At 59.2% G+C, this 56,443-nt stretch carries 45 protein-coding genes, 3 tRNA genes and 1 pseudogene; 19 read left to right on the forward strand and 30 right to left on the reverse strand.

What is annotated here, in order from left to right:
* The first annotated feature begins 270 nt into the window (after positions 1-270).
* The gene (locus VZP09_RS15690; protein WP_004210593.1) at positions 271-1,380 is read left to right on the forward strand and encodes an SDR family oxidoreductase; all 1,110 of its coding nucleotides are present in this window, start codon (positions 271-273) and stop codon (positions 1,378-1,380) included.
* Positions 1,381-1,443: 63 nt separating this feature from the next.
* Here the strand turns inward: VZP09_RS15690 and eno are convergent, their stop codons facing one another.
* The 5 genes from eno to rlmD all read right to left on the reverse strand — a co-directional run bounded on the left by eno (position 1,444) and on the right by rlmD (position 9,308).
* Positions 1,444-2,742 (reverse strand): phosphopyruvate hydratase, encoded by a 1,299-nt coding sequence (gene eno, locus VZP09_RS15695; protein ID WP_002915213.1) that lies wholly within the window; start codon positions 2,740-2,742, stop codon positions 1,444-1,446.
* 81 nt (positions 2,743-2,823) lie between these two features.
* The gene (gene pyrG / locus VZP09_RS15700; protein ID WP_004142808.1) at positions 2,824-4,461 is read right to left on the reverse strand and encodes a glutamine hydrolyzing CTP synthase; all 1,638 of its coding nucleotides are present in this window, start codon (positions 4,459-4,461) and stop codon (positions 2,824-2,826) included.
* A 280-nt stretch (positions 4,462-4,741) separates the two neighbouring features.
* Entirely contained in the window at positions 4,742-5,533 is a 792-nt protein-coding gene (gene mazG / locus VZP09_RS15705) for a nucleoside triphosphate pyrophosphohydrolase (protein ID WP_002915215.1), read from the reverse strand.
* Positions 5,534-5,644: 111 nt separating this feature from the next.
* Entirely contained in the window at positions 5,645-7,882 is a 2,238-nt protein-coding gene (gene relA, locus VZP09_RS15710) for a GTP diphosphokinase (RefSeq protein ID WP_328795265.1), read from the reverse strand.
* Positions 7,883-8,003: 121 nt separating this feature from the next.
* On the reverse strand, positions 8,004-9,308 hold the full coding sequence (rlmD, locus tag VZP09_RS15715) for a 23S rRNA (uracil(1939)-C(5))-methyltransferase RlmD (protein WP_004174638.1): 1,305 nt from the start codon (positions 9,306-9,308) through the stop codon (positions 8,004-8,006).
* Between the two features lie 113 nt (positions 9,309-9,421).
* Between rlmD and barA the strand changes: the two genes are divergently transcribed.
* Positions 9,422-12,172: a two-component sensor histidine kinase BarA gene (gene barA, locus VZP09_RS15720; RefSeq protein ID WP_004151066.1), complete on the forward strand. Its 2,751-nt coding sequence runs from the start codon at positions 9,422-9,424 to the stop codon at positions 12,170-12,172.
* A gap of 157 nt (positions 12,173-12,329) precedes the next feature.
* On the opposite strand, the gene VZP09_RS15725 is transcribed toward barA, so the two are convergent.
* From VZP09_RS15725 to syd, 8 genes are all read right to left on the reverse strand, one after another.
* Positions 12,330-13,469, reverse strand: coding sequence for a glycerate kinase (locus tag VZP09_RS15725; protein ID WP_004210599.1), 1,140 nt, complete (start codon positions 13,467-13,469; stop codon positions 12,330-12,332).
* Positions 13,470-13,541: 72 nt separating this feature from the next.
* Positions 13,542-14,882: a glucarate dehydratase gene (gene gudD, locus VZP09_RS15730; protein ID WP_002915223.1), complete on the reverse strand. Its 1,341-nt coding sequence runs from the start codon at positions 14,880-14,882 to the stop codon at positions 13,542-13,544.
* Between the two features lie 17 nt (positions 14,883-14,899).
* On the reverse strand, positions 14,900-16,240 hold the full coding sequence (locus VZP09_RS15735) for an enolase C-terminal domain-like protein (protein ID WP_004185436.1): 1,341 nt from the start codon (positions 16,238-16,240) through the stop codon (positions 14,900-14,902).
* Between the two features lie 2 nt (positions 16,241-16,242).
* The gene (locus VZP09_RS15740; RefSeq protein WP_002915225.1) at positions 16,243-17,595 is read right to left on the reverse strand and encodes an MFS transporter; all 1,353 of its coding nucleotides are present in this window, start codon (positions 17,593-17,595) and stop codon (positions 16,243-16,245) included.
* A gap of 471 nt (positions 17,596-18,066) precedes the next feature.
* A complete protein-coding gene (locus VZP09_RS15745) occupies positions 18,067-18,510 on the reverse strand; it encodes a flavodoxin (protein WP_002915235.1) in 444 nt (147 codons plus the stop codon).
* A 4-nt stretch (positions 18,511-18,514) separates the two neighbouring features.
* Positions 18,515-19,309 carry a tRNA pseudouridine(65) synthase TruC gene (truC, locus tag VZP09_RS15750; protein WP_002915236.1) on the reverse strand — a complete coding sequence of 265 codons (795 nt, stop codon included), beginning with the start codon at positions 19,307-19,309 and terminating at the stop codon, positions 18,515-18,517.
* Positions 19,309-19,638, reverse strand: a complete 330-nt coding sequence (locus VZP09_RS15755) for a YqcC family protein (protein WP_002915249.1) — start codon at positions 19,636-19,638, stop codon at positions 19,309-19,311. The genes truC and VZP09_RS15755 overlap by 1 nt, the downstream gene beginning before the upstream one ends.
* Positions 19,639-20,269: 631 nt before the next feature.
* Positions 20,270-20,815 (reverse strand): SecY-interacting protein, encoded by a 546-nt coding sequence (syd, locus tag VZP09_RS15760; protein ID WP_328795266.1) that lies wholly within the window; start codon positions 20,813-20,815, stop codon positions 20,270-20,272.
* Positions 20,816-20,883: 68 nt separating this feature from the next.
* Here syd and queF point away from each other — a divergent pair, with 68 nt between their 5' ends.
* From queF to VZP09_RS15785, 5 genes are all read left to right on the forward strand, one after another.
* On the forward strand, positions 20,884-21,729 hold the full coding sequence (gene queF / locus VZP09_RS15765) for an NADPH-dependent 7-cyano-7-deazaguanine reductase QueF (protein WP_032421770.1): 846 nt from the start codon (positions 20,884-20,886) through the stop codon (positions 21,727-21,729).
* A 111-nt stretch (positions 21,730-21,840) separates the two neighbouring features.
* Positions 21,841-23,208, forward strand: a complete 1,368-nt coding sequence (ppnN, locus tag VZP09_RS15770) for a nucleotide 5'-monophosphate nucleosidase PpnN (RefSeq protein WP_002915258.1) — start codon at positions 21,841-21,843, stop codon at positions 23,206-23,208.
* 509 nt (positions 23,209-23,717) lie between these two features.
* Positions 23,718-25,007 (forward strand): HAAAP family serine/threonine permease, encoded by a 1,290-nt coding sequence (locus tag VZP09_RS15775; RefSeq protein WP_004151070.1) that lies wholly within the window; start codon positions 23,718-23,720, stop codon positions 25,005-25,007.
* Between the two features lie 65 nt (positions 25,008-25,072).
* Entirely contained in the window at positions 25,073-26,440 is a 1,368-nt protein-coding gene (locus VZP09_RS15780) for an L-serine ammonia-lyase (RefSeq protein ID WP_328795267.1), read from the forward strand.
* A 138-nt stretch (positions 26,441-26,578) separates the two neighbouring features.
* Complete coding sequence (locus VZP09_RS15785; RefSeq protein WP_115657575.1) at positions 26,579-27,520, forward strand: aliphatic sulfonate ABC transporter substrate-binding protein; 942 nt, start codon at positions 26,579-26,581, stop codon at positions 27,518-27,520.
* Between the two features lie 45 nt (positions 27,521-27,565).
* Here the strand turns inward: VZP09_RS15785 and VZP09_RS15790 are convergent, their stop codons facing one another.
* The 9 genes and pseudogenes from VZP09_RS15790 to VZP09_RS15830 form a co-directional block, all read right to left on the reverse strand.
* Positions 27,566-28,789 carry an acyl-CoA dehydrogenase family protein gene (locus VZP09_RS15790; RefSeq protein WP_115657576.1) on the reverse strand — a complete coding sequence of 408 codons (1,224 nt, stop codon included), beginning with the start codon at positions 28,787-28,789 and terminating at the stop codon, positions 27,566-27,568.
* 10 nt (positions 28,790-28,799) lie between these two features.
* Positions 28,800-30,221 (reverse strand): MFS transporter, encoded by a 1,422-nt coding sequence (locus VZP09_RS15795; RefSeq protein WP_115657577.1) that lies wholly within the window; start codon positions 30,219-30,221, stop codon positions 28,800-28,802.
* 193 nt (positions 30,222-30,414) lie between these two features.
* Positions 30,415-31,293, reverse strand: coding sequence for a MetQ/NlpA family ABC transporter substrate-binding protein (locus VZP09_RS15800; protein ID WP_002915265.1), 879 nt, complete (start codon positions 31,291-31,293; stop codon positions 30,415-30,417).
* Entirely contained in the window at positions 31,290-31,988 is a 699-nt protein-coding gene (locus VZP09_RS15805) for a methionine ABC transporter permease (RefSeq protein WP_328795269.1), read from the reverse strand. The genes VZP09_RS15800 and VZP09_RS15805 overlap by 4 nt, the downstream gene beginning before the upstream one ends.
* Positions 31,985-33,006: pseudogene (locus tag VZP09_RS15810) on the reverse strand (methionine ABC transporter ATP-binding protein). Before VZP09_RS15810 ends, VZP09_RS15805 begins: the two are co-directional and overlap by 4 nt.
* On the reverse strand, positions 33,003-34,409 hold the full coding sequence (locus VZP09_RS15815; protein ID WP_328795270.1) for an LLM class flavin-dependent oxidoreductase: 1,407 nt from the start codon (positions 34,407-34,409) through the stop codon (positions 33,003-33,005). Before VZP09_RS15815 ends, VZP09_RS15810 begins: the two are co-directional and overlap by 4 nt.
* 73 nt (positions 34,410-34,482) lie before the next feature.
* Complete coding sequence (locus VZP09_RS15820; protein WP_019704784.1) at positions 34,483-35,880, reverse strand: FAD/NAD(P)-binding protein; 1,398 nt, start codon at positions 35,878-35,880, stop codon at positions 34,483-34,485.
* A 46-nt stretch (positions 35,881-35,926) separates the two neighbouring features.
* Positions 35,927-37,099, reverse strand: coding sequence for an FMNH2-dependent alkanesulfonate monooxygenase (gene ssuD, locus VZP09_RS15825; protein WP_002915347.1), 1,173 nt, complete (start codon positions 37,097-37,099; stop codon positions 35,927-35,929).
* Positions 37,100-37,176: 77 nt separating this feature from the next.
* Complete coding sequence (locus tag VZP09_RS15830) at positions 37,177-37,293, reverse strand: hypothetical protein (RefSeq protein ID WP_004219275.1); 117 nt, start codon at positions 37,291-37,293, stop codon at positions 37,177-37,179.
* Positions 37,294-37,370: 77 nt separating this feature from the next.
* Between VZP09_RS15830 and VZP09_RS15835 the strand changes: the two genes are divergently transcribed.
* Both VZP09_RS15835 and xni read left to right on the forward strand, forming a co-directional pair.
* Positions 37,371-39,314: a sigma-54-dependent Fis family transcriptional regulator gene (locus tag VZP09_RS15835; protein WP_223362894.1), complete on the forward strand. Its 1,944-nt coding sequence runs from the start codon at positions 37,371-37,373 to the stop codon at positions 39,312-39,314.
* Positions 39,315-39,410: 96 nt separating this feature from the next.
* Positions 39,411-40,166: a flap endonuclease Xni gene (gene xni / locus VZP09_RS15840; protein ID WP_223362895.1), complete on the forward strand. Its 756-nt coding sequence runs from the start codon at positions 39,411-39,413 to the stop codon at positions 40,164-40,166.
* 58 nt (positions 40,167-40,224) lie between these two features.
* On the opposite strand, the gene fucO is transcribed toward xni, so the two are convergent.
* Both fucO and fucA read right to left on the reverse strand, forming a co-directional pair.
* Positions 40,225-41,373: a lactaldehyde reductase gene (fucO, locus tag VZP09_RS15845; RefSeq protein WP_328795271.1), complete on the reverse strand. Its 1,149-nt coding sequence runs from the start codon at positions 41,371-41,373 to the stop codon at positions 40,225-40,227.
* A gap of 27 nt (positions 41,374-41,400) precedes the next feature.
* Complete coding sequence (fucA, locus tag VZP09_RS15850; RefSeq protein WP_004181130.1) at positions 41,401-42,048, reverse strand: L-fuculose-phosphate aldolase; 648 nt, start codon at positions 42,046-42,048, stop codon at positions 41,401-41,403.
* Positions 42,049-42,614: 566 nt separating this feature from the next.
* Here fucA and fucP point away from each other — a divergent pair.
* The 5 genes from fucP (at position 42,615) to fucR (ending at position 48,452) form a co-directional block, all read left to right on the forward strand.
* Positions 42,615-43,925, forward strand: a complete 1,311-nt coding sequence (gene fucP / locus VZP09_RS15855) for an L-fucose:H+ symporter permease (RefSeq protein ID WP_004151076.1) — start codon at positions 42,615-42,617, stop codon at positions 43,923-43,925.
* A 32-nt stretch (positions 43,926-43,957) separates the two neighbouring features.
* On the forward strand, positions 43,958-45,733 hold the full coding sequence (fucI, locus tag VZP09_RS15860; RefSeq protein ID WP_023287943.1) for an L-fucose isomerase: 1,776 nt from the start codon (positions 43,958-43,960) through the stop codon (positions 45,731-45,733).
* 107 nt (positions 45,734-45,840) lie between these two features.
* Entirely contained in the window at positions 45,841-47,259 is a 1,419-nt protein-coding gene (fucK, locus tag VZP09_RS15865) for an L-fuculokinase (RefSeq protein WP_023282952.1), read from the forward strand.
* Position 47,260: 1 nt separating this feature from the next.
* Positions 47,261-47,683, forward strand: a complete 423-nt coding sequence (fucU, locus tag VZP09_RS15870; RefSeq protein ID WP_002915538.1) for an L-fucose mutarotase — start codon at positions 47,261-47,263, stop codon at positions 47,681-47,683.
* A 58-nt stretch (positions 47,684-47,741) separates the two neighbouring features.
* A complete protein-coding gene (fucR, locus tag VZP09_RS15875) occupies positions 47,742-48,452 on the forward strand; it encodes an L-fucose operon activator (RefSeq protein ID WP_004142883.1) in 711 nt (236 codons plus the stop codon).
* A gap of 48 nt (positions 48,453-48,500) precedes the next feature.
* On the opposite strand, the gene rlmM is transcribed toward fucR, so the two are convergent.
* The 4 genes from rlmM to VZP09_RS15895 form a co-directional block, all read right to left on the reverse strand.
* The gene (gene rlmM / locus VZP09_RS15880) at positions 48,501-49,601 is read right to left on the reverse strand and encodes a 23S rRNA (cytidine(2498)-2'-O)-methyltransferase RlmM (RefSeq protein WP_002915541.1); all 1,101 of its coding nucleotides are present in this window, start codon (positions 49,599-49,601) and stop codon (positions 48,501-48,503) included.
* On the reverse strand, positions 49,594-49,989 hold the full coding sequence (locus VZP09_RS15885; RefSeq protein WP_002915543.1) for a DUF423 domain-containing protein: 396 nt from the start codon (positions 49,987-49,989) through the stop codon (positions 49,594-49,596). The genes rlmM and VZP09_RS15885 overlap by 8 nt, the downstream gene beginning before the upstream one ends.
* Positions 49,990-50,008: 19 nt before the next feature.
* Complete coding sequence (gene gcvA / locus VZP09_RS15890) at positions 50,009-50,926, reverse strand: glycine cleavage system transcriptional regulator GcvA (protein WP_002915545.1); 918 nt, start codon at positions 50,924-50,926, stop codon at positions 50,009-50,011.
* A 351-nt stretch (positions 50,927-51,277) separates the two neighbouring features.
* Positions 51,278-51,502, reverse strand: coding sequence for a YgdI/YgdR family lipoprotein (locus tag VZP09_RS15895; RefSeq protein ID WP_002915549.1), 225 nt, complete (start codon positions 51,500-51,502; stop codon positions 51,278-51,280).
* A gap of 197 nt (positions 51,503-51,699) precedes the next feature.
* On the opposite strand from VZP09_RS15895, the gene csdA reads away from it, so the two are divergent.
* On the forward strand, positions 51,700-52,905 hold the full coding sequence (gene csdA / locus VZP09_RS15900) for a cysteine desulfurase CsdA (RefSeq protein WP_020804185.1): 1,206 nt from the start codon (positions 51,700-51,702) through the stop codon (positions 52,903-52,905).
* Positions 52,905-53,336, forward strand: a complete 432-nt coding sequence (csdE, locus tag VZP09_RS15905; RefSeq protein WP_004142894.1) for a cysteine desulfurase sulfur acceptor subunit CsdE — start codon at positions 52,905-52,907, stop codon at positions 53,334-53,336. The genes csdA and csdE overlap by 1 nt, the downstream gene beginning before the upstream one ends.
* Before the next feature lie 42 nt (positions 53,337-53,378).
* On the opposite strand, the gene tcdA is transcribed toward csdE, so the two are convergent.
* Both tcdA and mltA read right to left on the reverse strand, forming a co-directional pair.
* Positions 53,379-54,200 (reverse strand): tRNA cyclic N6-threonylcarbamoyladenosine(37) synthase TcdA, encoded by an 822-nt coding sequence (gene tcdA, locus VZP09_RS15910; protein WP_002915577.1) that lies wholly within the window; start codon positions 54,198-54,200, stop codon positions 53,379-53,381.
* 87 nt (positions 54,201-54,287) lie between these two features.
* Positions 54,288-55,385, reverse strand: a complete 1,098-nt coding sequence (gene mltA, locus VZP09_RS15915) for a murein transglycosylase A (RefSeq protein ID WP_002915579.1) — start codon at positions 55,383-55,385, stop codon at positions 54,288-54,290.
* Between the two features lie 210 nt (positions 55,386-55,595).
* On the opposite strand from mltA, the gene VZP09_RS15920 reads away from it, so the two are divergent.
* The 3 genes from VZP09_RS15920 (at position 55,596) to VZP09_RS15930 (ending at position 55,891) form a co-directional block, all read left to right on the forward strand.
* Positions 55,596-55,672: transfer RNA gene (locus tag VZP09_RS15920), tRNA-Met, on the forward strand.
* 33 nt (positions 55,673-55,705) lie between these two features.
* Positions 55,706-55,782 (forward strand) — tRNA-Met (locus tag VZP09_RS15925).
* Between the two features lie 32 nt (positions 55,783-55,814).
* A tRNA-Met gene (locus VZP09_RS15930) sits at positions 55,815-55,891 on the forward strand.
* Positions 55,892-56,443: the final 552 nt, after the last annotated feature.

A 56,443-nucleotide genomic window follows, 5' to 3' on the forward strand; every position in this document is an offset into this window, starting at 1 on the left:
AAATATGTAACAGAAAATGTTATTCCTGTCANTCAGGATAAAATAAAAGGTCCAAGAACCAAAATAAAAAACCTTAAAATACAGTAATGTACAAACTGATACATGAAAGAGTGAATTATCTGGCCGATCTGCGAGTCCAATTCTATCCCCCGGTAATAATAACCTTAAACTGGTCTTAATAAAGCCCTGAACGGGCCCCTTTTTTATTTAATTGTCGTTTACTTTTGCCCGCCTAGAATCCCGCAGACCAACCATAATGAGATAGCGTTTATGACCACATTATTAATTACCGGCGTTACGGGGTTTCTGGGCGGTGCCGCGTTAGAGAAAATACTCCATCAGGAAACCCGGTTAGATCTGCTGCTGCTGGTACGTGCTGATAGCCCCGAGGCTGGCCTCGAACGGGTTAAAGAGAACATGCGTAAGTTCAACATCGCCGAGGAGAAGCTGGCGATGTTGCGCCAGCAGCATATCCTGCTGGGCGATCTCGCCTCTCCGGAGCATTTTCTTAACGATCCGCGCCTCGATCAGGTCACGCACATCCTCAACTGCGCCGCTGTCGCCTCATTTGGCAGCAACCCGCTTATCTGGAAGGTTAACGTTGAGGGCACGCTGCGCCTGGCGCAACGTATGGCGCAGGTGACGGGTCTGCAGCGCTTTCTGCACGTCGGTACGGCGATGTCATGTTCGCCTGAACCGGATTCACTGGTCGCCGAAAGCGCGGAGTTTCGGGAACGCGCTGAGCACCTGGTGGAATATACCCACTCGAAGTCGACCATCGAGCAGCTGATGCAGCAGCAGTGCCCTACGCTACCGCTGGTAATTGCCCGCCCCTCTATCGTGGTGGGTCATACCCATCACGGCTGCCGGCCTTCCAGCAGTATTTTCTGGGTGTTCAGCATGGGGCTGATGCTGCAGAAATTCATGTGCTCCATGGAGGACCGAATTGACGTTATCCCGGTGGACTACTGCGCCGACGCCCTGCTAATGCTGCTTAACCAGCCTCTGGCTCACGGCGAGGTGGTGCATATCTCTGCTGGCGAAGAGAACAGCGTGAAGTTTGCCGAAATCGACCGGGCGATGGCTCAGGCCCTGGAGCAGGCGCCGGTGGGGGATAAATACGCCCAGGTGAGCTATGAAACGCTGGTCAAAATGAGACGCGAACTGAAAGGGATATTTGGGCCATGCAATGAGCGGCTGATGCTGAAAGCCATGCGCTTATACGGCGCGTTCGCCACCCTGAACGTGCGCTTTAGTAACGACAAGCTGCTGAGCATGGGGATGCCAAAACCGCCGCGCTTTACCGATTACATCGACCGCTGCGTGGAAACCACCCGCGGGTTGTCGATCCCTCAGCAAATGGCCGTCGACTTTAAATAATGGCCGCAGGCGTAAAAAAAATGCCAGCCCGAAGGCTGGCATGATTATTTCACAAGGACAGGATTAAGCCTGACCTTTGATCTCTTTACGACCGTTGAACGGCGCTTGCTCACCCAGCGCTTCTTCGATACGAATCAGCTGGTTGTATTTAGCAACGCGGTCAGAACGGCTCATAGAACCGGTTTTGATCTGGCCTGCAGCGGTACCAACAGCCAGGTCGGCAATGGTAGCGTCTTCAGTTTCGCCAGAACGGTGAGAGATAACAGCGGTGTAGCCAGCGTCTTTCGCCATCTTGATAGCAGCCAGAGTTTCGGTCAGAGAACCGATCTGGTTGAACTTGATCAGGATGGAGTTAGCGATGCCTTTTTCGATGCCTTCTTTCAGGATCTTGGTGTTGGTTACGAACAGGTCGTCACCAACCAGCTGGATTTTGTCGCCCAGTACTTTGGTCTGGTAAGCGAAACCTTCCCAGTCAGATTCGTCCAGACCATCTTCGATGGAGACGATCGGGTACTGTTTGGTCAGCTCTTCCAGGAAGTGAGTGAACTCTTCAGAGGTGAACGCTTTGTTGCCTTCGCCAGCCAGAACGTATTTACCGTCTTTGTAGAATTCAGACGCCGCGCAGTCCATCGCCAGGGTGATGTCTTTGCCCAGCTCGTAGCCTGCAGCTTTAACCGCTTCAGCGATAACAGCCAGCGCTTCGGCGTTGGAACCCAGGTTCGGCGCGTAGCCCCCTTCGTCACCAACGGCAGTGTTCATGCCTTTGGACTTCAGCACTTTCGCCAGGTGATGGAACACTTCAGAACCCATGCGTACTGCTTCTTTCAGGGTCGGCGCGCCAACCGGCTGAATCATGAATTCCTGGATGTCGACGTTGTTGTCAGCGTGCTCACCGCCGTTGATGATGTTCATCATCGGAACCGGCATGGAGTATTTGCCCGGAGTGCCGTTCAGTTCAGCGATGTGCGCGTACAGCGGCAGGCCTTTGGACGCAGCAGCTGCTTTGGCGTTCGCCAGAGAAACGGCCAGGATAGCGTTCGCACCGAAGTTAGATTTGTTTTCAGTACCGTCCAGGTCGATCATGATCTTGTCGATGCCAGCCTGATCTTTAGCATCTTTGCCCAGGATTGCCTGAGCGATCGGGCCGTTTACCGCAGCAACAGCTTTGGTTACGCCTTTACCCAGGAAACGGGATTTGTCGCCATCGCGCAGTTCCAGCGCTTCGCGGGAACCAGTAGAAGCACCTGACGGAGCAGCTGCCATACCGACGAAACCACCTTCCAGGTGTACTTCGGCTTCAACAGTCGGGTTACCACGGGAGTCGATGATTTCACGACCGATGACTTTAACGATTTTGGACATTAGGTTTTCCTCAGTACAAGTTAAACTAAAACTCCAGACAAACAATGCACCCGGATGGGTGCATTGCCGTTCAAACTCTTTTTACTTCGCCTGGCGTTTCTGGTACTCGCTCGCGGCTTTCACAAAGCCGGCAAACAGCGGGTGTCCATCACGCGGCGTCGAAGTAAACTCCGGGTGGAACTGGCAGGCCACAAACCACGGATGGTTCGGCACTTCGATGATCTCGACCAACTGATCATCCCCGGAACGGCCCGCAACGCGCAGACCGGCAGCTTCAATCGGTTTCAACAACATGTTGTTGACTTCGTAGCGGTGACGATGACGCTCGGTGATGGTCGGCTCGCCGTAAAGCTGGCGTACCAGAGAATCATCACTCAGCTGGCACTGCTGCGCGCCCAGGCGCATGGTGCCGCCCAGATCGCTCTTCTCAGAGCGGACTTCAACGTTGCCATCTTCGTCACGCCATTCGGTAATCAGGGCCACGACCGGGTATTTACAGTCTGGCACAAATTCCGTCGAGTTGGCGTTTTCCATACCCGCTACGTTACGCGCGAACTCAATCAGCGCAACCTGCATACCCAGGCAGATGCCCAGATAAGGAATATTGTTTTCACGCGCATAGCGCGCGGTGGCGATCTTGCCTTCAACGCCGCGGTAGCCGAAGCCGCCCGGGATCAGGATAGCGTCTAAATCCTTGAGGATTTCGACGCCGCGCGTTTCCACATCCTGCGAATCGATCAGCTTGATGTTGACGGTAACACGATTTTTCAGACCGCCGTGTTTCAGCGCTTCAATCACCGACTTGTAGGCATCCGGCAGTTCAATGTACTTACCGACCATACCGATGGTGACTTCGCCTGCCGGATTAGCTTCTTCATAGATTACCTGTTCCCATTCGGCCAGGTTTGCTTCCGGACAAGTTAAGCTGAATCGTTTACAAATATAATCGTCCAGCCCCTGAGATTTCAACAGGCCCGGAATTTTATAAATGGAATCGACATCTTTCAGAGAAATCACAGCCTTTTCCGGAACGTTACAGAACAAAGCAATTTTGGCTCGTTCGTTGGCCGGAACCGCGCGATCGGAGCGGCAGATCAGAATATCAGGCTGAATACCGATGGAGAGCAGCTCTTTCACGGAGTGCTGGGTCGGCTTGGTTTTAACTTCGCCCGCGGCGGCCATGTACGGCACCAGAGTCAGGTGCATGAACAGGGTATGCTCGCGGCCGATCTCTACCGCCATCTGACGAATCGCTTCGAGGAACGGCAGGGATTCGATATCGCCTACGGTACCGCCGATTTCCACCAGCACGACGTCATGGCCTTCACCGCCCGCCAGTACGCGCTCTTTGATAGCGTTGGTGATGTGCGGGATAACCTGAACGGTCGCGCCCAGGTAGTCGCCACGGCGCTCTTTGCGCAGCACGTCGGAGTAGATACGGCCGGTGGTGAAGTTATTGCGGCGCGTCATCTTGGTGCGGATAAAACGCTCATAGTGGCCCAGGTCCAGATCGGTTTCTGCGCCGTCTTCAGTAACGAACACTTCCCCATGCTGGATTGGGCTCATGGTGCCCGGATCGACGTTGATATACGGATCCAGTTTCATGATGGTCACGTTGAGACCACGGGCTTCAAGAATGGCTGCCAGGGAGGCTGCGGCAATGCCTTTACCCAGAGAGGATACGACCCCGCCGGTCACAAAAATATAGTTCGTTGTCATGCTGAACCTGAGAAGTTAGGGTAAAACGATGGAATAACCAGGACGGGAAAGTAGTATACCCGAACATGCGTGACGCCACAAACTTTCATTCTTCCCCTCCCCTTCGTTCTTCAAGTTGCACCTGTGTTGCGACTCGAACAACTCGAAGAGGCAGGCTACATGGTGTTTCAACGACATAACGGAAAGAGAAAATAGACGCTTTTGGCGAAATGTTTTTGACGTAAATCAAGCGCTTGTTATTTATAAAATCACACAAATCGCGCTTGATCACGAAAATCCGTTAGAGATCAGTTTCCTGGCGTTTTACTTCCTGCCACACTTCTTCCATGGTATCGAGGTCGACGCCGGTCATTTCCAGGCCTCGGGCGGCGACAATACGCTCGACCTCGCGGAAACGACGCTCAAATTTGAGGTTTGCTTTCTGCAGCGCCACCTCGGCTTTGACGCCCAAATGACGGGATAAATTCACCGTGGCAAACAGCAGATCGCCCACTTCCTCTTCCAGTTTTGCTTCATCCACCACCGCCTGCTGCGCTTCATGCATCACTTCATCAATTTCTTCATGCACTTTGTCGAGCACCGGGCCCAGCGAGGTCCAGTCGAAACCCACTGCCGAGCAGCGGCGCTGGATTTTATGCGCGCGCATCAGCGCCGGCAGGCTATGGGGAATATCGTCCAGTGCCGAATGCTGGGCTTTTTCCGCTCGCTCCGCGCTTTTGATTTGCTCCCAGCGGGCCAGGACTTCCGTGCTATTGCCCGCCGATGCCTCGCCGAAGATATGCGGGTGGCGACGCTCCAGCTTGTCGCTGATGGCGGCGCAGATATCGTCAAAGTTAAAGCGTCCCTCTTCCTGCGCCATTTGCGCATAGAACACCACCTGGAACAGCAGATCGCCCAGCTCACCGCGCAGATCGTCAAAATCTTCCCGCTGGATAGCATCGAGGACCTCGTAGGTCTCCTCAAGGGTGTAAGGGGCGATGGTGGCAAAGGTCTGCTCTTTATCCCATGGGCAGCCGTTTTCCGGGTCGCGCAGGCGGCGCATGATGCCGAGCAAGCGGTCAATTTGAGTCATGTGACAATCCTGGAAATTTTAAAAATAGTCGGCCGGATAAGGCGTTTAGACCTTATCCGACGTTGCGAAATTGCCGGATGGCGGCTTCGCCTTATCCGGCCTACAGACGAATTAACCGCCGTGCAGACGGCGCGCGTCGATCACATCCGGCACTTGGTTGAGCTTACCGAGCACCCGGCCCAGCACCTGCAGGTTGTAAATCTCGATGGTCATATCGATGGTTGCCAGCTGCTGACGGGTATCGCTGCGGCTGGCGACGCCCAGCACGTTCACCTTCTCATTGGCGAGGATGGTAGTGATATCGCGCAGTAAACCGCTGCGATCGTTCGCCTCCACCCTGACCACCAGCGAGTAGCCCGCCGAGTAGCTTTCGCCCCATACCGCATCGACGATGCGCTCCGGGGCATGCGACTGCAGTTCTGCCAGCTGATCGCAGTCCGNGCGATGCACGGAGATCCCGCGCCCCTGGGTGATAAAGCCGACGATCTCGTCGCCCGGGATTGGCTGGCAGCAGCGGGCAATATGGTGCATCAGGTTGCCTACCCCTTCCACCACTACCCGGCCATTGTCCTTGGTGCGATTTTGCGGCGTGTAGGTTTTCTGCTGCAGTTGCTTCAGCGCGGCCGCATCCTGCTCGGCGGCGCTAGGTTTATTGAACTGCGCCTGCAGGAAGTTGACCATCTGGTTGAGACGGATATCGCCACCGCCGATGGCGGCCAGCAGTTCATCGAGCTCGTTGAAGTTATAGCGCGGCAGCAGGTGCTTTTCCGCATCCTTCAGGCTGATGCCCAAATGCTCCAGCTCGTCGTCGAGGATCTGCCGACCGGCGAGAATGTTCTTGTCGCGATCCTGCTTACGGAACCAGGCGTGGATCTTCGAACGTCCGCGGCTGGTGGTCACATAGCCGAGGTTAGGGTTCAGCCAGTCACGGCTCGGGTTCGGCTGCTTCTGGGTAATAATTTCGATCTGATCGCCCATCTGCAGCTGGTAGGTGAACGGCACGATGCGGCCGCCAATTTTGGCGCCGATGCAGCGATGGCCGACATCGCTGTGAATATGATAGGCAAAGTCCAGCGGCGTCGACCCCGCAGGCAGGTCCACCACGTCGCCTTTCGGCGTAAAGACATACACCCGGTCGTCGAAGACCTGGCTGCGCACTTCGTCGAGCATCTCGCCGGAGTCGGCCATCTCTTCCTGCCAGGCAATCAGCTTACGCAGCCAGGCGATACGGTCTTCATAGCCGCGGCCGCCGCTGGTGCCGGCTCCCGCGCCCTCTTTGTACTTCCAGTGTGCGGCCACGCCCAGCTCGGCATCTTCATGCATCTGCCGGGTGCGGATCTGAATCTCCACCGTCTTGCCGCTCGGCCCCAGCACCACGGTATGGATAGACTGGTAACCGTTGGGTTTCGGGTTGGCCACGTAGTCGTCGAATTCATCCGGCAGATGGCGGTAGTGAGTATGGACGATCCCCAGCGCGGCATAGCAATCCTGCAAACGCTCAGCCACAATACGCACCGCGCGAACGTCAAACAGCTCGTCGAAAGCGAGGTGTTTTTTCTGCATTTTGCGCCAGATACTGTAGATATGCTTCGGCCGGCCATAGACTTCCGCCTTGACGCCTTCGGCTTTCATCTCTGAGCGCAGGTGGCCGACAAACTCTTCGATGTAATGCTCGCGGTCGATACGGCGCTCGTGGAGCAGTTTGGCAATGCGCTTGTATTCCGCCGGGTGCAGATAGCGGAAGCAGTAATCTTCCAGCTCCCACTTCAGCTGGCCGATACCTAAGCGGTTCGCCAGGGGAGCATAGATATTGGTGCACTCTTTCGCCGCAAGAACGCGCTCATCTTCCGGCGCGTCTTTGACCTCGCGCAGATGCGCGATACGCTCAGCAAGTTTGATGACCACGCAGCGGAAATCGTCAACCATCGCCAGCAGCATACGGCGAATGTTATCCACCTGCTCGGAAGAGACCGAGTCGGTATGGGTAGCTTTCAGCTGGCGGATAGCGGCCATGTCCCGCACCCCGTGAATCAGGGTCACGACCGATTTACCTACGCTCTCCTGCATCACCTCTTCGCTGACAACTTCGCCGTCGGCCAGCGGGAACAGCAGCGCCGCGCGCAGCGTATCGATGTCCATACTTAGGGTGGAGAGAATCTCCACCATTTCGACGCCCCGCCACAGCAGCAGGTCCGCCTGCGGGTGTCCTTGCGTTTTTTCGCGACAATAATCCCAGGTTTCGGCTAAGCGCTCACACGACTGCTGGCTGGAAATTCCCAGACTCGCGATCCATTTCTTCGGGTCAAATTCACCAGCTTTATTAAGATGTGCACTTCTTACCGCAACCATTGTCCTCTCCTTAAGGGACCGGCCTGCCGAAGTCGGCAAGCCTCAACTTTCTACATGTCATCCTGCAGGTCGCGTCAGCATTCATGGCCAGGGTGGCTCTTCTGCGACGTTGTGAATGACCTTATGTAAGCCTGCGCTCAAACAACACCATTGATTCCAGATGGCCGGTATGCGGGAACATATCCAGCATCGCCAGGCGTTGAATCTGATATCCAGCCTGCAACAGGGTTTCGCTGTCTCGCGCCAGCGTCGCCGGGTTGCAGGAAACATACACCACCCGCCGCGGTGCCAGTTTTATTATATGCGGCATCACGCCCGGCGCGCCGGCGCGGGCCGGGTCCAGCAGCACTTTATCAAAGCCGTGCTTCGCCCAGGCCTGACGGGTGACGTCTTCTTCCAGATTTTCATGGAAGAAAGTGACATTTGATAAACCATTGCGGGCGGCGTTTTCCCGCCCCTTCTCCACCAGCGCCGGCACCCCTTCCACGCCCACCACATGGGCGGCGCGTGTCGCCAGCGGCAGGGTAAAGTTGCCCATCCCGCAGAACAGATCCAGCACCCGGTCCTCTGGCCGCAGATCCAGCCACTCCAGTGCGGTACGCACCATCTGCTGATTTACGCCGTCGTTGACCTGGATAAAATCCCGCGGGCTGAACACTAAGCGTAGTCCGTCTGAGGTATACCATGGCGCTTCGCCATGAATATGCTCCAGTATCTCGCTTTGTGGCGCGAGGTACAGGGAAAGACCGTGAGTTTGCGAAAAGCGTTCCAGTTTTTCCCTGTCTGTCGCCGGCAGGGCTGCGGTATGGCGCAGCACCATCAGCGGACCGTTGTCCGCCTGCACCAGCTCGACGTGGCCGAGATGGCGTAATGCGCTCAGCGCGCTTAAGCACTCGCGCACGGCGGGCAGCAATGCTTCAAGTTGGGGCACTAAAACAGGGCACTGCACCACATCGACGATCGCTTTGGCGTTGGCCTGGCGAAAACCCATCTGCAATTGTTGGGTCTTCGGCTGATAATTCAAGCTCAAGCGTGCGCGACGGCGGTAGCCCCACGGCGCGCCGGCGATGACGTCATCTACCTCGCGCTTCATCAGTCGCCCCAGCGCGGCGCGTTTACTTTGCTGCTGAAGCGGAACGCTGGCATGTTGTTGTTGGCATCCGCCGCAGACGCCAAAATGGGGGCAGCGCGGCGCCTGGCGCTGCGGGCTGTCGGTCAGTCGGCGTTTCACCTCGGCGCGGGCGTACTGTTTTTTATCTTCCACCAGCACCACCTCGGCCTGCTCGTGGGGCAGCACTCCGCTCACGAACAGCGCCTTCCCCTGGTGGCGGGCAACACCCTGACCAAAGGGATCGAGGTCGTTGACTGTAACGGTTATGATCTGGCGCGTCGTCACACGCCGTTTTGCAGAGTAGAATTGCGCCATCGTAGAGAGTTGTCTCAATCAAATAAAACGAGCTCGTTCAGAGCGGCAGCGCCGCGAGGCGCAGCGACGCTGCACAGAACGATGATGTCTATATTCTCCCATAATGGAACCGCATGACCAACTACAGCCTGCGTGCTCGCATGATGATTCTGATTCTGGCGCCAACCGTCCTGATAGGACTGTTGCTCAGTATTTTCTTTGTCGCTCATCGTTATAACGACCTGCAACGCCAGCTGGAGGACGCTGGCGCCAGTATTATCGAACCGCTGGCGGTCTCCAGCGAATATGGCATGAACTTGCAAAACCGCGAATCCATCGGCCAGCTGATCAGCGTTCTGCATCGTCGCCACTCGGAGATCGTGCGGGCCATCTCGGTGTACGATTCGCATAACCGCTTATTTGTCACCTCCAATTACCAGCTCAATCCCAGCGAACTGCAGATCCCGAAAGGCGAGGCATTCCCCCGTCACCTCAGCGTCATCCGCGATGGCGACATGATGATCCTGCGCACGCCTATTGTCTCGGAAAGCTATTCTCCGGATGAATCACCCGAATCTGACGCTAAAATGCCGGGCAATATGCTGGGCTACGTCGCCCTGGAGCTGGATCTAAAATCGGTTCGCCTCCAGCAGTACAAAGAGATTTTTATCTCCAGCGTAATGATGCTGTTCTGTATCGGCATCGCGTTAATCTTCGGCTGGAGGCTGATGCGCGACGTCACCGGGCCAATCCGCAATATGGTTAACACTGTCGACCGCATCCGCCGCGGACAGCTGGACAGCCGGGTCGAAGGCTTTATGCTCGGCGAACTGGATATGCTGAAAAACGGCATTAACTCGATGGCCATGTCGCTGGCGGCATACCACGAAGAGATGCAACACAACGTCGACCAGGCGACCTCCGATCTACGGGAAACGCTTGAGCAGATGGAGATCCAGAACGTCGAGCTGGACCTGGCGAAAAAGCGCGCCCAGGAGGCGGCGCGCATTAAGTCTGAGTTCCTGGCCAATATGTCTCACGAGCTGCGCACCCCGCTCAATGGGGTGATCGGCTTTACCCGCCTGACGCTGAAAACCGATCTCAACGCTACGCAGCGCGACCACCTGACCACCATCGAACGTTCGGCCAACAATCTGCTGGCGATCATCAATGACGTGCTCGACTTTTCCAAGCTGGAAGCCGGGAAGCTGATCCTGGAGAGTATTCCGTTCCTGCTGCGCACTTCGCTTGATGAAGTGGTCACCCTGCTGGCGCATTCCGCGCACGATAAAGGGCTGGAGCTGACGCTGAATATTAAGAACAATGTACCGGACAACGTTATCGGCGACCCGCTGCGTCTGCAGCAGATTGTGACCAACCTCGTGGGCAACGCCATCAAATTTACCGAGCACGGCAATATCGACGTACTGGTGGAGCAGCGGGCCATCAGTAATTCCCGGGTACAGATCGAAATTCAGATCCACGATACCGGCATCGGCATCCCCGAGCGCGACCAGTCCCGGCTATTCCAGGCCTTCCGTCAGGCCGATGCCAGTATTTCACGCCGCCACGGCGGCACCGGGCTCGGGCTGGTGATCACTCAGCGTCTGGTCAAAGAGATGGGCGGGGATATTTCGTTCCACAGCCAGCCGAACCGCGGCTCCACCTTCTGGTTCCATATCAGCCTCGATCTCAACCCGAACGCCATTCCGGATACGCTGAACACCGACGGGCTTGTCGGCAAACGTCTGGCCTATGTGGAAGCCAACGCGACGGCGGCGCAGTGTACCCTGGAGATGCTGGCCGCTACGCCGCTGGAGGTTATCTACAGCCCTACCTTCTCCTCGCTGGCGGAAGCGCAGTATGACATTCTGCTGGTCGGTATCCCGGTTTCAATGCGCGATTTGTCGCCGCATCGGGAAAAATTAGCCAAAGCCTGCGCGATGTCCGATAACGTACTGCTGGCCCTGCCGTGCCATGCCCAGGTCAGCGCCGAAGCCCTGAAGCGCGACGGCGTTGCCGCCTGCCTGTTAAAGCCGCTCACCACCACCCGTCTGCTACCGGCGCTGGTGGCTACCAGCCACGCGCTTGCCTCCGCGCCGCTGATGCAGATCGACAGTCATAAGTTGCCAATGACGGTAATGGCCGTCGACGACAACCCGGCTAACCTGAAGCTGATTGGCGCCCTGCTGGATGATCTTGTGCAGCAGGTGATCCTCTGCGACAGCGGCCAGCAGGCGGTGGACAAGGCCAAGCAGCTGCAGATGGATCTGATCCTGATGGATATTCAGATGCCGGATATGGACGGCATCCGCGCCTGTGAGCTTATCCATCACCTGTCCCATCATCAGCAAACCCCGGTTATTGCGGTCACCGCGCACGCCCTGGAGGGCCAGCGTGAGAAATTACTAAGCGCCGGCATGAACGACTATCTGGCGAAGCCAATCGAAGAAGAGAAACTGCACGCACTGCTGCTGCGCTATCAGCCCGGCCTGCACAGCGTCGTTCCGGCGTCGCTACCGCCCGCAGAGCCGATCGTCGATCATAATCAAACGCTCGACTGGCAGCTGGCGCTGCGCCAGGCGGCCATGAAGCCGGACCTGGCGCGGGAGATGCTGCAAATGCTGATCGCCTTTATGCCGGAGGTGCGTAACAAAGTTGAGGAGCAGCTGGTGGGCGAGCAGCCGGAAGGGCTGGTGGATCTGATCCATAAACTGCACGGCAGCTGCAGCTATAGCGGCGTGCCGCGGCTGAAAAAGCTGTGCCATACCCTGGAAAGTCAGCTGCGGGCAGGCACCGCCGCCGAGGATCTGGAGCCGGAGCTGCTTGAGCTGTTAGATGAGATGGATAATGTGGCCCGCGAAGCGTGCCGGATGGGGGTGTAAACCCCGGATAGCGGCGCTACGCGCCTCATCCGGCCTACGCCCTACAGTCCGGTATTCGGTTGGTAGCCCCGGTAAGCGTAAGCGCCACCGGGGATGGTTCCCGGATCGCGGTGCTACGCACCTTATCCGGACTACAAATACCACTGCGCCAGCCGGGTTACCGCCTGTCGCCCATCTGCAAAACCGCGGCTACGTTACGCGCCGTCATTCGCAGGTTGGCGGCGGCATTGGCCAACGCTTCATCAAGGGTACAGATGGTATACAACACGCTGAATACCGCATCCAGCCCGTGCTGATGCACGACGCCAACATCGGCGGTAAGACTGCCGGCAATCCCGATCACCGGGACGTTAAAACGCTTCGCCACTCTCGCCACCCCCACCGGCACTTTGCCGTGGATCGTCTGGCTATCGATACGCCCTTCGCCGGTGATCACTAAATCGGCATCCGCCACCCGCTCAGCCAGCTGTAGCGCATCGGTGACAATCTCAATGCCCGGACGCAACTGAGCACCACAGAACGCATACAGCGCCGCACCCATGCCGCCCGCCGCGCCGCCGCCCTCAAGGCTCAGCACGTCGATATCTAAATCGCGGGCGATAATCCGGGCATAGTGCCGCAGGCCGCTGTCGAGCCGGTCGATCATCTGCGCTGTCGCCCCTTTTTGCGGGCCGAACACCGCGCTGGCGCCCTGCGGGCCGGTCAACGGGTTGGTGACGTCGCAGGCAACGTCAATCCGGCAATCTGCCAGCCGCGAATCGAGTTCGCTGAGATCGATGAGCGCCAGCGTCTCCAGCGCGCCGCCCCCGGAGGCGATTTGCTGGCCCTCGGCGGTCAGCAGTTTCGCCCCCAGCGCCTGCGCCATCCCGGCGCCGCCGTCATTGGTCGCACTGCCGCCAATACCAATAATGATCTGTCTTACCCCGGCGTCCAGCGCATGGCGGATAAGCTCCCCGGTACCCCAGGAAGTGGTCAGCAGCGGGTTACGCTGCGCCGGCGGGACGCTCTCCAGGCCGCTGGCCGCCGCCATTTCGATAAAGGCGCACTGGCGATCGCCGGACAGCCCGTAAAATGCCTCAACCGGCTCGCCCAGCGGCCCGGTGACCGTCAGCGGAACCAGAAGCCCGCCGGTCGCCGCCACCATGGCTTCCACCGTCCCTTCCCCACCATCGGCAACCGGCAGCTTGACGTACTCGGCGTCAGGATAAATCTCGCGAAAGCCTTGCTCTATCGCACTGGCCACTTCCAGCGCGCTCAGGCTCTCCTTCCAGGAATCCGGTGCGATCACTATTTTCATCTGCTGTCCTTACTCTGAGCCAACCCCTGGCGCTGTCGCGCAATGCCGGCCCCCGCAGAGGCCGGCGGACTTTTAGCGCACCATGCATGGACGCTTGTTGTCAAAGGTCCAGCCCGGGATCAGATACTGCATCGCCATCGCATCGTCGCGGGCGCCAAGACCATGTTTCTTATATAGCTCATTTGCCTGCATCACGCGGTCCATATCCAGCTCAACCCCCAGGCCCGGGGTACTCGGTACCTGCACCATGCCGCCTTTGATTTCAAAAGGTTGTTTGGTCAGACGCTGGTTGCCCTCCTGCCAGATCCAGTGGGTATCGATAGCGGTGATCTTGCCCGGCGCCGCTGCCGCGACGTGGGTGAACATCGCCAGCGACACGTCGAAGTGATTATTAGAGTGCGAACCCCAGGTCAGACCGAACTCATGGCACATCTGCGCTACGCGCACCGACCCCTGCATGGTCCAGAAGTGCGGGTCCGCCAGCGGGATATCCACCGATTGTAGCGACAGCGTATGGCCCATCTGCCGCCAGTCGGTGGCGATCATATTGGTGGCGGTCGGCAGGCCCGTCGCGCGGCGGAACTCGGCCATCACTTCGCGGCCGGAGAAGCCCTGTTCGGCGCCGCACGGATCTTCCGCATAGGCCAGCACGCCCTTCAGCTGTTTACCAATCTGAATGGCCTCCTCAAGCAGCCAGGCGCCATTCGGGTCGAGAGTGACGCGAGCATTCGGGAAGCGCTTCGCCAGGGCGCTGATCGCTTCGGCTTCTTCAAAACCGGCCAGCACGCCGCCCTTCAGCTTAAAGTCGTTGAAACCATATTTTTCATACGCCGCTTCCGCCAGGCGGACCACCGCATCCGGCGTCATCGCCTCTTCATGGCGCAGGCGATACCACTCGCACTGCTCATCCGGCTGGCTCTGATAGGCCAGCGGCGTCGCATGGCGATTACCGACAAAGAACAGATAGCCCAGCATTTCGACTTCGCTACGCTGCTGGCCATCGCCTAGCAGCGAGGCGACGTTGACCCCAAGGTGCTGGCCCAGCAGATCCAGCAGTGCCGCTTCGATGCCGGTCACCACGTGAATGGTGGTGCGCAGGTCAAAGGTCTGCAGGCCGCGGCCCCCGGCGTCGCGGTCGGCAAACTGATTGCGCACCGCGCCCAGCACGTTTTTATACTCGCCCAGCGTTTTGCCCACCACCAGCGGAATGGCATCCTCCAGGGTCTGGCGAATTTTTTCACCGCCCGGGATTTCACCGACGCCGGTATGGCCGGCGTTATCTTTGATAATTACGATATTGCGGGTGAAGTACGGGGCGTGGGCGCCGCTCAGGTTCATCAGCATGCTGTCATGGCCGGCAACCGGGATCACCTGCATGGTGGTGACAACAGGCGTTGAAGAGAAAGTCGTCATAGCATCATCCTTTTTAATTAGTGGCGGCCGAAAACGGGACGTTTGCGGTCGAATGTCCAGCCGGGGATCAGGTACTGCATCGGGCCCGCGTCGTTGCGCGCGCCGCCCGGCAGCGCTTTATAGGCCTCATGGGCTCTGCGCACCTGCTCCCAGTCAAGTTCCACGCCGAGTCCCGGCGCGTCTGGCACGGCAATGCTGCCGTTAATAATCTGCAGCGGATTTTTGGTCAGGCGCGCGTCGCCCTCCTGCCAGATCCAGTGGGTATCGATGGCGGTGGGGTTGCCCGGCGCGGCGGCGCCGACGTGGGTAAACATCGCCAGGGAAATATCAAAGTGGTTGTTGGAATGGCAGCCCCAGGTGAGCCCCCAGTCGTCGCACAGCTGCGCCACCCGCACCGCGCCGGAGAGCGTCCAGAAGTGCGGGTCCGCCAGCGGGATATCGACGGCGTTGAGCATCACCGCATGGCCCATTTCGCGCCAGTTAGTGGCTATCATATTGGTGGCGACCGGCAGCCCGGTGGCGCGGCGGAACTCGGCCATCACCTCCCGGCCGGAGAAACCCTGCTCGGCGCCGCACGGATCTTCGGCGTAGGTCAGAACATCCTGCAGCCCTTTACACAGCGCGATGGCCTCATCCAGCAGCCAGGCGCCGTTAGGGTCGACGGTGATGCGCGCATCCGGGAAACGCTTTTTCAGCGCCCGCGCGGTGTCAATCTCCTGCTCGCCGGGCAGCACGCCGCCTTTGAGCTTAAAGTCTTTGAAACCGTAGCGATCCTGGGCGGCTTCCGCCAGACGCACTACCGCCTCGCTGCTCAAAGCCTGCTGGTGGCGCAGGCGGTACCATTCGTGATCGCCCGGCGTATGGTCCAGATAGCCAAGGTCGGTTTTCTGCCGATCGCCGATATAGAACAGGTAGCCCAGCACGGTGACGGCATCACGCTGCTTACCCGGGCCCAGCAGCTCGCAGACCGGCACATTAAGCACCTGGCCGAGCAGGTCCAGCAGCGCCGCTTCCAGCGCCGCCACCGCGTTAACCTTCAGTTCGAAGGTCCACGCCCCTTTGCCGAAGGTGTCGAAATCCGCCGCCTGATTGCCTTTGTGCACCTGCTGCACCACGCGATTGAGTCGGGCGACCTCCTGGCCCACCACCTGCGGGATCGCCGCCAGCAGCGTCTGGTAGATGACCTCTCCGCCGGGCGCTTCGCCGACGCCGGTATGGCCGGCGTTATCGGTTAACACCACGATATTGCGGGTAAACCATGCGTTATGCGCTCCGCCGATGTTCAGCAGCATGCTGTCGTGCCCGGCCACCGGAATGACCTTCATCTCTGTGATAATCGGGCTGGATTGAGTAGTCATGATTAACGTCCCGCTACAGGTTTCAGTTCGATACGTTTGATATCGCCCACCAGCACCAGATAGCTCAGCACCGCCACCAGGGCATGGATACCGACGTAGATCAGCGCGCCGTTGAACGAGCCGGTGGTGCCGACGATATAGCCGATGGCGATTGGGGTGACGATGCCGGAGATATTGCCGAACATATTGAACAGACCGCCGGAGAGACCGCTAATCTCTTTCGGCGCGGTATCCGCCATCACCGCCCAGCCGAGGGCGCCGATCCCTTTGCCGAAGAAGGCCATTGCCATAAAGCCGATCACCATCCACTCCACGTTGACATAGTTACACATCAGCATGGTCATGGAGAGCAGCATCCCCAGCACAATCGGCGTTTTGCGCGCAATGTTCAGCGAGCCGGTGCGGCGCATTAACCAGTCGGAGATCACCCCGCCCAGCACCCCGCCGACAAAGCCGCACACCGCCGGAATGGAGGCGACAAAGCCGGCTTTGAGGATCGACATGCCGCGCGCCTGCACCAGATAAACCGGGAACCAGGTGATAAAGAAGTAGGTTAAGGCGTTGATGCAGTACTGACCGATATAGATGCCGATCATCATCCGCGAGCCGATCAGTTGCTTGATCTGCCCCATTTTGACGCTAAACGGCACTTTCTGCGCGCTGCTCTTCTGATCCATGTTGATCAGCGCCCCGCCTTCGGCGATATAGTCCAGCTCTTTCTGGTTCACGCCCGGGTGGTTGTTCGGATCGTGGATCACTTTCAGCCACACAAAGCTGATCACAATCCCCAGCCCGCCCATAAAGAAGAACACATGCGACCAACCCACCTCATGCGTCAGCCAGCCCATGATCGGCGCGAAAATAACGGTGGCAAAGTACTGGGCGGAGTTAAAAATCGATACCGCTGTCCCCCTCTCCTGCGCCGGGAACCAGGCGGCGACGATCCGGCTGTTGCCGGGGAATGACGGCGACTCGGCAAGGCCGACGAGGAAGCGCAGGGTAAACAGCGCAACGATAATGCCAAAGCCGCTGAAGATATCGACGAAGCCCTGCAGCAGGGTAAACATCGACCAGATGAAGATCGACCAGAAATAGACGCGCTTCGAGCCGAAGCGGTCGAGCAGCCAGCCGCCCGGGATCTGGCCGATGACATAAGCCCATGAGAAGGCGGAGAACACATACCCCATCCCCACCGGATCAAGGCCGATATCCCTGGCCATTTCCGAACCGGCGATCGACAGCGTCGCCCGGTCGCCATAGTTAAAAGAGGTGACGATAAACAGCATCACCACTATCCAGTAGCGGGCGTTGGTGCGCTTTTCAGCCGCCGTCGCCGCCTGACTTAATGAACTCATTGTTGTACTCCTGAATCATAGCGTTTAGCTACGTTCATTCTGAACAGCACAACCTGTAGGGTAATCAGAATGACGTGGTCGTGTTTTGATAGTTGTCGTTATATCTGGCACTGCATTTATCACTGGCTGGAGCAGTATATGAAGAGGCACACCGCGGCTCACCGTGCATCCACACAGCTTTTACGCCGCTATTGCAGGTGGTTTGTGGCGAATGCCTGAAAGAATGGGGGGAAGTTCACGGAAATGAAAAGCCAGCGCCGCTGGCGCCGCATAGCGCAGCAAAAAGGGCCGGAGTGTGAAATACCTCACTTGACCCGGTGAAACTGGCTGGCTTAAGCCATGATATTGTTAAGGATATTGTGGCGTTTGCCTAAAGGCGCGGCGCCTGGAAAGCGCTACTATTTTGACGTCCGCGTATCTGGCCGCGACGTATTGAAAGAGCGCCCTCTGCGTAGGGAGAGGGCAGCGCTTTTATGCGAGCAGGGTGGCCCACTGCTCAACCCACGGATTGGAGACGCTCTCCGGCTCCGGGTCTTCGCTGGCGTCAATCTTCAGCATCTCGCCGATGCGCTTCGCGCCCTGCTCCTGCAGCAGCTGATCGAACTTCAGGCCGCCGCCGCAAAAGTTGGCATAGGTGCTGTCGCCGAGCGCGATAATGCCGTACCGCAGGTGAGGCTGATACATATCTTTGATGCCCTCATACAGCGGGACGATGCTGTCCGGCAGATCGCCCTGCCCGGTGGTGGAGGTGACCACCAGCACATACTTACCCGTGTAGGATTCCCAGTCGTTGACCTGCGGATCCTCATACACGGTAGCCTTGTGTCCCAGTCCGCTGAGGATCGCTTCCGCTTCTTCCGCGACCAGCAGCGAGTTGCCGTACATGGTGCCGACAAAAATTCCGACTTCCGCCATGCTATTATCTCCCTGGATTGACCTTATTCTCTTCATCCTGACCGCTGTCGTCGGCAAACTCAACCCTTTCATTTAGCGGGAGAAGCCCGCGCCAGCCAAACTGCGACAGCGCGCGCATCCAGACGTCGTCAAAACCGGCGCGCAGGGTCAGCGGCTCGCCGGTAAAAGGATGGGTTAACGACAGCTCGCTGGCGTGCAGCATCAAGCGGTGACAGCCGAAATGTTCCGCGGCGCTGCGGTTTTGCCGCAGATCGCCGTGCTTGCTGTCGCCGAGGATCGGATGACGGAGGTGGGCCAGATGACGGCGCAGCTGGTGCTTGCGGCCGGTTTTCGGCTCCAGTTCCACCAGCCCATAGCGCGAGGTGGGATAGCGCCCAGTCGCCACTGGCATCTCCACTGTCGCCAGACCGCGGTAGTGGGTTACCGCTGGCTGCGGCCCTTTATCTTCGCGGGCGAACTTATCGGCGATTCTATCCAGCTCCTCCACCAGCGGGTAATCCAGCAGCGCCTCTTCCATCAGCCAGCCGCGGACGATCGCATGGTAGCGCTTCCGGATCTGGTGCTGCTCGAACTGTTGCGCCAGCAGCCGGCCCGCCTCGCTCGACAATCCCATCAGCAGCACGCCGGAGGTGGGCCGGTCGAGACGATGAGCGGTAAAAACGTGCTGACCAATCTGGTCGCGCACGGTCTGCATCACCACCACTTTCTCGTCGCGATCGAGCCAGCTGCGATGCACCAGCCAGCCCGAGGGTTTGTTGACCGCCACCAGCCAGTCGTCCTGGTAGATAATCTCCAGCATCAGGCCTGCTCACCGGCAAACAGCGCGTCTAACAGCAGAAGTTCCGCCAGCATGGATTCGCGGACCGGGTGGGCCTGATCCAGAGCCATTTCGTAATAAGGCGCAACGGCAAAATTTTGCGGCAGCGGCTGGCCGCTCTCCAGCAGCTGGTGCATACGCGGGATCAGGACCCACTGCAGCCACTCCAGCGGCTCCAGGGTATCCAGGCAAAACGGCTTATCGCTGGCGAAGGCGCTGCTGTCCGGCGCCGTCTCCTGCCAGTGCTCCGTTTCGCGCAGCAGGGCTTCAATGGCGCGCAGGCGATCGCGCACGCTATCGTGAAGAGTCATGGGGAAACCTCGATGAGTAAAAAACCGGGCGCAGGATAGCAAATCCGCAGGAGAAATAAAAAAAGGGAGCACTGTATAAACAGTGCTCCCGGTTCGTTTTGCAGCAGTCCCGCTACATTGGTGCTCCCTGCTCGTCCTTGAAAACTTTTCCTGAGGTCTCCTGACCATGTTCATCCATAAACACGTGCATCCTGCTTTCACACCACCCCGATGCGAAATGACTTATCCATAAGTTTGTCCCGATCTTCCTGATCCACCGTTCATCCTGAGCGGCTCTCGTTCTCCATCCTGGAGGTGTCCATTACGCGATCCTGCGTTATCCTTGCTTCATCCTGAAGCCTGTCCCTGCAACGCCGTCCTGGCGGGTCCTGCAGAAGCGCCATCATCCTGATGTTCGCTTCATTTCGCGACGTCCTGTCGACAGACATAGGATCACTGATTCTGCCCCTTCTTACAACCCTTCTTGAGACAATCTCTTAAGATTAGTCCCCACTCAAAAGGACGAAAAAATTAAGATCTGATTTAATACCAACAGCTTATATAAAAAAGTATGGATTAAATTTACCTTAAATGATGACGATCTCTTACAGGTTTTGTAAGAGATCTCTCACAAACGATCTGGCAGACTGGATTACAGAACTGGCTCAAGGTGGTTGAGGAAACCCGCAAGTGNGGGAGAAAGCGTAATGCGTTTGGCGGTGCCGAGGGTCTCTTTGACTACCTCGCCGCTGAGATTACAGACGGAAATCACATCCAGTTCACTCTCGAGGGTGGCGATAAACAGCGTCGGCGACAGCTTCAACCGCTTCTGCACCACCAGGTGCCCGATTAAATTTTCCTGCACCCGCTGGAAATCCTCTTCACTCCAGGTCTGCAGCAGCGTCAAGGTTTCGCCGGCAAACCGGCCGGACATATCGCCGGCAAACTGAGTGGTATAATAAGAATGAAGCGGCTGTTGTACCACAATGTCGAGGGCGCGTTCAACCGCGCTGATATTTTGCGCCAGCGAAAACGGCTGCGGCTGCCAGAAAACGGCCTCGCCCTGGGTGTCGACAACGCAAGGCGACGGGACGCCGTAAAGCTCTTCACTGCGCGGCAGGCTGTGGCGCTGCTGCTGCCAGACGGCGCAATATCGTTGGGTAAAAGCGCGTAGCGCTTCTGCTGTCTGATGGTCCACCGGTTTCTCTCTTCACGTTAGACAGGATACACTGGAGCAATAGTGTACCCGCTTTACTATGGTGAAACATGTCTTCTTACGATAATCATCAGGCGCTGGCCGGCCTGACGCTCGGTAAATCAACCGATTACCGCGATACCTATGACGCCTCGCTGCTGCAGGGCGTGCCGCGCAGTTTAAACCGCGACCCGCTGGGCCTGCATGCCGATAATCTGCCGTTTCACGGCGCCGATATCTGGACGCTGTACGAACTCTCCTGGCTGAGCGGCAAAGGTCTGCCGCAGGTAGCTGTCGGCCACGTCGAGCTGCCCGATACCAGCCTCAATCTGGTGGAGTCGAAAAGCTTTAAGCTCTATCTCAACAGCTTTAACCAGACCCGTTTCGCCAGCTGGCAGGACGTTGCAGAGACGCTGACTCGCGATCTCAGCGCCTGCGCGCAGGGGAAGGTGAAGGTATCGCTCTACCGCCTGGATGAACTGGAAGGCCAGCCGATTGCCCGCCTGCACGGCACCTGCATCGACGATCAGGATATCGAGATCGATAACTATCAGTTCAGCGCCGATTACCTGCAGGGCGCCGCCAGCGGCAAAATCGTGGAGGAGACGCTGGTCAGCCACCTGCTGAAGTCTAATTGCCTTATCACTCATCAGCCGGACTGGGGCTCGGTGCAGATCCAGTATCGGGGGGCGAAAATCGACCGCGAGCAGCTCCTGCGCTATCTGGTTTCGTTCCGCCACCATAACGAATTCCATGAGCAGTGCGTCGAACGTATCTTTAACGATATTCTCCGTTTCTGCCAGCCGGAATCGCTTTCCGTTTACGCCCGCTATACGCGACGCGGCGGTCTGGATATCAACCCCTGGCGCAGCAATGGAGACTTTTCCCCCGCCACCGGCCGCCTCGCCCGTCAATAATAAACAATTTCACAATTTGCGTGCGTTTAGGCGCGCGCAAGGTTGTGGAAACGCCGTTCGCAGGGCTATTGTAATCACAGGAAGACCATAAGCGTCCTGTAAGGAGTTCACTTGATTACACATGTTAGCCCGCTTGGTTCAATGGATATGCTGTCGCAGCTGGAAGTGGATATGCTTAAGCGCACCGCCAGCAGCGACCTGTACCAACTCTTTCGCAACTGCTCGCTTGCTGTGCTCAACTCGGGGAGCCTGACCGATAACAGCAAGGAGCTCCTGTCCCGTTTCGAAAATTTCGAGATTAACGTGCTGCGGCGCGAACGCGGTGTGAAGCTGGAACTGATCAACCCGCCGGAAGACGCCTTCGTTGACGGGCGGATTATCCGCTCCCTGCAGGCCAACCTGTTCGCCGTGCTGCGCGATATCCTGTTTGTTTACGGCCAGATCCACAATACCGTTCGCTTCCCGAACCTCGATCTCGAAAGTTCGGTTCATATCACTAACCTGGTGTTCTCGATCCTGCGCAACGCCCGCGCGCTGCACGTCGGCGAGGCGCCGAACATGATCGTCTGCTGGGGCGGCCACTCCATCAACGAAAACGAATATCTCTACGCCCGCCGCGTCGGTACGCAGCTGGGCCTGCGGGAACTGAATATCTGCACCGGCTGCGGGCCTGGCGCAATGGAGGCGCCGATGAAAGGCGCCGCCGTCGGCCATGCGCAGCAGCGCTACAAAGACAGCCGCTTTATCGGCATGACCGAACCATCCATTATCGCTGCGGAACCACCGAACCCGCTGGTCAATGAACTGATCATCATGCCGGATATCGAAAAGCGTCTGGAGGCCTTCGTACGTATCGCCCACGGGATCATTATTTTCCCGGGCGGCGTCGGCACTGCCGAAGAGCTGCTCTACCTGCTGGGTATTCTGATGCACCCCGACAACAAAGCGCAGGTGCTGCCGCTGATCCTCACCGGGCCGAAGGAGAGCGCCGACTACTTCCGTGTACTGGACGAGTTTATCACCCATACCCTGGGCGAATCGGCCCGTCGCCACTACCGGATCATCATTGACGACCCCGCGGAAGTGGCGCGGCAGATGAAAAAAGCGATGCCGCTGGTGAAAGAGAGCCGTCGCGAGACCGATGACGCCTACAGCTTTAACTGGTCGATTCGCATCTCGCCGGACCTGCAGATGCCGTTTGATCCGACCCACGAGAACATGGCCAACCTCAAACTCTCCCCGGATCAGCCGGTGGAAGTGCTGGCCGCCGACCTGCGTCGCGCCTTCTCCGGGATTGTCGCGGGGAACGTCAAAGAGGTGGGCATCCAGGCCATTGAGCAGTACGGTCCTTACAAACTGCACGGCGATCCGGAGATGATGCGCCGTATGGACGATCTGCTGCAGGGCTTCGTCGCCCAGCACCGCATGAAGCTTCCGGGCGGCACCGCCTATATTCCTTGCTACGAAATCATCGCCTGATTTCCCCCTCTCCCGCCGGGGCATCGCCTGACGCCTGCCCCCGGCGGGCTCTCTTCCTCTGACTTCCAGAACGCGCTAAAAACCTTTCTGTTACTAATCAATCATCTGAATTATTTCTACATAGCCAAACGTTTGCGTTGGTAAAAACTGCGACAATTATCACTGCAAAAAATGGTTTTAAGCGCAAAAACGTCGACTAGTTCTCTTTTTTACAGTAAATCCCTCGTTATTACGCCGCTCCGCTTTTATCTCATATGCTGCAAATGGTAGCCTTCGCGCCACAAATCGCTGGCTGATCACCAGAAACAGGCTGTTGGACTAAAAATACGCACATTGAAAGTGGATTATTGCATTTGAGATCGCGATCACTGATGCATAAACCATATAAATGTATCTTTCCGGCCCAATTATTACGGAGAAAATTTCTAAAAAAACCGTAATTAAACGAATTTCATGTTACGCAATTGTATTTATTCATTAGATTTTGTTGATTCCTCCAGGAGATACAGATGGAAACCACTCAAACCAGCACCATCGTTTCGGGCGAAACCCGCAGCGGATGGCGTAAAACCGACACCATGTGGATGCTGGGCCTGTACGGTACAGCAATTGGCGCGGGCGTCTTGTTCCTGCCGATCAACGCCGGCGTTGGCGGCATGATCCCCCTGATCATCATGGCGATTCTGGCCTTCCCGATGACTTTCTTCGCCCACCGCGGCATGACCCGCTTCGTGCTCTCCGGGAAAAACCCGGGCGAAGACATCACCGAAGTAGTGGAAGAACACTTCGGCGTAGGCGCAGGTAAGCTGATTACCCTGCTTTATTTCTTCGCTATCTACCCGATCCTGCTGGTTTACAGCGTGGCGATCACTAACACCGTCGAAACCTTCATGGCGCACCAGCTGCACATGACGCCGCCGCCGCGCGCCATTCTGTCGCTGATCCTGATCGTCGGCATGATGACCATCGTGCGTTTCGGCGAGCAGATGATTGTGAAAGCGATGAGCGTGCTGGTGTTCCCATTCGTTATCGCGCTGATGGTGCTGGCTCTGTATCTGATCCCGCAGTGGAACGGCGCGGCGCTGGAGACGCTCTCCCTGAGCGGCGCTTCCGTTACCGGCAACGGCCTGCTGATGACCCTGTGGCTGGCGATCCCGGTGATGGTCTTCTCCTTCAACCACTCGCCGATCATCTCTTCCTTCGCGGTAGCCAAACGTGAAGAGTACGGCGAAGGCGCTGAGAAGAAATGCTCCAGTATCCTCGCGCGCGCCCACATCATGATGGTGCTGACCGTGATGTTCTTCGTCTTCAGCTGCGTTCTGAGCCTCTCTCCGGCAGACCTGGCGGCGGCGAAAGAGCAGAACATCTCGATTCTGTCTTACCTGGCGAACCACTTTAACGCGCCAATCATTGCCTGGATGGCACCGATCATCGCGATGATCGCCATCACCAAATCCTTCCTTGGCCACTATCTGGGCGCTCGCGAAGGCTTTAACGGCATGGTGATTAAATCCCTGCGCAGTAAAGGCAAATCGATTGAAATCAACAAACTGAACAAGCTGACCGCGCTGTTCATGCTGATCACCACCTGGATTGTAGCAACCCTGAACCCGAGCATCCTCGGTATGATCGAGACCCTTGGCGGCCCGATTATCGCGATGATCCTGTTCCTGATGCCGATGTACGCGATTCAGAAAGTCCCGGCGATGCGTAAATACAGCGGCCATATCAGCAACGTCTTCGTGGTGATTATGGGCCTGATTGCCATCTCCGCGATCTTCTACTCTCTGTTCAGCTAATTCATTCAACGCCTCCCCCCGCGCCGCTTTACGGCGGCGCGCTTTCCGACAGCACGGGAATACATATGATCAGCGTATTCGATATCTTTAAAATCGGCATTGGCCCTTCCAGCTCCCATACCGTTGGACCGATGAAAGCGGGCAAACAATTCACTGACGACCTGATCGCGCGCGGCCTGCTGGCCGAGGTGAGCAAAGTCGTCGTCGACGTCTACGGCTCCCTCTCCCTGACCGGTAAAGGCCACCATACCGATATCGCGATTATCATGGGACTCGCCGGCAACCTGCCGGACACCGTCGACATCGACGCCATTCCGGGCTTTATTCAGGATGTTAATACCCATGGCCGCCTGATGCTGGCCAACGGTCAGCACGAAGTGGACTTCCCGGTGGATCAGTGCATGAATTTCCATGCCGACAACCTGTCGCTGCATGAGAACGGCATGCGTATCACCGCCCTGGCCGGCGACAAGGTGCTCTACAGCCAGACGTATTACTCTATCGGCGGCGGCTTTATCGTTGATGAGGAGCACTTCGGCCAGACTACCGAGGCGCCGGTTGCCGTTCCTTACCCTTACAAAAACGCCGCCGACCTGCAGCGTCACTGCCGTGAAACCGGGCTGTCGCTCTCCGGCCTGATGATGCAGAACGAACTGGCGCTGCACAGCAAAGAAGCCCTTGAGCAACACTTCGCCGCGGTGTGGGAAGTGATGAGCGCCGGTATCGAGCGCGGCATCACCACCGAAGGCGTCCTGCCGGGCAAACTGCGCGTCCCGCGCCGCGCCGCCGCGCTGCGCCGTATGCTGGTGAGCCAGGACACCACCAACAGCGATCCGATGGCGGTGGTCGACNGGATCAATATGTTCGCCCTGGCGGTGAACGAAGAGAACGCCGCCGGCGGCCGGGTGGTGACCGCGCCAACCAACGGCGCCTGCGGTATCGTGCCGGCGGTGCTGGCCTACTACGACAAGTTTATCCGCAAGGTGAACAGCAACTCCCTGGCCCGCTATATGCTGGTCGCCAGCGCGATTGGTTCGCTGTATAAGATGAACGCCTCCATCTCCGGCGCCGAAGTCGGCTGCCAGGGTGAAGTGGGGGTCGCCTGCTCGATGGCGGCGGCCGGTCTGGCGGAACTGCTGGGCGGCAGCCCGGGTCAGGTGTGCATCGCGGCAGAGATCGCTATGGAGCATAACCTCGGCCTGACCTGCGACCCGGTCGCCGGCCAGGTGCAGGTGCCGTGCATCGAACGCAACGCTATCGCTGCCGTGAAAGCGGTCAACGCCGCGCGAATGGCGCTGCGCCGGACCAGCGAGCCGCGCGTGTGTCTCGATAAAGTGATCGAGACCATGTACGAAACCGGCAAAGACATGAACGCCAAGTACCGGGAAACCTCCCGCGGTGGTCTGGCGATGAAGATTGTTGCCTGCGATTAACCTGCTGGCCCGCCACGCGTCGGCGTGTCGGGCCATCGTCCTGCATAACTCTTTTTGTTATATCAATAAAATTTTAGTTATTTAATGGTTATAAGCGCTGTTTGTTACCTTACGCAAAACCGCTAAGGAGAACAGACAATGTCCAACCGATTCCGCCCCGCCTGGCTGCTGGTCCTCGCCGCCCTCTCTACCTCCGCGCTGGCCAAAGCGCCGGAAACCGTCAACATCGGCTATCAAAAGGCGAATATCTTCGCGCTGCTGAAGTACCGCGGCACGCTGGATGAGAGCCTGAAAAAACAGGGCATTGCCGTACGCTGGGTCGAATTCCCCGCCGGGCCGCAAATGCTGGAGGGGCTGAACGTCGGTAGTATCGATCTGGCCGCGACCGGCGATGCGCCTCCGGCCTTTGCCCAGGCGGCGCAAGCCGATCTGGTCTACCTTGCCCACTCCCCCGCTAACCCGAAAACGGAAGCGATTGTGGTGCCTGAACAGTCGGCAATCCACAGCGTGGCCGACCTGAAGGGCAAGCGCGTGGGGTTGAACAAGGGGTCTGACGTCAACTACCTGCTGGTTGCCGCACTGGAAAAAGCGGGCCTCAGCTATAAAGACATCACCCCGGTCTATCTGCCGCCGGCGGACGCCCGCGCCGCTTTCCAGCGCGGGGCGATTGATGCGTGGGTGATCTGGGATCCGTTCCTCGCAGAAGTGGAAACCAACGCGAAAGCCCGACAGATCCGCAATGCCGAGGGGCTGGTGCCGCACTACACCTTCTATCTCGCCAGCCGCAAGTTTGCAGATACCTACCCGGAGACAGCAAAGCAGGTGGTGGATGAGCTGGGTAAACTCAGCGCGTGGGCGAACAGCCATCAGGACGAGGCCGCCGGGCTGCTGTCGACCTCAACCGGACTGGATAAAGCCATCTGGCTGAAGACCCTGGCCCGCCTGCCCTACGGTGCCGAACGCATGACCCCGGCGGTGTTTAACGAACAGCAGGCGCTGGCGGATACCTTTACGCGCATCGGCCTGCTGCCGGTGAAAGTCGACGTGCGCAGCGCCACCTGGTCGCTGGATAAACCTTGATTTTCCTGACGACGGGAAGCACTGCGCCTCCCGTCGCCGACAGGCTTACCCCGCCGTTTTCTCACCATTGCCTATCTGCCAGATAAAGGTGGGCGCTTCACCGTTCACCAGCCAGTTACCGATATTACGTGCCTTATAAATCACCGGATTATGCGAGGCAACCGTCCGCGCATTGCGCCAGTGGCGATCCAGCGCAAGGCGAGTTCGCGTATCCGACGCCCCGAGGGCATTAAACAGCTCCGTCGCCGCCCGCGGGATCCAGTCGCTGGCGATCACCTGCGCCTGCGCCGCTTCCACTTCCGCCAGCTGGTTACGCCGGGCAATCAATGCTTCGTCGTCGCTGACGTGCGCCACATAGGCCTGCTGCAGCGATTCCGCGGCCTGCAGGACCGCGGCCCGGGTCGCCCATGCCCAGCTGCTGATCTGCCCAACGACCTGCAGAACCTGGGCGTCATCGCGCGGCACGGCGGCGTTGCCGTGGCTGTACATCCGGGAGCGATGTTTGACGCCCTGCGCGGCATCCCGCTCAACCGCCAGGCCAATGCCCGCGAGGGTCGCCAGCAGCACATGCTGGTAGAAGGCGGTCTGATAGCGAAAGCGCCGGGCAAAATCATAGACATGTTCGGTTTCCACCCGAGCGCCGGTAAAGCGGGTGGTCCCGCTGCCGGTCAACCGCTGGCCAAAGCCATCCCAGTCATCTTCCCGCACCACGCCGGTCTGCTGGGTGCTGACCAGGGCTATCACATCGCTGGCGGTATCACTGCGCCGGGCAAACACATCGATCCAGTCGGCGTACAGCGCGCCGGTGCTGTAAAACTTCTCGCCGTCGAGTCGCCAGCCGCCCTCTGTCGGCGTCACTCTGGTGTTCACCTCTCCCAGCTTAACCGCGCCGATCTCCGTCCAGCCGCTGCCCACCAGCTCACCGTCGAGGAAGCGACGAAACCAGCGGTCGCGCCCGGCGGAATCCGGCTGATTCAGCTGATCTTCCACAAAGGCAAAGTGCGCGCGCAGGGCCTGCGGCAGGTTAGAGTCCGCTTGCGCCAGCTCGATCAGCAGCGCGCTGAGCTGCGGCAGCGAAGCGCCCCAGCCGCCCTTCTCGCGCGGGATACGCAGCGTGCCGAAGCCCGCTTCTTTCAGCCAGCGGATCGGCTCATCGGGCAGAATGCGCTGCTGTTCGCGCTCCGCAGCGCCCTGGGCGATACGGGTGAATATCGGGCGGAAGGCGGCCGCCAGCGCGTCATAATCGGTGCCAGTGGAGAGCAGGGTCATTGTCAGTTCCTTATTCATGAAGTGCGTCGATATCTTCTCGCGTCGGTTCATGACGGACCGCCAGCAGGAAGAAAATGGGAATAATGGCGGCAAGCGAGACCACCCAGAACATCTGCGTGCCGAGGGAGGCCTGCAGCAGCGGCAGAATAAACAACGCCAGCGCGCTGCCGATCCCGGAGAGTGCCCGGCTGAAACCGACCCCGGTGGCGCGAATGGCAGTAGGATAGGAGAGCGCCGGGTAGATCATCAGCTGCGCCCCCGGGCCAAACCCTTCGGCGAACAGCCACAGCCCCAGCATCGCGATAGCCAGCACGATACCTGCCGTCGCGTGCGGTTGCCCCACCAGCGCCAGCACAATCAGCGCCACAAACTGCAGGGCGAAGCCGGCTATCGCCACATGACGCGAAGGATATTTCCACGCCAGATGCATACCGAGCAGCCCGCCGGTAAAAGCAAACAGGGCGTTCAGCCCCAGCGATGCCGAAATAGTTTCGAAGACGCCAGCCCCGAGGAACTGGGCAAGAATTGACGGCAGGAAAAAGGCAATCGCCGTGTACTCGAAGGAGATACAGATATTCATCACCCCGGCGACGATAGTCCGCTCGCGGTAGGGCTTTTCGAACAGCACGCGGAAGCTCACTTTCGGCGCTGGCGCCGGCTTCGCCGCCGGAACCTCATGGGCATGGATCCCCCAGGAGTCGCGTAAAATACGCACTGCGGAGGTCAAATCGCCCTGGTTCGCCGCCCACAGCGGGGATTCATTCATAAACCGACTGCGGACGGCAATAATCAGCAGTGCCGGCACGGCGCCGAACAGCAGGGAGGCGCGCCACAGCCAGTCAAGATGCTCCTGCGGTAGCAGGAAATAGAGGCCGAAGATAATGAGAAAGCAGACGGTTGAGGCGGCGTACCACATTGGGCACCATGCCGCGAGGCGAGCCGCTTTATTGCCCTTGCCGGCAAAGCGGGAAAACTCGGCCAGATAGGACATCGCTACCGGCAGGTCGATGCCAACGCCGATGCCCATCAGGAAGCGGGCGCCAATCAACACCCAGACATTCGGCGCCAGCCCGGCGGCGATAGCCGAAATCACGAAAAAGAACATATCGGCCATAAAGACCGAATAGCGACCATATTTATCGGTCAGCCAGCCGCCGATAATATTGCCGACGATGGTCCCGACCATAATGGAAGAAGTCACCAGGCCGGTCAGCAGCGGTGAAAGCTGAAATTCACGTACAACGTCATCAATACCGTAGGAGAGCGTGGTTAAGTCATATGCGTCGAGAAAAACGCCCCCCAGCGCGAGGAAGACAATCATCCGCGCATATTTCGCTTGCTCCCTGCCGGAATTAATTAGCCGCGCCACATCCCCGACGCTACTGACCGGTACCGAAGCGATACCGGGATTATCCACTGGAAATGTACTCATTTTTTCACCTTATTATTTTGTGCAGGTCATTAGCGGTTATAGACCGCGCGCGGCGAGAATCAAAACAACAAATCATTCTATAAAAATCAATATAATCAATAAGTTAATAAATACTACCAGCACAAAAAGGACGCGCTTTCGCGCATCCTCAAGGGAAATAAATAACAACGAAAATAGACGTCGTGCAGGACGCTTATTCCGCCGATACCGGAACTAATACGTCTTTTACCAGCGGGTCATCGGTGGTTTTTAACCACGTCTGGATCCGCGGATCAGAAAAAGCCTGTTTTAATTTGACGATATTTTCCTGCGATAAATACGGTGTACCAATCACTAATTGCGAAGCAAAGGTGCGCGGCGCCGGCGGGAATAATATGCCTTTCTCACGCGGCACTTTCCCGGCGTCAAATTGCGAGACATAGCCGATGGCGGCATCCACCGAATTTAACGCCCGCGGCATGGTCAGCAGATCCAGCTCTTTAAAGACAAACTGATGCGGGTTACCGACAATATTTTTCAGCTTCGCCGTGCGCGGCTCCACCGCCGGGTCGAGCGAGATCAACCCAATGCGCTGGAGCAGCCACAGGGCCTGCCCCTGATTGGCGCCATCGTCAGGCACGACAATGGTCGCGCCGTTGGGCAACGCCTGTACCGACGAGTAGCGGTCGGAATAGATGCCAAACGCCCACTGGAACACCGGCACCGTGGTCGACAGCGCAAAGCCGTTAGCGTCCACCACCTGTTTAAGCCACCACTGATGCTGATAGATCGTCCCGGCATACTGACCTTCCGCTACCGCGCGGTCAGCCTGGACCGGATCCTGCACCCCCACCGCCTCCAGTTTCAGACCGTAATCGGGCGCAATATGCTGATTAATATACTCAATGATCCGCTGCTCGCCGGCCATCGCCGGCTCGTAGTGAATTTTTAACGTGCTGCCGAAGACCACCTGCTGGCTTTGGGTATGTCCCCGCCACCACCAGAAGGCGATGGCGAGCAGGATAATCACCGCCAGCGCCGCCAGCCAGGGCCAGCGCCGCGCTTTACGTAACTCAAATTGCTCTGTTGTCATACAAGGTTCCCCTGCGTGTGGCGTAAACGGTTGACCAGACGGTCACCCAAAAATTGAATCAACTGGATCGTGGCGATCAGGGCAACGATCGTCGCGATCATGATGTGGTTGTCGAAGCGCTGATAGCCGTACACCACGGCCAGGTAGCCGATGCCGCCGGCGCCGATGGTCCCGGCGATAGCCGAATACTCGATCATCGAGACCAGGTTTAGCGTCACCGCCGCCACCAGCGCGGGCATGGCTTCACTGAGCTGCGCGCTGGCNATGATTTNCCAGCGCGACCCGCCGCAGACGACCCCCACCGCGGTGACCTCCGCCGGCAACTCGCGCAGCGCGTTCTCCACCAGACGGCCAAAGAACGGGACGCCGGCGGCGATCATCGGCACTACCGCGGCGGGGATGCCAATCGTGGTGCCGGTCAGCCAGTAAGTGAACGGGATAATGGCGGCCATCAGCACCAGAAACGGCAGCGAACGTCCCATATTGACCACCCAGTTCAGCAGCCGGTACAGCAGTGCGTGCGGAAACAAGCCCCGCGGCGAGGCATTAAACAACACCACCCCCACCAGCCCTCCCAGCGTGACGACAAACAGCATCACAATGGCCACCATCAGCCAGGTTTCGCCATAGGCGGGGAGCAGCAGCGAAGGGATTTCACCCCAGGGGGTATCCTGACTGATGACTGTCGGTTTCATACCGCCTCCCTGAGCAACGGCGCGCTGTCGAGGATCTCCGCTGTTATGCCGAGCTGCGCCAGCAGGCCCTGCAGTCGCGCGGGCGACAGGCGTTCGCCCTGAAAGCGCACTCCGGCCTGCAGGCGACCGGCCAGCCGACCATTAATCACCTCGACGTGACCGCCAAGGAGATCGATCTGCAGCGCCCACTGCTGGCTCAGGCGGCTGATCCAGTCGGTGGCCACCGGCACATCCCAGCGGTAGCTCAGACGCAGCAGCAGATCGCTGTGGGCCGCTGCCGCCGGCGTCAGCGGCAACAGCTGCTGGCCGAGCAGAGAATCGGGACGCGCCAGCAGATCTTCGATCCGCCCGTACTGGACGATCGTCCCGTCGCGGATCTCCGCCACCGCATCCGCCGCCGTGCGCACCGCGTCCATTTCATGGGTAATCAGGACGATCGCCAGCTGGTACTCATCACGCAGCCGCTTGAGCAGAGCCAGCACCGAGGCCGTGGCCTGAGGATCGAGGCCGGAGGTGGCTTCATCCGCCAGCAGAACGGACGGGCGCACGCCAGCGCGCGGGCAATGCCGATCCGCTGGCGCTGGCCGCCTGAGAGCTGGGCCGGCCAGGCATCCGCTTTGTGGCTCAGGCCGACGCTCTCCAGCAGCTCGCCAACCCGCGCCTTGATATCGCGCTCCACCACACCAAGCCACGCCAGCGGCAGGGCGACATTCTCCCAGGCGGTCCTGCGGCTCAACAGCGCCGAAGACTGGAAAACGGTGCCAATCGCCCGCCGTTCCCGGCGCAGCGCCTCGCCGGACAGCGCCGACAGATCCTGGCCATTGATACGAATGCTGCCGCTGTCCGGTTGCTCCAGCAGGCTGATGCAGCGCGCCAGGGTTGATTTACCGGCGCCGCTCGGCCCCACCACCGCGGTGATGGAGCGCTCAGGCACCTGCAGCGACAGCCCTTTCAGCACCGCGCTGAGCCGGCCATCCGCCGTGCGGTAACTTTTATGCAGGTCATCAATAGCGATCATGTCACCTTCTCCTCTACCGATGCCGCCGTGCGCGCATCGCGGCGGTAGCTGGCGCCCGGGTGAGGCGCGGCCAGACGCGGGCCGCCGCCGAACAGTTTTTCGCGCAGGGTCCCCTCGCGGTACTCTTGCTTAAAGACGCCGCGCTTTTGCAGCTCAGGCACCAGCAGCTCGACGACATCGCGGAAGGTTTCATGAGTGACGGCATAGGCGAGGTTAAAGCCATCGACGTCCGTCTCTTCGACCCAGGACTGCAGTTCGTCCGCCACGGTTTGCACGCTGCCAACCACCAGCGGACCGAAGCCGCCGATCCCCGCCCAATCGGCCAGGGCCTGCACCGTCCACTGGCGGTTCGGATCAGCGGTCGAAAAGGCCTCCACCGCCGACTGAATGGCGTTGGTGTGCAGATACTTCAGCACCTGATCCGGCTGATACTGGCCGAAATCGATCCCCGTCCAGCCGGAGAGCAGCGCCAGCGCGCCTTCATAGCTGACGTACTGCTTATATTCCTGCCACTTCGCCTGTGCCTCGCGGTCGGTGTCGCCGACAATCAGCGTCTGCAGGTTGAAGATCAGGATGCTGTGCGGATCGCGCCCCGCCTCAGCTGCCCGACGGCGAATATCCGCCACCGTCTTCTTCAGCAGCACCTTCGACGGCGCTGCGACGAAGACGCATTCGGCATGGCCGGCGGCGAACTGTTTGCCGCGGCTGGACGCCCCCGCCTGATACAGCACCGGCGTGCGCTGCGGGGATGGCTCGCAGAGGTGGATCCCCGGCACGGAAAAGAACTGTCCCTGATGGTTAATGGGATGGATTTTCCGCGGATCGCTGAAGATCTTCCGCTCTCTGTCGCGCAGCACCGCCCCATCCTCCCAGCTTCCCTCCAGCAACTTATAGATCACCTGCAAATACTCATCGGCATAGTCATAGCGGGTGTCATGGTCGGTCTGGGTCTGCTGGCCGATATTGCGCGCCCCGCTCTCCAGATAGGAGGTGACGATATTCCAGCCCACCCGCCCTTTGGTCAGATGATCGAGCGTCGACAGACGACGAGCGAAGGGGTAAGGATGCTCAAACGACAGCGAGGCGGTCAGGCCGAAGCCCAGATGCTCCGTCACCAGCGCCATTGGGGTGATCAGAGCCAGCGGATCGTTGACCGGAACCTGCGTCGCCTGGCGGATCGCCGCATCGCCGCTGCCGTTCAGCACGTCATAGATCCCCAGCACGTCGGCGATAAACAGCCCGTCGAACTTGCCGCGCTCCAGCAGCCGCGCCAGATCCACCCAGTACTCCAGATCTTTATACTGCCAGGAGCGATCCCGGGGATGCGCCCACAGGCCCGGCGACTGATGGCCGACGCAGTTCATATCGAAAGCGTTAAGACGAATTTCACGTTGTGATGACATAGCAATCTCCATAGCGCGGCCCGTCGCCGGGGCGCACGCGGCAAAATGAATCAGGGAAAAGAAAGAGAGGTATTCAGTACGCAGGACATCGGGAGTCCTGCGGGATCCCGAGCGTGAGTAACGCTTGCGCCGCCACGTCAGCGGCATGGTCGGCTACCTGCGGCAGGCCCATCAGTTCGCCAAAACGCCCGCGGGCGGCCGGACCGGCCACCAGCACCGGCAGCGCCTCAACGTGCGGCTCAGCCACTGCCCGGGAACGGCTGTCCACCTCCAGGCCCATGCCGAGGGCATCGGCGCGAATCAGGCCGCGGCGGGCGAGGTCCTGTAAAAATGGCTGGCTGTCGGTCAGGGCGCGGTGTGCGGGTCCGGTGGTCAGGATCAGGTGATCGACGCTCAGCGTCTGCACGCCGCCGCCGCGCCGCGCCAGCGTCAGACACAGCGTTTCGCCTTCACCGCTTATCGACAGTAGCCTGGCCGCCTGCACCTGCAGACTGCCCGTGCGCTGGCGCGCCTCCAGCACCTCGGCGACCTGCGGCGCCACGCGGTAGCGGTGGACATCCCAGTAATGGCGCAGATGGCGCAGAAAACGCTGGCGATCGGCGACGCTGAGCGCCTGCCAGATCCGTTGCCCCTGCTGACGAACCGCATCCAGCACCACCTGCCAGCTCAGGCCCTGCTGCGCCGCATACGCGACGTCGAGGCGGATCTGACGCAGGCGCTGACGCAGACTGCCCTGCTGATAGTCGCCAGGCCAGGTTGCCCCTGCGCCGCTCAGGTTGCCGCGCGACAGCAGGCCATGGCGCGAAAAGGCGACGATACTGCCGCGGTGGCCCAGCCGGTCCAGCGTCGCGACCGTATCGGCCATGGTTAATCCAGTGCCCATCACCGCCACCCGGGCGTGCGGGGCGATGGCATCGAGCGCGCCGGGCTGCCACGGGTTGGCAATCAGCGCCGGATGATGACGCCAGGCTTCGGCCTGTGCCGGCAGCGAAGGCGGTGGATGACTGATCGCCAGCACCAGCAGATCGGCCTTAAGCTGCAGGCCGCCGTCGGTGGTCACCATCCCCTGATGAAAAGCGAGCGCCCGATCGCGCAGGTGGCGAAGCCGTCCGCCGCTGGACGCCGCGGCGTCGGCAAAACGCTGCGCCACATAGCGACCAAACTGGCCGCGCTGAGGGTAGACGGAACCGTCCGGGCGCAGCGCCTGCACATCGACGGTAAAGGCAGGCTGATGGCGGTACCAATGATCGAAGGCGCCCTCTTCGTCGCCGGCCAGCTGCATGCGAGCGGCCGGAACGTTAATCCGGTGCGTCGGCTCCGCAGTGGAGTAGGCCACCCCGGCCCCGGGGGACTGGCGCGGCTCCAGCAGCGTCACGCGCACCCCGTTCGGCGCCAGGCGCAGCAGCTCAATCGCCACCGCCGCGCCGCTAAAGCCGCCGCCGATAATCACGATATGCGGTTCTGCACTCATCGCTGCCCTCCTCCGGTATGCTGTCTCATGGTCGCGCTCCGGGCCATCAGCTGGCGCTGACCTGGCGCACCGGGCGCTTATCGCCGCCGATGGTTTCGCCAAACGGACCGGTGTTCACGCTACGCGCCTTCGACGAGGCCCCGTTTTCCAGCGGCAACAGAGGCATCACCAGCTCAGCAAAGCGGTGCGCTTCTTCCAGATGTGGGTAACCGGAGAAGATAAAGTTGCTGATGCCGAGCGCCTGATATTCGCGGATGCGTTCCGCTACCTGCTGCGGATTACCTACCAGCGCGGTACCCGCGCCGCCGCGCACCAGTCCGACGCCGGCCCACAGATTGGGCGCAATGCGCAGATTATCGCGCGATCCCTGATGCAGGGCGCTCATCCGCGCCTGGCCGGCCGAGTCCATGCGGGCGAAGATCTTTTGCGCCTGGGCAATGGTATCGTCGTCAAGATGGGCGATCAGCCGGTCGGCGGCGGCCCATGCCTCTTCTTCCGTTTCGCGCACAATGACATGCAGACGAATGCCGTACTGCAGGGTGCGTCCGCGGGCCGCGGCGCGCTCGCGCACCACCGCCAACTTCTCCGCCACCAGTTCCGGGGGTTCGCCCCACGTCAGATAGCTGTCGATCTGCTCGGCCGCCACATCAATGGCCGCATCAGAAGAGCCGCCGAAATAGAGCGGCGGGCCATTCTCCTGCACCGGCGGGAACAACACCTCAGCGCCTTCCACATGAATATGCTCGCCGTGATAATCCACTTTTTCCCCGCGCAGCAGGCGGGTGTAAACATCAAGAAATTCGCGGGTCACCTGATAGCGCTCGCTGTGGCTGAGGAAGATACCGTCGCCTTTGTTTTCCACCGGGTCGCCGCCGGTAACGACGTTGATCAGCAGCCGACCTTCCGATAAACGGTCGAGGGTAGCCGCCATCCGCGCCGCCAGGGTTGGCGGCTGCAGGCCCGGCCTGACCGCCACCAGATAGCGCAGACGGCGGGTCAACGGCGCCAGCGCCGAGGCCACCAGCCACGAATCTTCACAGCTTTTACCGGTGGGGATCAGCACGCCGTAGTAGCCCAGGCTGTCGGCTGCCAGCGCCACCTGCTGCAGATAAGGTAAATCGACCGGGCGTCCACCCTCGGTGGTACCCAGATAACGGCCATCGCCGTGGGTAGGTAAGAACCAGAAGACATTGATCTTGTCGGGAGCTTGCTGCGTCATTATCTATTTCCTATATAACCATATCCGATATTTATCGAAGAGATGTTTTAATTTGGTTATATGGGTGTTAGCGATAATCATGCCAATGGTGAATAAAAAATTAATCTTTTAAAATCAATGCACTGAAAACGGCTTCGCCGCGCCGCGCTGTTGCAAATCGCGCAGCCGCCGCGCATCCGCTGGCGCATTTGCAACAGCCGCGGGCCTTCCCCCTCTGGTTTCTGCGGCCGCCGCAGGATAAGTTCAGAGCGTCAACGATCGGAGGCCCGCTATGCTGAACCCAGAATCCCCTTCCACCGCTCCCGCGCTGATCGACCCGGCGTCGAAGGCCTTCCAGAGCCTGCTGGACAAACTCGCGCCAACGGAGGCGACCGTGCTGATCGTGGGCGAAACCGGCACCGGCAAGGAGGTGGTGGCCCGCTATCTCCATCATCACAGCGCCCGTCGCCAGCAGCCGTTTCTGGCCGTTAACTGCGGCGCGCTGACCGAGAGCCTCGCCGAAGCTGAACTGTTCGGCCATGAGAAAGGCGCCTTCACCGGCGCGCAGCAGGGACAGCCCGGCTGGTTTGAAGCCGCGGAAGGGGGGACGCTGCTGCTGGACGAGATCGGCGAATTAAGCCTGCCGCTGCAGGTCAAGCTGCTGCGAGTGCTGCAGGAGCGTGAAATTACCCGCGTCGGCTCACGCAAAGCGATTAAAGTGAATGTCCGGGTGATTGCCGCCACCCACGTTGACCTGGCCCAGGCGATCCGCGAGCGCCGCTTTCGCGAGGATCTCTACTATCGACTGAATATCGCGGTGGTGCCGCTGCCGCCGCTGCGCCAGCGTCGGCAGGATATCCCGCTGCTGGCGCACCACTTTTTATCACTCTACGCCCGGCGCCTCGGGCGGCCAACCCTGCGTCTGGCGCCGGAATCACTGGCCCGGCTGATGGACTATTCGTGGCCGGGCAATATTCGCGAGCTGGAAAACACCCTGCACAACGCGGTGCTGCTCAGTAAAGAAGAGGAGATCAGTCCTGCCCAGCTGCGCCTGGCGACGCTCAACGACGCCCCGGGGCCGGCGAGCGATCATGAACTGGACGACTTTATTCGCCACCAGCTGGCGCTTCCCGGCGAGCCGCTGTGGCAGCGAGTGACCAGCGCCCTGATTCGCCACGCCATGGCACATTGCGACGATAACCAGAGCCAGGCGGCCGCGCTGTTGGGGATCAGCCGGCATACCTTGCGCACCCAGCTCGCTAACCTCGGGCTGATCAAAAGCCGCCGCCGCCCGCCTGCGCCGCCGCGGGCGTTCGCCAACGCAGCCGGGGCCGATCGCGAACTGCGCATTGGCTACCAGCGCTTCGGCAGCCTCGGGATCCTGAAAGCCCGTCAGAGTCTGGAAACCGCCTTCGCCAGCCTCGGCGTCAACGTGCTGTGGAGTGAGTTTCCTGCCGGACCGCAGCTCCTCCACGCCCTCGCCTGCAACGAGATCGACTTCGGCACCACCGGAGAAGCGCCGCCGGTGTTTGCCCAGGCCAGCAATAGCGAACTGATGTACGTGGCGTGGGAGCCGCCGGCGCCGCGCAGCGTGGCGATGGTCGTCCCGCAGGAGAGCGACATTCGCCAGCTCAGCGATCTGCGCGGTAAACGCATCGCCCTCAATAAAGGGTCGAATGTCCACTGGCTGCTGCTGCAGATCCTCGAGGACGCCGGCCTGGGTCTGAACGATGTGCGGGTGGTCTATACCCCGCCGAAATATCCGCTGACCGCCAGCGACTATCTGGCGGTTGACGCCTGGATGATGTGGGATCCGCTGCTCAGCGACGCCGAACACACCGGCGAGCTGCGGGTGGTCGCCAGCGGCGAAGGACGGGTCAACAACCATCAGTTTTATCTCTCGCGACGGGACTATCTCGCTCAGCACGGCGATATCATGCGCCGCCTGCTGACGGAGCTGACCCACACCGGGCAGTTTATCGACTCGCATCGTGGCGAAGCGGCCCGCTTACTCTCGGCAGAGCTGGGGATTGACGCCCGGTCGCTGCGCATCGCCCTCGCCCGCCGAAGCCACCGCCCAAGGCCGATGGATCTGTCAGTGATCCGCGCCCAGCAGACCATCGCCGATCGCTTTTACGCCCTCGGGCTTATCACCAAACCGGTCCCGGTGCGGGAAGCGGTGTGGTACGGCGAGCCCGCGCCCGGCGTCGCCAGCTCGCTGATGGCGGTCAGTTAGCGAAAATTGCGCGTTATCTTCCTGATTGTTCAGGCGCAGATAGCCTCGATCTGATGGCGATGTTACCCTAAAGACGCTGAGAATAAGGGGGTATCTGTGGCTGTTCATCTGTTAATCGTCGACGCGTTAAATCTGATCCGCCGCATCCACGCGGTGCAGGGTTCACCCTGCGTCGATACCTGCCTGCATGCCCTGGAGCAGCTGATCGTCCACAGTCAGCCCACCCACGCGGTGGCGGTGTTCGATGATGAGGATCGCGCCCACGGCTGGCGCCACCAGCGCCTGCCGGAGTACAAAGCCGGCCGCGCGCCGATGCCGGAGACGCTGGTGGCCGAGATGCCGGCGCTGCGGGCCGCCTTCGAACAGCGGGGGATCCGCTGCTGGGCCTCGCCGGGCAGCGAAGCAGACGATCTCGCCGCCACCCTGGCGGTGAAGGTGGCCCAGGCGGGCCATCAGGCCACCATCGTCTCCACCGACAAAGGCTACTGCCAGCTGCTGTCGCCCACCATCCGCATCCGCGACTACTTTCAGAAGCGCTGGCTGGACGCCCCCTTCATCGCCAGCGAGTTCGGCGTCACCCCGGAGCAGCTGGCGGATTACTGGGGGCTGGCGGGGATCAGCAGCTCGAAGGTGCCGGGCGTGGCGGGCATTGGACCCAAAAGCGCCGCCCAGCTGCTGAACGAGTTTCAGGACCTGGAGGGGCTGTACGCCCGTCTGGCCGAGGTCCCGGAGAAGTGGCGCAAAAAGCTGGCCGCGCATCAGGACATGGCCTTCACCTGCCGGGAGGTGGCCCGCCTGCAGACCGACCTCCAGCTGGACGGCAATCTGCAGCAGCTGCGGCTGACGCGCTGACCATCGTTAAGAGGTGCGCCGGTGCAGGGTAACTGCCTGCTTTACCCGGGACAGGCAATCACCAGGCCGCCTGATATAACCCGACGATATCCGCCAGGCTCGCCTCGCGCGGGTTGCCGCCGGTACACACATCCNCCAGCGCCGCCTGGGCCAGCGCCGGAATATCCTCTTTCCTGACGCCCACCTCGCGCAGATGGCCGGGAATAACGACATCGCGGTTAAGCTGGCAGACCGCCTCTACTGCCGCCTCGCGCGCGGCGGTCAGGCTTAACGCTTCCACCCTGACGCCCATCGCCCGGGCGATGTCGCGATATTTTTCCCCGGTCGCCTCAGCATTAAAGCGCATCACGTGCGGCAGCAGGATGGCATTCGCCACGCCGTGCGGCGTGTTGTAAAAAGCGCCGAGCGGATGCGCCATGCCGTGCACCAGGCCAAGCCCGACGTTGGAAAATCCCATCCCCGCCACATACTGGCCGAGCGCCATAGCTTCCCCCGCGCCGGCGTCGCCGGCAACCGAGCCGCGCAGCGCGCCGGCGATGATCTCGATGGCCTTGAGGTGCAGAGCATCGGTCAAAGCCCAGGCGCCGCGAGTGAGGTACCCTTCGATAGCATGCGTCAGGGCGTCCACGCCGGTAGCCGCTTTCAACGCCGGCGGCATAGCGTCCATCATATCGGCATCGATAAAGGCCACCTGCGGAATATCGTGCGGGTCGACACAGACGAATTTGCGCCGCTGTTCTTCATCGGTGATGACATAGTTAATCGTCACCTCCGCCGCGGTACCCGCGGTGGTCGGCACCGCGAAGATCGGCACGCTGGGCTGACGGGTGGGCGACAGCCCCTCGAGGCTACGGACATCGGCGAATTCCGGGTTACGCTGAATAATACCGATCGCCTTACAGGTATCCTGCGGCGAACCGCCGCCGATGGCGATCAGGTAATCCGCCCCGCTGCGTTGAAAGGCCTGCAGCCCCTGCTGGACCACGGCGATGGTCGGGTTAGGGATCACGTCGCTGAATATATCCCATGCCAGCCCGGCGGCATCCAGTTTGTCGGTGACTTTCGCCGCCACGCCGCAGCGGGCGAGAGTGCTGTCGGTGACGATCAATGCTTTACGATAACCGCGCCGCACCGCTTCATCGGTTAATGCGTTTATCGCTCCCCGGCCAAACCNTGCCGTTTCATTGAGGATCATTCTGTTTGCCATCGTGGCTCTCCTGTTAGCGTTGCGGCATCACTCTTCAATGCGTAATCCGTAGGTTTTGAACTTCTCCAGCACGATAGCGATCGCCTCGTCATCCAGCACCGGGACCGGGTCGGTAATCGCCAGCGTACTGAGGTAGAGCTGGGCCAGGACCTCCACTTCATGCGCCAGCCAGAGCGCTTTCTCCAGGCTGGCCTCGCAGGCGATCAGGCCGTGATGCTGCAGCAGCGTGGCTTTGCGGTGCTTCAGCGCCACCGCGACATGCTCAGACAGTTCGCGGGTGCCGAAGGTGGCATAGGGCGCGCAGGGGATCGAATTCCCGCCGGCCGCGGCGATCATATAGTGGATGGCCGGGATGGGCCGGTTGAGGATCGACACCGCCGTACAATGGACAGCGTGATTGTGGACCACCGCCTGGGCATCGGGTCGCGTCTGGTAGGCCGCCTGATGAAAACGCCATTCGCTGGAGGGCAGTTTTCCCTGCTCATGCTGGCCCTCGGCATCAATAAAGACGATCTTGTCTTCCGTCAGCTTTTCATATGGGATACCGGTAGGGGTGATCAGCATTCCTCCCTGATAGCGCACGCTGACATTGCCGGCAGTCCCCTGATTTAACCCCAGGCGGGTCATTTCCAGGCAGGTATCGATAATCTGCCGGGCCAGTCTGTTTCTTTCCATTGCGTTCCTCTTTTGGTGACTCATCATCCATCAACGGCAGGGCAACAGAAATATCGTCGGCTACCGTGGGATAGGGTGAATAATGGTCTTCATCATCAACCTGAATATTCAAAGGGGAATTTTCATGATTATTTTTTGTGAGCCGCGTCAATTATTCCGCCATGAATAAAGCAACCATGCCCATTACGAGAGAGATTAAAATGCCCGTTCTTAATAATATTTCATCAAGCGGGCATTTTATTTCTTTGTAACATTTGCCCGTTTTCCACGATATATATTCATTCGGTCATTAGCGTTGTGGTTTTGTGAATTTATTTTCTCAAACGGTCAGCGTTTTTGAAAAATTAAAGTGACAATAATCACATAAAATGGCCCACAGTACGTTAAGTGTGACCATCATCATATTAACAGGCGGTTTTTATTTGAAAATGAAGCCATGAGTTCCGCCGTGACTTTCATTTCACTCACCGGCGCGTCACCTGAGCTCACTTAATTTTGCGGTCTGCTGCAGCACCAGACTGCGCCCTGAATGCTGTTGTAAATGCTTCTGAACTGATGAGGACGCTATGGGAAACACAACGATACCAACGCAAAGTTACCGCGCCATGGAGAGCGGGCAGAGTAAGAGCTACATTATTCCTTTCGCTCTGCTGTGCTCCCTCTTTTTTCTGTGGGCCGTGGCAAATAATCTGAATGATATTTTATTACCGCAATTTCAACAGGCCTTTACCCTGACTAACTTCCAGGCCGGATTAATTCAATCGGCCTTTTACTTTGGCTATTTTATTATTCCCATCCCCGCCGGGATGTTGATGAAAAAATTCAGCTACAAAGCCGGCATCCTTACGGGGCTGTTTTTATATGCCTGCGGCGCCGCGCTGTTCTGGCCTGCCGCCGAAGTGATGAATTACACCTTATTTCTCATTGGATTATTTATTATCGCTGCCGGGCTTGGCTGTCTGGAAACCGCGGCCAACCCGTTTGTCACCGTCCTCGGTCCGGAAAGCGGCGGTCACTTCCGCCTTAATCTGGCCCAGACCTTTAACTCATTCGGCGCCATTATTGCCGTGGTATTTGGCCAGAGTCTTATTTTGTCTAACGTCCCGCATCAGCCGCAGGAGGTGCTGGATAAAATGACGCCGGAACAGCTCAGCGCCTGGAAGCACAGTCTGGTCCTGTCGGTACAAACCCCCTATATGATTATCGTGGCCATTGTCCTGCTGGTCGCCCTGCTGATCGTCTGCACCCGCTTCCCCTCCCTGCAAAGCGATGACCACAGCGACAGCGCGCAGAGCACTTTTTTCGCCTCGCTGACGCGCCTGATGCGCATCCGCCACTGGCGCTGGGCGGTACTGGCCCAGTTCTGCTACGTCGGCGCGCAAACCGCCTGCTGGAGCTACCTGATTCGCTACGCTATCGAAGAGATCCCGGGCATGACGGCCGGTTTCGCCGCCAACTACCTGACCGCCACCATGGTCTGCTTCTTTATCGGCCGTTTTACCGGCACCTGGCTTATCCGCCGCTTCGCGCCGCACAACGTGCTCGCTATCTATGCGTTTATCGCCATGCTGCTCTGTTTGCTCTCCGCCTTCAGCGGCGGCCACGTCGGTCTGCTGGCCCTGACCCTGTGCAGCGCCTTTATGTCCATTCAGTACCCGACCATCTTCTCGCTGGGGATTAAGCATCTTGGCCAGGACACCAAATATGGCTCGTCATTTATCGTCATGACCATTATCGGCGGCGGGATCGTTACCCCGGTGATGGGCTTTGTCAGCGACGCCGCCGGCAATATCCCGACCGCCGAACTGGTCCCGGCGCTGTGCTTCGCCATCATCTTTATTTTTGCCCGTTTCCGTTCACAAGCGGCGACGAACTAAACCTGTTATCCGCATAACCTGAGGGATCTGTAATGAAAAAAATCAGCTTACCGAAGATCGGTATTCGTCCGGTAATCGATGGTCGTCGCATGGGGGTCCGCGAGTCGCTGGAAGCGCAAACCATGAACATGGCGAAAGCCACCGCCGCGCTTATCAGCGAGAAACTGCGCCACGCCTGCGGCGCCCGGGTGGAGTGCGTGATTGCCGATACCTGCATCGCCGGTATGGCCGAGTCGGCCGCCTGTGAAGAGAAATTCAGCAGCCAGAACGTCGGCGTCACCATCACCGTCACCCCCTGCTGGTGCTACGGCAGCGAAACCATCGACATGGATCCGCTGCGCCCGAAGGCCATCTGGGGCTTTAACGGCACCGAGCGTCCGGGGGCGGTCTATCTGGCCGCGGCGCTGGCGGCCCATAGCCAGAAAGGGATCCCGGCGTTCTCCATCTACGGACATGACGTGCAGGATGCCGATGACACCTCGATCCCAGCGGATGTCGAAGAAAAGCTGTTGCGCTTCGCTCGCGCCGGCCTGGCTGTCGCCAGTATGAAAGGGAAAAGCTATCTGTCGCTGGGCGGCGTCTCAATGGGCATCGCCGGATCTATCGTCGACCACAACTTTTTTGAGTCCTGGCTCGGCATGAAGGTGCAGGCTGTCGACATGACGGAGCTGCGCCGGCGAATCGATCAAAAAATCTATGATGAAACCGAGCTGGAGATGGCGCTGGCGTGGGCGGATAAACACTTCCGCTACGGCGAAGATCAGAACGCTGAACAGTATAAGCGCAATGAAACGCAGAGCCGCGCGGTGCTGAAAGAGAGCCTGCTGATGGCGATGTGCATCCGCGACATGATGCAGGGCAACCCGAAGCTCGCAGAAAAAGGGCTGGTGGAGGAGTCGCTGGGTTACAACGCCATCGCCGCCGGTTTCCAGGGTCAGCGCCACTGGACCGATCAATACCCCAATGGCGATACCGCCGAAGCGCTGCTCAACAGCTCTTTTGACTGGAACGGGGTGCGCGAACCGTTTGTCGTCGCTACCGAAAACGACAGCCTCAACGGCGTGGCCATGCTGATGGGCCATCAGCTCACCGGCACCGCCCAGGTGTTTGCCGACGTACGCACCTACTGGTCGCCGGATGCCGTTGAACGGGTCACCGGGCAGACGCTCACCGGGCGGGCGGAGCACGGCATCATTCACCTGATTAACTCCGGCTCTGCGGCGCTGGACGGCTCCTGCCAGCAGCGCGACGCGCAGGGCAATCCGACGATGAAACCCCACTGGGAGATTGAGCAGAGCGAGGCGGATGCCTGCCTCGCGGCGACCGAATGGTGCCCGGCGATCCACGAATACTTCCGCGGCGGCGGCTTCTCTTCCCGCTTCCTGACCGAAGGCGGCGTGCCGTTCACCATGACCCGGGTGAACATCATCAAAGGTCTGGGGCCGGTGCTGCAAATTGCCGAAGGCTGGAGCGTAGCGCTGCCCAAAGCGATGCACGACCAGCTCGACGCCCGCACCAACTCCACCTGGCCCACCACCTGGTTTGCCCCACGCCTGACCGGCAAGGGCCCGTTCAGCGATGTGTACTCGGTGATGGCCAACTGGGGCGCCAACCACGGCGTGCTGACCATCGGCCACGTTGGCGCAGATTTCATTACCCTCGCCGCCATGCTGCGCATTCCGGTCTGCATGCACAACGTGGAAGAGGCGAAAATCTATCGCCCTTCCGCCTGGGCCGCGCACGGCATGGATATCGAGGGCCAGGACTACCGCGCCTGCCAGAACTACGGGCCGCTGTATAAGCGTTAACAGGTTGGTTTCGCCCGGAGGAGCAGGCTTACCTGGCCTACAGACGCGCGCGGTCTGTAGGCCGGATAAGCGCTGCGCCATCCGGCAATGTTGTTTCGGGAGTCACTATGAAGCAAGACGTTATCCTGGTCCTCGACTGCGGCGCCACGAACGTGCGGGCGATGGCCGTGGATCGACAAGGAAACATTATCGCCCGCGCCGCAACGGCGAACGCCAGCGACATCGCGGCGGAAAAAAGCGACTGGCACCAGTGGTCGCTGGAGGCCATTATGCAGCGCTTTGCCGACTGCTGTCGGCAGATCCATGACCAGCTGGCCTCCTGCACGGTGCGCGGCATTACCGTCACGACCTTTGGCGTCGATGGCGCGCTGGTGGATGAGCAGGGCGCCCTGCTGTATCCGATCATCAGCTGGAAATGCCCGCGCACCGCGGCGGTGATGGAGAATATTAGCCAGTATATGCCCGCGCGCCAGCTGCAGCAGATAGCCGGCGTCGGCGCGTTTGCGTTCAACACCCTGTATAAGCTGGTGTGGCTGAAAGAGAACCACCCGCAGCTGCTGGCGCAGGCCCATGCCTGGCTGTTTATTTCATCGCTGATCAACCATCGGCTGACCGGGGAGTTCACCACCGACCTCACCATGGCGGGCACCAGCCAGATGCTCGATCTCCGGCAGCGCGATTTCAGCGCGCCGATCCTGCAGGCGACCGGCCTGCCGCGCCGCCTGTTCCCGCGGCTGGTTGAAGCAGGCCTGCCGATCGGCACCCTGCTGCCGGAGGCCGCTGCGCTGCTGGGCCTCCCCGTCGGGATCCCGGTTATCTCGGCCGGGCATGACACCCAGTTCGCTCTGTTTGGCGCCGGCGCCGGGCAGGATGAGCCGGTGCTCTCCTCCGGGACCTGGGAGATCCTGATGGTACGCAGCGCGCAGGTCGACACCTCGCTGCTCTGTGACTACAGCGGCTCCACCTGCGAGCTGGATAGCCAGCCGGGCCGCTATAACCCGGGGATGCAGTGGCTGGCCTCCGGCGTGCTCGAGTGGGTGCGCAAACTGCTGTGGAGCGCTGACACCCCATGGCAGACGCTGATTGACGAAGCGCAGGCGATCCCGCCCGGCGCCCAGGGCGTCAGGATGCAGTGCGACCTGCTCGCCAGCCAGCACGCCGGCTGGCAGGGCGTCACGCTCAACACCACCCGCGGCCATTTTTACCGCGCCGCGCTGGAGGGGTTAAGCGATCAGCTGGCGCAGCATCTGCAAACCCTGGAAAAAATCGGCGGCTTCAGGGCGAAAGAGCTGCTGCTGGTGGGCGGCGGCAGCCGCAACGCGCTATGGAACCAGATCAAGGCCAACCGACTCGGGATACCGATCAAAGTCCTCGACGATGCCGAAACCACCGTGGCCGGCGCGGCGATGTTTGGCTGGTATGGCGTGGGCGAGTTCTCTTCGCCAGAACAGGCCAGAGCGCAGGTCGCGTACCGCTACCGCTATTTCTGGCCGCAAACTGAACCTGAACTGATAGAGGAAGCCTGAGATGCTCAAAACCATTTCCCCGCTGATATCGCCGGAACTGCTGAAAGTGCTGGCCGAAATGGGCCATGGGGATGAAATCATTTTTTCCGATGCCCATTTCCCGGCGCACAGCATGGGGCCGCAGGTGATACGCGCCGATGGCCTGCGAGTCAGCGATCTGCTGCAGGCGATTATCCCGCTGTTCGAATTAGACAGCTATGCGCCGCCGGTGGTGATGATGGCCGCCGTCGAAGGCGATGCGCTCGACCCGACGGTGGAACAGCGCTATCGGCAGGCGCTATCGGCGCAGGCCCCCTGCCCGGATATCGTGCGGATTGACCGCTTTGCCTTCTACGACCGGGCGCAAAAAGCCTTTGCGATCGTTATCACAGGAGAGTGCGCTAAGTACGGAAATATCCTTTTAAAAAAAGGAGTCACGCCGTAATCTCATGCCGGAGCGTCTGCCTGATGCAGACGCTCAATCAATGATGGGATGAGAATAAATGAAAGCAGCCCGCCAGCAGGCGATCGTCGATCTCCTGATCACCCACAGCAGCCTGACCACCGAAACGTTGTCAAAACAGCTCAACGTCAGCAGGGAAACTATTCGCCGCGATCTGAGCGAGCTGCAGGCGCAGGGCAAAGTGCTGCGTAACCACGGCCGGGCCAAAGTGATCCACCAGCGCAGCCAGGACAGCGGCGATCCTTTCCACATGCGCCTGAAAAGCCATTACGCGCATAAAGCCGACATCGCCCGCGAAGCGCTGGCCTGGATTGACGAAGGGATGGTGATCGCCCTCGATGCCAGCTCCACCTGCTGGTATCTCGCCCGCCAGCTGCCGGACCGCCCGCTGCACGTCTTTACCAACAGCCAGCCCATCTGCCAGGAGCTGGCCAAACGCGACCAGATCACGCTCACCTGCTCCGGCGGCACTCTGCAGCGGAAATATGGCTGCTACGTGAACCCGGCGCTGATTTCCCAGCTGAAATCGCTGGAGATCGATCTGTTTATTTTTTCCTGCGAAGGCATCGACCCGCAGGGCGCGCTGTGGGACTCCAATGCGTTCAATGCCGACTTCAAATCGATCCTGCTTAAGCGGGCGGCGCAGTCGCTACTGCTGATCGACAAAAGCAAGTTCAACCGCTCCGGCGAGGCGAGGATTGGTCATCTGGATGACGTGACGCATATTGTGTCGGATGCGCCGCAGCCTTAAGGGGAAGGCCGGAGGACGCGCACGCGTCTCCGGCCTGAGGGGGAAGGATTAACGCTCGTCGCGACGTCCGCCGACGGCGGCCCACAGGCGGCGCACGTGAACGGTCACTTCTTCACGATCGTGATACAGCTGACGCGCCTGGATCTGGGCGTTAACGCCGTGCTCGTCCAGCTGGGCCTGAATATAGGCCAGATTCTGCGACACCTCTTCATAGCGCTTTTTCATCGGCAGCTTGAGGTTGAAGATGGTCTCCCGGCACCAGCCGTTGACCAGCCACTGCGCCATCAGCGCCGCCACCTTCGCCGGTTTCTCCACCATATCGCAGACCATCCACGAGATGTTGTTGCGGTTCGGACGATAGCGGAAACCGTCTTCGCGCAGCCAGGTCACCTGGCCGGTATCCATCAGGCTCTGGGCCATCGGGCCGTTATCGACCGAAGAGACCCACATGTTGCGCTTCACCAGCTGATAGGTCCAGCCGCCCGGGCAGGCGCCGAGATCGACGGCATACATGCCGTTCGCCAGACGCTCGTCCCACTCGTCCGCCGGAATAAAAACGTGGAACGCCTCTTCCAGCTTGAGGGTGGAACGGCTCGGGGCGTCGGAGGGAAACTTCAGCCGCGGAATGCCCATATAGAACGGTGAGTTGTTGTTGCTGTATGAGTAGCCGGTATAGCAGCAGCCGGGGGCGATAAAGAACACATGCACCACCGGTCGCTTTGGCGTTTCATAGTTGGTCAGCACGCCCGCCTCGCGCAGCGCCGCGCGTAACGGCACCGTAAACTTGCGGCAGAACTTCATCAGCTCTTTGCTTTCGTTGGTATCCGCCACTTCCACACGCAGCTCGCCACCCTTCTCCACCACGCCCTGCAGCATGCCGACGATCGGGGTTATGCGATCCTCCGGCGGCAGGTCGCGCAGCAGTTCGCCGACCACAAACATCTGTCGGGCGAAAATTAGCGAGCTGAACGGCAGATCGCGCACCAGCTTCTCGCCGTCGTCCTGCTGATAACCTTCAAAAATTACATAGCCAGAGTCTTCTTTGACCCGGGCAAAACCAAACACCTCAAGGCGGGCTGCCTTATCGGTAATTTCTGCTGCGCACTCTTTCTCAAACCCAGGGCGACAATAGAGGACAACCTTATTCATGAACAACGCCCTTACGTTTCAGACGAATTGCACCAATTAACATTAAAACCCAACCGGCGAGGAAGCTTACGCCGCCCACCGGGGTCACGAACGCCCACAGACGTAAATGAGAGAGCGCCAGACAATAGAGGCTGCCGCTGAACAGCACGGTCCCTAACGCCAGAAATACGCTGCTCCAGTAGAACCAGATACTGATCCGACGCTGCATCGCCACCGCCAGACCAAAAATCGCCAGGGTATGGAAGGCCTGGTACTCCAGGCCGGTATGGATCCAGGCCATCTCCGCCGCGCCGAGCGATTGACTTAAGACATGCGCGCCAAAGGCGCCCAGAGCCACAAAGATAAAGCCGCTAATCGCGGCGAATATCAGCATAAAACGGCTGGTCATGTTGTTACCCTACAAGTAATTATTGTTCATAACGAAAGCGGAATTTTTCTTGTTCACTTGCCGCTTTCGCCAGGATCCACTGCCGGAAAGCGGCTATTTTACCCAGTTCTGCCTGACTGTCATGGCAAACAAGGTAAAACGCATTCTTACTGACCAGAACATCATTAAACGGACACACCAGACGACCGGCTTCAATTTCGGACTGCGCCATGACGTTGTTGGCCAGCGCCACGCCCTGCCCGTGAATGGCCGCCTGCAGCACCATCGCGCTATGGCTGAAAATCGGCCCCTGCTGCACATTAATATGGCTTAGACCAAGCTGACGGGTATAAGTTTGCCAGTCGCGGCGGGACGCATCGTGAAGCAGGGTATGTTGCGCCAGATCGGCAGGCGTTTTCAATGCTTTGTCGCCGGTGAGCAAGAGCGGGGAACAGACCGGCAGCAGATACTCGGCGTACAATTTTTCCACACGCAGGCCCGGCCAGTTGCCGCGGCCATAAAAAATCGCCACATCGACATCGTCCGCCAGCTTATCCTCCTGACGGTCCACCGCCTGGATCCTGACGTCGATTCCCGGATAAGCTGAGTTAAAGCTTGTGAGTCTTGGCACCAGCCACTGAATGGCGAAACTTGGCAATAAACTGACCGTTAATGCCCCTTTGGCGCTGCGCGCCTGCAGTTTACGCGTCGCTTCCGTCAGTTGCGAAAAAATCTCTTTAATATCCTGAAAATAGCTCTGCCCTTCTTCCGTTAACAGCAGCGAACGATTGCGCCGACGGAACAGCTTAAGGCCCAGAAAATCCTCGAGAGACTTGATTTGATGGCTGACTGCGGCCTGCGTCACAAAAAGCTCATCGGCTGCCCGAGTGAAGCTGAGATGACGTGCGGCTGCATCAAAAACACGTAATGCATTCAGAGGTGGTAATCGCTTCGACATGGTTATTCTGGCTTAGATGTTAACTCAATTTAACAAATAGGAAACAATGATTAACCTATTAGTTTTTTTTATCTGAGCCATTATAAATTGTCCGTTGAGGTTCTACCAGCAAATACCTATAGTGGCGGCACTTCCTGAGCCGGAACGAGAAGCTTTTTTTGGAATGCGTGTTCCATCAAGCTTTTGGCTTACGGTTGTGATGTTGTGTTGTTGTGTTTGCAATTGGTCTGTTTTTGCAGACCCTGGTAGCAAAGCTACCCCTTTTCACTTCCTGTACATTTACCCTGTCTGTCCATAGTGATTTAATGTAGCACCGCAACGCGCGGTGCTTTTTTTTGCCTTTTTACTGCCTTACTCGTCCAGTTCACCCAGTTGTTTCACGTCAGAGCGATTGATCTGCTGTTTGTTGCCCCACGCGTCTTTATACGAGATCATGCCAGTGTCATTATCGGTTTGCGGTTTCCCGTCGGTAACGATGGTCCGCCCATCATTGGTATGCATCACATAGTTAGAGGAACAGGCGCTCAGGCCTAAAGTCAGCATACAGGCAGAGATAATCGCAGCGGCCTTAGTCATTTTCATTCTTCTCTCCTTACGGCTATTTATACTATTCGTAACTCGTTAAGTAATAGGTTAAAACACAAACCCAACACTTTTCAGCATAACCCTCTTTGACCGACGTGGAGTCACATTCGGACAATTCCACAGGACGCAGAGACCTTGTCACGCCCGGCAAATTGCGCGACGATCGCGGCATTGATACGAGGAATTCCATGAACGCATTCAACCCGGCGCACTTTCGCGCGCAGTTTCCGGCTCTGGCCGATGCCGGCGTCTATCTCGACAGCGCGGCGACAGCGCTCAAACCGCTGGCGGTGATCGACGCCAGCGACCAGTTTTATCGCCTGAGCGCCGGCAATGTCCATCGCAGCCAGTTCGCCGCCGCCCAGCGGCTGACCGAGCGCTACGAGGCGGCCCGTGATCGCGTGGCGGCGTGGCTTAACGCCCCGTCCGGCAAAGATATCGTCTGGACGCGAGGGACCACCGAGGCCATCAATATGGTGGCGCAGAGCTACGTCCGGCCGCGCCTGCAGCCTGGCGATGAAATTATCGTTAGCGAAGCCGAGCATCATGCCAACCTCGTGCCCTGGCTGATGGTGGCCGGGCAGACCGGCGCCAGAGTGGTCAAACTGCCGCTTGGCGCCGACCGTCTGCCGGATATCGCCAGCCTCAGCGCGCTGATTACCCCGCGCAGCCGGGTGCTGGCCATCGGCCAGATGTCCAACGTCACCGGCGGCTGCCCGGACCTGGCCCAGGCTATCCGCCTTGCCCACGCCGCCGGGATGGTGGTGATGGTCGATGGCGCCCAGGGGGCGGTGCATTTCCCCGCTGACGTGCAGGCGCTGGATATCGATTTTTACGCCTTTTCCGGCCATAAGCTGTATGGCCCGACCGGGATCGGCGCCCTGTACGGCAAAAGCGAGCTGCTGGCAGCGATGTCGCCCTGGCTCGGCGGCGGGAAAATGATCGCCGAGGTCAGCTTTGACGGCTTTACGCCGCAGCCGGCCCCCTATGGCCTCGAGGCCGGTACGCCGAATGTCGCCGGGGTTATCGGCCTCAGCGCCGCGCTGGAGTGGCTGGCGCAGAGCGATATCGGCCAGGCGGAAAACTGGAGCCGCAGTCTGGCGAGCCTGGCGGAAGAGGAACTGGCGAAACGGCCGGGCTTCCGCTCTTTCCGCTGCCAGCAGTCAAGCCTGCTGGCCTTTGAATTTGAGGGTATTCATCACAGCGATCTGGTGACGCTGCTGGCGGAGTCCGGCATTGCCCTGCGCGCCGGGCAACACTGCGCCCAGCCGCTGCTGACGGCCTTAGGGGTCAGCGGCACCCTGCGGGCCTCTTTCGCCCCCTACAATACCCAAGACGATGTTGCGGCGCTGGTCCACGCGGTGGATCGCGCCCTGGAAATTCTGGTGGATTAATGACAACTCTGCACCCCTTCGGCACAACCATTACCGACGCTACGCTGCGCCAGATCTTCGCCCCGCTGAACCAGTGGGAGGATAAATACCGTCAGCTGATTTTATTGGGCAAAAAGCTGCCGACGCTGACCGACGAGCGCAAAGCGCAGGCCCATGAGATTGCCGGCTGTGAGAACCGCGTCTGGCTGGGCTATGAGGAGGACGCCGAGGGCAGGCTGCACTTCTTTGGCGACAGCGAAGGAAGGATTGTGCGCGGTCTGCTGGCGGTACTTTTAACCGCCGTGGAAGGAAAAACCCGCGCCGGGATCCTGGCGCAGGATCCGCTGGCGCTGTTCGACGAGCTGGGGCTGCGCGGCCAGCTCAGCGCCTCGCGCAGCCAGGGCCTCAGCGCCCTGAGCGAGGCGGTGCTCGCCGCCGCCCGCGAAAGGTAATCTCACGATTTCGCTTTCCCGCCGCCGCGCCCGGAGGGGAAACTACTTTCCGGAAGCCGCAGCGTCACGCTGCGCTTTCGCCAGCATCTTCTTCAGGGCATGCGACACCGCGACGAACCCGAAGGTCGCGGTCACCATCGTCGCCGCGCCAAAGCCGGAAGCGCAGTCCATCCGCTTCGGCCCTTCCGCCGTGCTCTTCATTGCGCAGACGCTGCCGTCCGCCTGCGGGTAGACCAGCGCTTCCGTAGAGAAGACGCAGTCTACACCGAGCTTACCTTTGCTGTTTTTCACCACCCCAAACTGGCTTTTCAGCCGCTCGCGCAGTTTGGCCGCCAGCGGATCCTGGATGGTCTTCGCCAGGTCAGCGACCTGGATCTGTGTTGGGTCAATCTGACCACCTGCCCCGCCGGTAGTCACCAGCGGCACCTTGTAGCGGCGACACCAGGCGATAAGCGCCGCTTTCGGCCGGACGCTATCGATCGCGTCGATAACATAGCTAAAGCCGACGCCAAGATATTCCGCCACGTTTTCCGGGGTCACGAAATCATCCACCACCGTCACCCGACACTCCGGGTTGATCAGGCGAATACGCTCCGCCATCACCTCCGCTTTCGCCAGCCCGACGTTGCCGCTGAGGGCGTGGATCTGACGATTGGTGTTGGTGACGCAGACATCGTCCATATCGATAAGGGTGATCGCCCCGATGCCGGTCCGCGCCAGCGCTTCCGCCGCCCAGGAGCCGACCCCGCCGATCCCGACCACGCAGACGTGGGCGTCGGCAAAACATTGCAGCGCTTTTTCACCATATAAACGTGCCGTACCGCCAAAACGCTGGCGCCAGGCATCGCTGATTACAACAGACATAGAACCTCAGAACAAAATGACAGCGCCCGGAGGCCGCCGCAAGCGGCGTCATCCGGGCGCCCTGGTCAACAGGCACGGCCAGGGGAGTTAGCCGCTAAAAACATTCCCCGCGCCCGGGGCGTTTTTCAGCACCCATACGCGGCCGTAGTGGTTATACCAGCCGGCACGGTGGCCCGCGTCAGGCCCAATGCCCTGATAGATGTCGAAATGCTGGCCCTTGATGGCCCCGCCGACGTCGAGGGCGACCATCAGGCGCAGTTCGTACTGGCCGTTAAACTTGCCGTTATTATCCAGCAGAGGCACCTCGGCCAGCAAGGTGGTCCCTGGCGGAATAATCGACCGGTCGGAGGCCACCGAGGCGCGGCCGATCAGCGGCACAGCGCTGGCCCCTTTCACCGGCGCGAAAGACTGCGGTTTAAAGAACACGAACGACGGGTTCTGCTCCAGCAGCTCACGCACTTCCGCTTCGCTGTGCTTCTCACCCCACTCGCGGATCGCCTGCATCGACATATCTTCTTTCTTCACTTCCCCGCGGTCGATTAGCACTTTGCCGATGCTGCGATAGGGCCAGCCGTTTTTCCCGGCATAGCTAAAGAAGTTGAGCGGCGAACCATCGCCAAAGTCGATATAGCCGCTGCCCTGCACGTCCATGATGAAGTTATCCATCAACGAGTTGCTATACGCCAGCACATAGTTATCGCTCAGCGCGCCGGCATAGATGCTGGCGCGGGAAGGCAGCTTACCGCGCTTTGGCGGCATACGGTAAATGGGGTACTGGAATTCGCCCTGACGGGTGTGGCGCGCCTGCACCACCGGCGTGTAGTAGCCGGTAAACTGGACGTTGCCATAGTTGTCGACGCCCTGCATCTGCCAGGCGTCGATGCCAAACTGGCGCAGCGTACGGGTGTCGCCGCCGGCGCGCAGCCACTCCTGCAGCGCGTTATAGACGTTGCTCTGGCTATTATAGAGGCGTGGCGAGGCGTTACGAATTTGATTAACCTGCTCGGAGAAGTCGCCGGCGTTGATCGGCGCCCCGACGGCATCCGGCTGGTTTACCAGTGAAAACGGCTGGGTGAACTTGCCATCGCTATATTGCTGACCGCGGTCGGTCGGTTTTGAGGAACAGGCGGCGAGCATGGCCAGCATTGCCCCCGTCGCTACATATTTTGCCCAACGTCCTTTCATGGTGTCTCATCTTTTGCTGCGAAGCCTTAGTGCGTGTTGAAGATAACAAAGCGCCGGAGCTATTGAAATGCGCGATCTCATCGATGGCACAGATTTGTGTAAAAAAACACCACAACATGGCGTTTTATAAGCCAATTCTTACAAAAATGTCGATTTGGTCGAAAAAAGGTTGCATCATCTCGCTAGCGGAGTATAGTGCGCTTCCACGGACGCGGGGTGGAGCAGCCTGGTAGCTCGTCGGGCTCATAACCCGAAGGTCGTCGGTTCAAATCCGGCCCCCGCAACCAATTAAAATTTGATGAAGTAAAGCAGTACGGTGACGCGGGGTGGAGCAGCCTGGTAGCTCGTCGGGCTCATAACCCGAAGGTCGTCGGTTCAAATCCGGCCCCCGCAACCAATCAAATTTGACAAAGTGAAGCAGTACGGTGACGCGGGGTGGAGCAGCCTGGTAGCTCGTCGGGCTCATAACCCGAAGGTCGTCGGTTCAAATCCGGCCCCCGCAACCAACATTACAAACACCCTCAAGGGTGTTTTTTTGTTTCTGCCGCCGGCAAAACCTCCGCCGAAAACGGGAACGGCCATTGCCGCCCCCTCGCCGGTTTGCTTTATGTCATCCGTAACAGCCCCTGAAATACAAGAAACCGCAATTTATCAACGTTTTTTTATACTTCCCTGTATCTCTCAGGAGATCCACAGATGATGCGTGGACAAATGAGTGTACGGCTAAAAGCCACTTACTTAATCCACTCATTTAGAGTTTTGCGCAATAAAAGGACTAAATTCCCGGAACTACCGTTATCTTTACGTTTGTAATCGGCCCCTGGCCAACAAGAATGAAGATAGCAGACTTGATATAATCATTATATTTCGGTGCTTATCTTGCCAGACAGGGCACTGCAACAAACAGGATTTAATTGAGATAATGTATCTATGATAGTTTTCATTATAAGTCAGCACCATACTTTCATTACTGAATAAATCATGATAATTGATGCAAATGTTATATTTTTGATACCAGAGCTTCTTCTGATTGTTTTAAATTATGGTATTAATCCTAT

Source organism: Klebsiella sp. EMBS2024, from assembly GCF_036233805.1.
Lineage (GTDB): Bacteria > Pseudomonadota > Gammaproteobacteria > Enterobacterales > Enterobacteriaceae > Klebsiella > Klebsiella pneumoniae.

Bases quoted from the DNA above. Each gene is read 5' to 3' on its own strand.
- VZP09_RS15690 (WP_004210593.1), top strand. From the start codon at position 271: ATGACCACATTATTAATTACCGGCGTTACGGGGTTTCTGGGCGGTGCC.
- eno (WP_002915213.1), bottom strand. From the start codon at position 2,742: ATGTCCAAAATCGTTAAAGTCATCGGTCGTGAAATCATCGACTCCCGT.
- pyrG (WP_004142808.1), bottom strand. From the start codon at position 4,461: ATGACAACGAACTATATTTTTGTGACCGGCGGGGTCGTATCCTCTCTG.
- mazG (WP_002915215.1), bottom strand. From the start codon at position 5,533: ATGACTCAAATTGACCGCTTGCTCGGCATCATGCGCCGCCTGCGCGAC.
- rlmD (WP_004174638.1), bottom strand. From the start codon at position 9,308: ATGGCGCAATTCTACTCTGCAAAACGGCGTGTGACGACGCGCCAGATC.
- barA (WP_004151066.1), top strand. From the start codon at position 9,422: ATGACCAACTACAGCCTGCGTGCTCGCATGATGATTCTGATTCTGGCG.
- VZP09_RS15725 (WP_004210599.1), bottom strand. From the start codon at position 13,469: ATGAAAATAGTGATCGCACCGGATTCCTGGAAGGAGAGCCTGAGCGCG.
- gudD (WP_002915223.1), bottom strand. From the start codon at position 14,882: ATGACGACTTTCTCTTCAACGCCTGTTGTCACCACCATGCAGGTGATC.
- VZP09_RS15735 (WP_004185436.1), bottom strand. From the start codon at position 16,240: ATGACTACTCAATCCAGCCCGATTATCACAGAGATGAAGGTCATTCCG.
- VZP09_RS15740 (WP_002915225.1), bottom strand. From the start codon at position 17,595: ATGAGTTCATTAAGTCAGGCGGCGACGGCGGCTGAAAAGCGCACCAAC.
- VZP09_RS15745 (WP_002915235.1), bottom strand. From the start codon at position 18,510: ATGGCGGAAGTCGGAATTTTTGTCGGCACCATGTACGGCAACTCGCTG.
- truC (WP_002915236.1), bottom strand. From the start codon at position 19,309: ATGCTGGAGATTATCTACCAGGACGACTGGCTGGTGGCGGTCAACAAA.
- VZP09_RS15755 (WP_002915249.1), bottom strand. From the start codon at position 19,638: ATGACTCTTCACGATAGCGTGCGCGATCGCCTGCGCGCCATTGAAGCC.
- queF (WP_032421770.1), top strand. From the start codon at position 20,884: ATGTCTTCTTACGATAATCATCAGGCGCTGGCCGGCCTGACGCTCGGT.
- VZP09_RS15775 (WP_004151070.1), top strand. From the start codon at position 23,718: ATGGAAACCACTCAAACCAGCACCATCGTTTCGGGCGAAACCCGCAGC.
- VZP09_RS15785 (WP_115657575.1), top strand. From the start codon at position 26,579: ATGTCCAACCGATTCCGCCCCGCCTGGCTGCTGGTCCTCGCCGCCCTC.
- VZP09_RS15790 (WP_115657576.1), bottom strand. From the start codon at position 28,789: ATGACCCTGCTCTCCACTGGCACCGATTATGACGCGCTGGCGGCCGCC.
- VZP09_RS15795 (WP_115657577.1), bottom strand. From the start codon at position 30,221: ATGAGTACATTTCCAGTGGATAATCCCGGTATCGCTTCGGTACCGGTC.
- VZP09_RS15800 (WP_002915265.1), bottom strand. From the start codon at position 31,293: ATGACAACAGAGCAATTTGAGTTACGTAAAGCGCGGCGCTGGCCCTGG.
- VZP09_RS15815 (WP_328795270.1), bottom strand. From the start codon at position 34,409: ATGTCATCACAACGTGAAATTCGTCTTAACGCTTTCGATATGAACTGC.
- VZP09_RS15820 (WP_019704784.1), bottom strand. From the start codon at position 35,880: ATGAGTGCAGAACCGCATATCGTGATTATCGGCGGCGGCTTTAGCGGC.
- ssuD (WP_002915347.1), bottom strand. From the start codon at position 37,099: ATGACGCAGCAAGCTCCCGACAAGATCAATGTCTTCTGGTTCTTACCT.
- VZP09_RS15835 (WP_223362894.1), top strand. From the start codon at position 37,371: ATGCTGAACCCAGAATCCCCTTCCACCGCTCCCGCGCTGATCGACCCG.
- fucA (WP_004181130.1), bottom strand. From the start codon at position 42,048: ATGGAAAGAAACAGACTGGCCCGGCAGATTATCGATACCTGCCTGGAA.
- fucP (WP_004151076.1), top strand. From the start codon at position 42,615: ATGGGAAACACAACGATACCAACGCAAAGTTACCGCGCCATGGAGAGC.
- fucI (WP_023287943.1), top strand. From the start codon at position 43,958: ATGAAAAAAATCAGCTTACCGAAGATCGGTATTCGTCCGGTAATCGAT.
- fucK (WP_023282952.1), top strand. From the start codon at position 45,841: ATGAAGCAAGACGTTATCCTGGTCCTCGACTGCGGCGCCACGAACGTG.
- fucU (WP_002915538.1), top strand. From the start codon at position 47,261: ATGCTCAAAACCATTTCCCCGCTGATATCGCCGGAACTGCTGAAAGTG.
- fucR (WP_004142883.1), top strand. From the start codon at position 47,742: ATGAAAGCAGCCCGCCAGCAGGCGATCGTCGATCTCCTGATCACCCAC.
- rlmM (WP_002915541.1), bottom strand. From the start codon at position 49,601: ATGAATAAGGTTGTCCTCTATTGTCGCCCTGGGTTTGAGAAAGAGTGC.
- VZP09_RS15885 (WP_002915543.1), bottom strand. From the start codon at position 49,989: ATGACCAGCCGTTTTATGCTGATATTCGCCGCGATTAGCGGCTTTATC.
- gcvA (WP_002915545.1), bottom strand. From the start codon at position 50,926: ATGTCGAAGCGATTACCACCTCTGAATGCATTACGTGTTTTTGATGCA.
- VZP09_RS15895 (WP_002915549.1), bottom strand. From the start codon at position 51,502: ATGACTAAGGCCGCTGCGATTATCTCTGCCTGTATGCTGACTTTAGGC.
- csdA (WP_020804185.1), top strand. From the start codon at position 51,700: ATGAACGCATTCAACCCGGCGCACTTTCGCGCGCAGTTTCCGGCTCTG.
- csdE (WP_004142894.1), top strand. From the start codon at position 52,905: ATGACAACTCTGCACCCCTTCGGCACAACCATTACCGACGCTACGCTG.
- tcdA (WP_002915577.1), bottom strand. From the start codon at position 54,200: ATGTCTGTTGTAATCAGCGATGCCTGGCGCCAGCGTTTTGGCGGTACG.
- mltA (WP_002915579.1), bottom strand. From the start codon at position 55,385: ATGAAAGGACGTTGGGCAAAATATGTAGCGACGGGGGCAATGCTGGCC.